The organism is Candidatus Neomarinimicrobiota bacterium (assembly GCA_018647265.1).
Classification (GTDB): domain Bacteria; phylum Fidelibacterota; class Marinisomatia; order Marinisomatales; family TCS55; genus TCS55.
In genome coordinates this window covers 1-56,109 of record JABGTK010000144.1, presented here as the reverse complement: position 1 = coordinate 56,109, position 56,109 = coordinate 1, and the positions used below count along the sequence as shown (strand labels likewise).

Genomic DNA, 56,109 nt, shown 5'->3' with positions numbered 1-56,109 from the left:
GGCCCCACCATGATTCGTTCCGCCGCAAAAAATGTAGGATGGGTTTGTGCGGTTGTCGATCCAGCCGATTATTCCGCCATAATCAATGAATTGCAATCTGGTGAAATTTCTTTTGAAACTCGGAAAATACTTTCCGCCAAATCTTTTGGTCACACAGCAAAATACGACACCATTATCCATAATTATTTAAAGGATGAAAAACTATCAGATGATCTTTCACTCACATTTGAAAAACATTCGGAAATGCGCTATGGTGAGAATCCCCATCAATCCGCCGCTTCCTATAAAATCCCAGGAAATGACGATCCCAATGTTTTAAATGCAACCATCCATCAAGGCAAAAAATTATCATATAATAATATTATGGACGCCGATGGCGCCTTGGCATGTGTGAGAGAATTTGATAAAACCGCCTGTGTGGTGGTGAAACATTCCAATCCATGTGGTGTGGCAATTGGCGACGATTTATTGGATGTTTACAATCGTGCTTTCAATGCGGATTCCCTTTCTGCTTTTGGGGGAATAATTGCATTTAATAGAACTTGCACAAAAGCTGTGGCAGAAGAAATAAGCAAAGTCTTTGTAGAGATTGTGTTAGCACCGAACTTCGAACCGGAAGCATTGGATATTTTTAAAAAGAAAAAAAATCTTCGCGTGTTAGAGATTGGTGAATTTGGCAAACGCTTACCAAAACTGGAAGTTCGGAATGTTGATGGGGGACTTTTAGTTCAAGATACAGACTTAAAATCATTAACACATAAACACTTAAAAGTCGTGACAAAAGCACAACCTTCGGAACAAGATATTGAAACCGCTCTTTTTACTTGGAAAGTTTTGCGTCATGCAAAATCAAATGGCATTTTGATTGCAAAAAACAATACAACAATTGGCCTTGGTGCCGGACAAGTCAGTCGTGTCGATGCCGTTCACATGGCTCTTCGAAAAGGGAGCGAAAATGTGAAGGGTGGCGTCTTGGCGTCGGATGCTTTTTTCCCATTTCGAGACAGTATTGATGCTATCAAAGATTCAGGAATCAAAGTGGTGATGCAGCCCGGTGGATCCATCCGAGACCAAGAAATAATTGATGCTTGCAACGAGTTTGGCATCGCCATGATCTTTACTGGAACACGTTGTTTTAAACATTAAAGTGCCGCGGACACCATCCAACAGGGTTGTTGGATGCACTTTTATTTCTTGTTGATTAATCGCCTCCCCCCGTAGTTTCTTTTAACCTTACCAGAGGAGGGTTCACAAAATGATAAAACACATAATAATGTTTTTATTTGTTGGGTTCGCTTGGGGGCAAGCTAATTTGGATAAATTAGTTTTGAAAGATGGCACTACATATTTAGGCGAATATTCAAAAATCGAAAGAAAGACCGTGTTTTTTAAACCACAAGGAGCCTTTGGCTTTCAACCCATTCCTGTAAAACGAATTGATAGGTTAGAGTTAAAAGATGGGCGAGTCGTGGTTCTTGATGGCAAAGACACGCATCGTCAAAAATTAAGTGCTAAAGCTAAAAACGATGCAAAGTCCAAAAATTTGAATAAGTGGGCTCTTTATGGACCATTAAGTGGTCTTACTTTTTGGGGTTGTGCGTCATTATACCAATTGTATGATAAAAGCGAATGGTGGGGGGATAGCTCTATCTTTTTAGGAGGTTCTTCAGCAGCCAGTTTGACAATACCCCATTTTGTTTTAAACAAAGAAGAAAAATTTACTTATCCTGAATCAATAACAGATGAGGATGATAAATTATACTACAAGCAATTTTATTCTAATAAACTCAAGCAAAGAAAATTTAAATATATTGTAGGTTCTACCCTTGTTACCGGAGCAGTTGTAGTGAGTGTTTTTTTTGCAACCTTTTCGCTTAATGGTTTTGATGCCTGTTTCGATCCAAGGTGTGGATAAAATTATATTTTCAAAAAATATTTTAATCCCATCAAAAATTCCGGAATCAACGTGGTGGTGCGGCCGGGCGGATTCATCCGCGATCAGGAAGCAGTTGATGCCTGCAACGAATTCGGCATTACTACGGTTTTTACTGGGACACGATGTTTTAAACATTAATACCGAGGAACTGTTGGGTCCACCAGCTGCGACCAAGAATCTATGCCGCCCTCTAGGTTAGTAACATCATAGCCCAAGGGTTCAAGATATTGGCAAACTTGGGCTGAGCGCACACCGCTGTGGCACATAACAATAATGGGCAGGTTTTTATCCAATTCTCCATGGCGGACTGGAATGATTCCCATGCGAAAATTTGTGTGGGGGTCGATCTTGGCATAAGCAACTTCGTGAGATTCCCTAACATCCAGTAAAACAAATTTTTCATTACCCTTAAATAAACTTTCCAATTCCGTTGCCTTTATTCTTTTCATTCTAAACTACTATTCATATTTTGATTTTTAAACTTACATTCTACCGTTAAACTTCAGAGGAATCTCATGAAATCAAAACTTTTTCTAAGTATCTTTATGTTGATTGGTTGCGCATCTAATGGTGCCGAGCGGAAACCGATGAGACCAAGAAATTTTATATCCCAGGAAGAAATTAAAGAGCACGCTTCGGCGCGAACAGTAAAAGAGGTTATTGAAACAGCGCGCCCACCCTGGCTTCGTGGAAAAGGTCTCGACGCCTCCGTTTATATAAACGGTATTAAAATGGGAAATCTTGATCAACTTGATAATGTTTCAATACAATCTGTGAAAAATATGCGGTATATCCCCAATACTGAGGCGACAACCATGTACGGCACTAATAATATGGGCGGTATAATCGAAATTAAGTCGAAATAGCGACAATTTCTGGGTGATCCGTAATAATGCCACTCACACCTTTTTCTTTTAAAAACGCAATGCCACTCTGTGTATTTACCGTCCAAACAATAATATCCATCCGGATCCGATTGGCATAATTCATAAGATCATTGTTGAAGATATCTCCTCGGGGGTGCAGGTAATCGGCACGAGTAAAGGGAATAAAGGCAAATGCTTTTTTGCTGTTTATCAGAAATCCCGTTTTTATAGATCTATCGGTAATTTTTGTAACCATTAGGGCAAACGGGTTAAAGCTGGAAACAATTACATGATCCTGCAGTTTCAATCGTTTAACCATTTGAGAAACGCTAAAGGCCGTTGACCAATCCAGCCTCTTTCGTGTTTTAATTTCAATATTAAAAAAATATTTTAGGGGGAGCGTTGTTAAAACATCTTCAAGAAGAGAAAAGGATTCCCTTTCTCCCGGCCAATTCACAGCAGTATTAATGTTTTTTATTTCGGTCCAGTTTTTTTGAAAAATATATCCGAATCCATCTGTTTCTCTTTCTAAATCATAATTATGAGAACATACAATTTTTCTATCTTTTGTTTGAACCACATCCAACTCAATGGCTTTAAGGCCAGCATCCATTGCCGCTTTATATGCCGATAATGTGTTTTCCGGCGCATGGATTAAAAGCCCGCGGTGGCCGAACAAAATGAATTCGTTTTTATTTGTTTTTGAGTGATTGGGTTTTAATCCAAAAAAAAGAAACAAAACCAACCACAACAAAATTAAAACCAAAAGGTAGATAGGTCTATTCCCCAGGTACGAGTTTGAGATGTCTAAACTGTGACGCAGATCTGATAAAGTCCTCATCAAAATAAGTGGTACGGTATTCACCCTTGTTGTACATAGGTGCTTGATCTTTATAATGGGGACTGGTGGGAATTCCCGATTGCCCGGTTGGTAAAATAAATTGCGTATTATTTAAATTGTCAAAATCCACTATTCGACGCATAGAGGGACCAATGGTTTTATCATAATTGGACAATAAAATGTATTCCCCTTTATTTATGGTCCCCGCCGAACCGCCCGCAGGATAGGGGCCTACATTAAAACTAAATACTTTGTCCAAAATTTTTACTACACCGAGCGTATGATTGTGGGTTAAGGTATGAACAGCAGACCATTTCCATTCATCAGTGTTAGAGCCGATTGTTTTTTCAATATTTTCCACAGCGTCCGAAATTGATGCTTTAAGGATATCATCCATTGATTCCTTTTTATTTGTAGTAATATCGTCAAACCAATCTGATTTTCCATCTCTCAACAGTGCCAATAAACTTCTTACGGGAACCATGGGTTGATTTACGAAATTCTCTAAATAATCCTCTCCCAGTTGATTTAGTTCATCGCCATATAAATTTCTTAATAAACTATTCAATCCAAAATGATAAACCAATGCGGCGGCAGAGTTTTCACTTTCTATAAAATCCCAATTTGAAAGCAAACCAAAGGCTTTGGAAAGGTTTCCTGTTTCCGTTCCCGTTTTTGCTTTTAGAAAAAAGTCCGTAATCTCTTTCGCTATATGCGATTTTTGATCCATATGCATTTTTTTGACAAAATCTATATCTATACTATTTGAGGATTCAATTAATTCTTCAATTCGCTTAATCCTGCTTGGTGAAGCCCATTGGTTTGATATATAGTGCGAAAATGACTCATCTACCATCTTGTTGTTTGCAGTACCTATATATCCTTTTTCAGGATTGAACAAAAACGGCATTTCTTCGAAAGGAACAAATCCTTTCCAATCATAATCAGGATCATGGCCTGGCCGTGGCAAAAGGTTTTGCCCGTCTTTTCTTATGGGCACTCTTACTGCTGGGCGCCATCCAATATTTCCCCGTTTATCTGCATAAACAATGTTTTGTCCCGGCACTGAAAAGGATTTCACCGCTAAAGAAAAATCATCCCAATCTCGAATTTTGGCCATTTTAATCAATGTACTAATTTCTTCCGATTGATAGTGACCCACCCATGCCATTGATACAACTTTATCTGACCCCTTTAACAATGAATGAATATCACTAATAATTGGCCCGTGATGTGTGGACCGAACAATGATTGTAGTATCGCCCCTCGATTTAAGGGGTATTGTTTCTTTGCGATATGAAATTTCACGCCAATCATTTCCATGCTTATAATACTTTAAATTATCAGGATTCAGTGTTTCCACAAAAAAATCCATATCATCAATCATAACATTTGTAAACCCCCAAGCCACGTGTTCATTTTGGCCTATAATGGGAAGGGGCATCCCAGGTAGACAGACGCCACTTATATTCAATCGGCCGCCTTTTAGATGCATTTCATACCACCAGGATGGTTGCTTTGTGCCTAGATGGGGATCATTGGCTAAAATTGGTTTTCCAGATTTAGTCCGATCGCCGCTCACCACCCAACTGTTGGATCCCATAACAGATCCATCCATATTTAATAACAATCGAAGTTTTTTTTCTTCTTTGGAAATACGATCAAAGATTAATCCAAATTTTGCCTGCGGCGGTACAATTGTAATATCATCAGGATTGTTTGGAAAAAGACTTTTTACTTTTGTTTCGCCGTATTTTTCAACAAGTGCTCCCATTACAATTTCAACACGCCAGGATTGTTGAAGGTCATAGGCCATTAATCTGCCAAGAGCCACAACATCTTGGGGCGTCCATTTTATTGGGTCGCTACCAATTATTAAAAACTCTACGGGCCAATTGTCTTTTGATTGATCTATCCAGTCATTTATTCCATTACAATATGTTTGAATAAATTTAAGCGTTTTGTCATCTATATCAGAAATAAGTTTTTGCGCGACGTTTGGAATGCCGAATGTTCTTAGATATATATCACTCGATAAAAGGTCGTCGCCCAAAAAAGCAGATAATTCCCCGCGGCCTGTTGCCGCAGAAAGGGACATTTGGAACAACCGTTCCCGAGCCATAAGGTAGCCCGAACTGTAAAATAAATCTAATTCGTTTTGAGCAAATACATGGGGGGCGCCATAATTGTCGGTATATACATCCACGTCGCCAATAAGGCCCGGGAGTTCTATCTTCCCGTCATATTTTGGAAGTGATACTCTGAAAATAAATTGAAAAACAAGGGCTGATGCAAGGCATATCCCCATAATAGGAATAATAACATATTTGATAACTTTCTTCATAATTGTTGTTTTCGTCACAGTGTCTTTTCTACAATTTATGCATAAATATGATAGTACTAAAAAAACAAAAAACCCCCGTAAAGACGGGGGTTTTTTTATATACCATCCATTTTGTATTATATAGCAGTGTAGCATCTACAGTAAGGAGGGGTTCGAAAAAACCCATACAATATTAAGACTATTTTTAAGATTTGTAAATACGGTGTAGACCGTATTTTTCATATGGGGTATAGACCGTATTTTTTCGAATAATCCCGATCACTAAAACAATGATTTACCCTTAATTTTGACCTAATTTTGATGTGATATGCTTAGTTCATATAGAAAAAACACCGCCATTATTCTTTTTATCTTTCTTGCGAGCGCCGTTTCCACATTAGAAGGACAACGCTTGGATATTACCCATTATTCAAAATATTTCAGGTCTGGTTTTGATTCTACCTGGGTGAACACACAACCAAAGATAGAACGTGGTTGGCTAGCCCTAGATGAAAGTAAACACGAAGGATTCCCTTCTTTCCATCAACTTGAGTACCCCGAAAAAGAAAAACGTCATCTTTTTTCTTTTAAAAAGTCTCCTGATAAATCCTTTACGTTGTCAGTTCTCTTCGATTTTAAAAACATAGAATCCAATACTCCATACACATTGCACGTTAAAAGTATCAGTTATTATTGGCAGATATATTTAAATGGACAATTAATTGATAGCCACTGGAAAACAGATGGCGAAAAAAGTCTTCTCCCTTTTCGAGGGAAAAACAAAAGCATTCCAATCCCCGATATATTGCTAAAACATCATGATAACTTATTGACTTTTAGAGTCGCTGGAAGCCCCCATCATCGTTGGACGGGATTTTATTATAGCGGGCCTGTTTTCTTTGCGCCAACAGACCGCGATATTCTACCCAATAATGATTTTCTCATGGTCTCTATGTTGGGTGTGTTGTTATTGTTGGGGGTTTTTTGGTTAGTTTTTGCCACCATTGAAAAAAACAATAAAATATTGTTCGTTTTAACTGCTTGGTGCTTTTCATATGCCTTGTTTTTTCTCACCCGCATTGATCATTTATTGCCTTTTCGTCCATCGGCCTTTTTATTAATTCGAGCTGAATATATTGCTGTCTTTATCAGTTCTATGTTATTTCCCCTTTTTTTAGATGTTTATCAAAAAAGGCTCTCCCTGTTCACAAAAATATTCTCGCCTGTTTTTATTTCTTTTGCGCTTTTGACCTTCGTTGTTCCTCTTTCTTTTGTTTCTGATCTAAACTTTATTTGGCAACGGCTAATTCCATTATACCTTGGTTATGTTTTGTTTCGATCCATCCAGTATTTCCAAAGTCAACCAGCGCCAAAACTTACAAATTTTGTTACTTCAGGAACGGGGATTGTCCTTTTCGCCTTTCTAATCCATGGCGCTTTTGTAACGCGCGATGTCTTTTTTATTATTCAATCTCATTTAGATGAATTGTCTTCCCGGTATACCATGGTTTTTTCTACCATTACCCTTTCTGTTGTTTTAATAACCGAATTCATTCAAGGATATGTTAAAACTCGTGGTTGGGGCGATCAATTAGAAGAAGAAATTAACCTCCAAACAAAGGAGCTTCGAGAAGCCAAAGAGTATCTTGAATCCGTGTTTGAAAACTCAAAAGAGGGAATTGCCATCTTTAATAAGGGGATTAATCTTGTCCGATGTAACCAAGCATATTTGGACTTATTTGGATATACGTTTGAAGAGTATAAGGCGCTTACCACCAGTGATCTCTATGATAACGATGGGCTTGAAATGCTTTTGGATGCGCGGGAAAAAGCTTTTAATACCGGAATTTTCCGATTGATTGTTCCCATCTTTAGTAAGGCCGGTAAAATGCGACAGCTATCCTTGTCTGGAAGTAGAGTCAAATCAAAAACGGGTGAAGAAATTTATATTGTAAACGCTTTTGACATGACCGATAGGATCAACACCGAGAATCAACTACGAGAGACTCAAAAAACTCTCCTATCTTCAAATGAAGAGTTAGAGGCGATTTTCAAGGCGCTGCCCGATTTATACTTCAGGTTAGATAAGGATGGAAGGTATCTAAGTTTTCAGGGACAGAAAAACCTTATTTATAAATCAGAGAAAACTATCATCGGCGATAAGATTTCTGACCGACTTCCCTCCGATGTTGGTGATCTGGTGATGAATGCTATTTATAAGGTTATCGATGAACAAGTGCGCGTGACAATTGAATACAAACTTGAATTGCCGGAAGGTTTTAGGACCTTTGAAGCTGTTATTTTACCTTATCGTGAAAACGAAGTTATTTCGGGAATCCGAGATATTACTGAAAGGCGTGTTGCTGAAAAAAATCTGTATAAAAGCGAAGAACAATACCGAACACTTGTGGAGGGGACAGAAGACCTGATCTTTTCTATCAACACTGACGGCATTATAACTTTTGTCAACATTCAAGTATTAATTCATTACGAAAAAGAGCTAGAAGATTTCATCGGGGAAAAAATATCTGACGTTGTTAATGCGGTGGACTCTTTGGACTTAAGCGAAACAATCGCCGCTTTAAACCAAACTGGACAGATGAATAGAATTAAAACAAATGTAATCTTTCCAAAGTTTACCAGTTGGTTTGAGTTTACTCTTAATCCGCAAAGGGGAAAAAAGGGCGGTGAAATAAATTCTATTTTATGTATTGGTCATAATATTGATGAACAGCAATCTTACGAGAGCCACTTGGAGCGGCTTGTGGAACAGCTTAATGAACAACGCCACATTTTAAAGAAAACTTCTGTGCGTATTCTTAACGCCCAAGAGAACGAGCGAAGTCGAATCAGCCGCGAACTTCACGATGAGGTGGGCCAAACGCTTACCGCAATCGACCTAAACCTTCAATTGGTTCGACAGCGTTCAGAAAACAAGGAAGACGTCGGGCCTCTCATGGTTGAATGCCAACAAATGGTTCAAAACACTGCAAAAGAGATCCATCGTTTTTCCCGCGATCTTCATCCTGCCATTCTTGATGATATGGGTCTTTTCCCGGCCATTGCTTCATATATTAGATCGTTTGAAAAGCGGACAAAAATTTCTGTTAACTTTGATCCACCGGATAATTTTAAAGAAATTTCTGATATATCCCGAACCCTTGTTTACAGAATATTCCAAGAATCACTTACAAATGCTTCTAAGCATTCAAAGGCCGATATTGTTTCTGTTAAGCTTAATCGTCTTGATGGTGTAATACATATGATTGTTTCAGATAACGGCATTGGTTTCCCTGGGGACATAATAAATAATATGTCTAGCCGATTTGGCCTACAGGGTATAGATGAACGAGTACAGCTTGCCGGTGGAGTTTTTTCTATTTCTTCTTCGATAAGCGGGGGCGCTGAACTAAACATTGAAATTCCAAATACATTAGCCTAATTCCTTTCTTGCCAATTAACATCTCAAATAATTATGCCAAATAAAATTACAGTTTTTTTAGCTGACGACCACAACATTGTACGCGCTGGATTAAAAGTTCTGCTGGAATCAGACAAATCGATTTCCGTTATTGGTGAAACAGATAATGGCGTTGATGCCGTTCGTGATGTTCAAAAACTTCATCCCGACATTGCGCTTATGGACATTTCAATGCCAGGTGTTTCTGGAATTGATGCGGCCGCTGCCCTTAGAAAAAAGGGCACAGAGACTAAAATCATATTTCTTTCCATGTATGCTGAAGAGGAATATGTGGTTACCGCCATTAATGCCGGTGCTTCCGGATATCTAATTAAACAATCAGTTTCCCGCTCATTAATAGAAGCTATAAAACAGGTGCAAGCGGGGCGGGTTTATTTTAGCCCCGAAATCTCTGGGGCTGTATTAAATGCTGCAAACATACCCAATTACCGCAAACATAAAAAGAGAAGCGATAAAGAAATCACCAATCGAGAGCGAGAAATTTTAAAACTTTTGTCTGGGGGTAAGCCAAACAAAAAAATATCTGCTCTATTGTTTATTTCAGTTAAAACTGTTGAAAAACACCGTCAAAATATTATGCGGAAACTCGACATTCATGATGTGGCGAGTTTAACTCGTTATGCGATCGAAAAAAAAATTATTTAATACTAATAACGCTCTCTTATTCTTGGTTTGGGTAATATTTATGTAGATGATGCATCTGTGGCTCCATCTAATTCTTCAATTGTTTCTCATAATAGATGTAAAATCCTACCTCAAATTTGGATGAATTAGAATGATTTTAACCTTAGCTATTTCCGCCGTTGTTGTTGTGATAACTCTGTTTATTCTTGACTTAAGTCGAGAGCAGGTAACCACCAGCAACATTTCTACTTATTTACAACCTTTCGCCGCTGAAACGATTGTGAAACATGAGTTTTCCGCTCGTCCTGAATTGGTCTGGAATTCACTAACGCGTTTTTCAAACTATAACTTTTGGTTCCCGGGGATTTTACGGCTTTTGCCCGTTGTTGAAACAGATCGGTTTGTCCATCGCTATTCATTTGATAAGTTTAATTTTATTCCTGGCGCTTTCATCCGTCTCCGCCCCTTTAGTTTGTCACCTGCCTTTAAAGGTAGAATTGTGGCAATCGAGGACAATAAACAACTGACCATGGAATTGCGTTTCAATCCCATACACAAAGAGACGGTGGTTTTTAATCTTGACCCTACCCCGGGCGGTACATCGGTCACCTGTCATCGTACGAGCCGTGGTCTATTTTCCTGGATGACAATATGGGGGTTCTCGGGTAATAAATCAAAAATCCTTGACAACTTGGGTTATTTTATCCCAGAAGAAGTTATTGAAGAAATAGAGGATACCGCCACCGCGCAGGGTTCTGGTCCTCAATATAGTCGCGAGGCAATTATTGCTCGGGCTGTTCAAGCGGGTCTGGATGGCAACATGGATTTGGTAAACGCCATTCCAGACAAACCAACCCGCGGAATGGCGAAGGCGATGCTAGTTCAATCCAAACGCAAGGGCAATGTAATGCCGAATCATTTGATTGAAGCATTGTCTGAACAACCTACCGAAGGTAATGACGCAACCCCTGTAACTCCAGCTCAAACCGCTGGTGACAATGGACTTCCTACTTTTTCGAACCCTGACGAGTTAGTCGCTTTTGTTGTTAATAAAGCGTTAGATGGTGATAGTGATCCTATCAACGCCGTCATAGACAAACCAACCCGCGGTAAAGCTAAAGCGATGGTCGTTAAAATTAAACGTGGGTCTGTTGAGCGCCCGGCTATGCCAGAATTGTCCGCATCACCCGACGATCCTATAGCACCAGAAAGTACGCCCTCTTCTTCAACAGATGAATCGGAAGAAGAATTAATTTCGCGATTGATAGAAGCCGGCCTGGGCGGAAATATGGATGAAATTAATTCCTTAGATAACCGGGTTTTACGCGGAAAGATTAAAGCTGCAATTGTAAAAGAAAAACGCGCGAAAGCATAAATAGTTATTACTTTTAAAAATAAAAAAGCCTGTTTATCAGATTAACAGGCTTTTTTTATTAACATCAAATCTACACACTTCGGTCGTCAGGTGCTGTGACGAATGTCACAGTTTATCCTGTATATAAATTGATAGAGTTCTTTTTCGCCTTTAATTGCAACTGTTCCTTCTAGGAATAAATTCATTTCGTTCACTTTATCAGAAAAAAGTCGAATCCCATTACCAAATATTATTGGGTGTGGTGTAAGATAAAGGTGGGTTAAGTATGGTGCAAAGCGCGTGTTTGTTTTTCCGCCGCCGGCAATAAAGCACTTTTTTGAATTCAGTTTCGCCAATATTTGGTCTGGGTCATCGTTACGATGGACAACTATAATATCCCGACCCTCTAATTCTTTTTGAAGACAGTTAAAGGTGTTGGAGCCCATGATTACAGGCCAACCTGATGTTTGTTCTTTAAACAGGTGTAGGTCTTTAGACCACGTAACTCTTTCGTGTGAATGGCGAGCAATATAACCGTCTTGTGTAACGGCGGCGATAAGAATTACATCCACTAGCTATCTTTAAATGTCCCTGCTGCAACGACAGTCAATTTATCTGGATCAACATATGTTCTGATCGCCTTGTTAGTTTGGTCCAAGGTAATCCGGCTTATTAGGTCCGGATATTGATCTAAATACTCAACGCTTCTATTCTTCTCGGCGTTAGACAAAATTTGTGCCATAAGCCCACCTGTTGAATCCATCCCTACTTGGTACGCTCCAGCAATTGTTGTCTTTTTCGCTTCCAGTTCATCTTGTGTAACACCATTTTTGTACCAATTTAATATTTGCTCTATGGTCGCTTTTCTTCCCGCATCTAATAAGTCTGGCGCAAAAGTTCCCCACGTACTCCAATAGCCGTCACCCCCAAAGCTTACCCCGGCTAAAGACGAGCCAATACCATAAGTCAAACCCTGTTGGTCTCTTACTGTTTGCATTAACCGTGCTGAAAAATTCCCACCCAAAATATAAACTGCCATCATTAATGGATAATAATCTTTATGGTCTCGATCAATACCAATAGCCTGGCCTAAATAAATATCCATACTTGTTTTTTCGGGAATGTGAATTTCTGTATTACTTTCTTTTGGGGCGTCGGCCTTCATGCCGGGTAAAACATGTGTGGTGTTTTTTGTTTTCCACCCATTTAAATACTTACCCAATAAATCATTAATCTGAACAGGTTTCACATCTCCAACGGCAGCAAAATTCAAACTACCTAAACCATAATAATTTTGATGGAATTTTTCTACTTCTTTAATGTTCGCTGACGAAACCTGCTCAATAGTTTCGTTCGTTGTTAGTTGATAATTTGGGTGGTTTTTCGGATACATGATTCTTAATAACCTAATCATGGCTTGTTGTTTTGTATCTTCTTTGGAACGTTCGAGGTTCCCAATCATTCTTGTTTTAAGGGTTGTCAATTCTTCTTCAGAAAATACTGGCGTGCGTAATTGTTCCACCAATAGTTGAATTACTATGTCAAGGTCATCTTTTAAACAATGGCCCGAAAATTGGGCGTGGTGTCTCGTGCTTGAAAAGGTTAATTCCGCACCAACGGATTCTAAAATATCACTAATCGCATATTTGTCTTTTTCAAGAGTCCCCTTGTCAATCATAGCTGCTGTCAGGGGTGCTATTTTCCTGTTTTTCCCTGGGCTGAATATTGACCCACCTAAAAAACTGCCGGCAAAAGTAATTACCTCCTTTACGCCAGTAGGCATAACAAAGGTTCTCAGACCATCCAGTTCTGTATTTGTTTTAACCTGTTTTTTAAAGAACCCCAAATTAAAGTTTCTCCTGCTTTTTGGGGACAAACCACCCGGTGGTTCTTTTGTCTTCCACTAAATATTTCTTTGCGACACACATTAAATCTTTCGTTGTCACTTTTTTTATACAATCCAAATATGTTGTATAAAACATCCAGTCACCAATCGCAATTGCCTCATTTAGTGCGCTGGCAACAGAGTATGAGCCATCCCTGCTGAACGCAACGCTAGCCCGAGTTTGTGCTTTTGCGCGGTTGAGCTCTTCTTCTGAAATTCCTTTTTCAGTAATTTTTTTATATTCAAGCAGAATAATGTCTTCCACTTTTTGGTGATCTGTGTCCGGCGTGAGAAATGCATATGTTATAAACATACCGTTATCTTTAAATGGGAAATCATACATAAACAAGGATGTTGCTAAGCCTTTATCTATAATACTTTTATAAAAGCGGCTCGTTTTTCCTTCAGAGAGAATTTTTCCCAACAGTTGAAAGGCGTAAGTGTCAATATGGAGACCCTCTGGCGATTTGTGTCCCACGCCGACAACACCTGTTTGTCCTACGCGCGAAACTACCGTTCTTCGTGGACCTTCCTGCTCCGGTTCTTCCGTATACATACCGGGGATGCTGTTTTCACTTGCGCCATGTTCACCAAAATATTTTTTTATTAGAGCAAGCGCTTCTTTTTTGTTAAAATCTCCAATCAATGTCGCCGTAGCGTTGTTGGGCCAATAGTAGGTATGGTAAAATTCCTGTAACCGTTCTGTAGATATATTTTCTATATCTGAACGCCATCCAATTGTTGAATGGTGGTAGGGGTGAGCCTGATAAGCGGCCGCCCAAATGTTTTTGTCTAAAACATCAAATGGACTGTTTTCTCCCCGTTCAAATTCATTCCTAACTACAGTCATTTCAGGCTGACGATCTTCATCTTTTAAAAAAGCAAAACGCATACGATCCGCTTCTATTGCAATCGCCCTCTCTAGGTGTTCGCTTGGAACAACTTCAAAATAATTGGTTCTGTCGTTCCATGTTGTGGCGTTAATCTGGGCCCCAATATTTTGGAGTTCCGTCCAAATTGCTGTACCCTTTTCTTTATTATAATTTCTAGATCCCTTGAACATTAAATGTTCAAGAAGGTGGGTGGAACCAGTATATCCAATCGCTTCGTTTCTAGATCCAACGTGGTACGTAACCATGAATGTTGCTACTGGCGCAGAATGGTCCTCTAACACTAAAACAGTAAGATTGTTTTTCTTTAAAGTATATTCTTCTATTCCGCCAGATGCTTTTATAAACTCGAATCCGTTAAATTGTGAATTATTTTTTGGGGACATATAAGTCTGTAATTGTGCCTTCAAAAACTTCGGCGGCCAATCCGAAGGTTTCTCCAAGCGTGGGGTGAGGATGAATGGTGAGGCCAATATCTTCTGCGTCTGCACCCATTTCGATTGCTAACATTCCTTCTGAAATCATATCACCAGCACCCGGCCCAACAATACCAACACCAAGAACTTGACTGGTTTCCGGGTCAAACAAAATTTTTGTTTTTCCTTGGTTCGCACCCATCGCGATGGCCTTTCCGCTGGCCGCCCATGGAAATTCGCCTTTTTTATAATTAATACCTTTTTCTTTGGCTTCTATTTCCGTAAGTCCGGCCCATGCGACTTCTGGGTCGGTAAAAACAACAGACGGAATAGCGCGGACATCGAACGCAGCCGGAAGGCCGGAAGCTACCTCTGCGGCAACCTTTCCTTCGTGGGTCGCTTTGTGTGCCAACATTGGGTTTCCGACTATATCGCCAATGGCAAAAATATTTTTAATTGTTGTCCTTTGGTAAACATCCACATTTATAAAACCCCGCTCGTCAACCTCAACGCCAGTGGATTCTATGTTAAGTAAATTAGTGTTCGGTTTTCTCCCAACAGAGACCAAAACCTTGTTGTAAATTTCTGTGCTTGTGCCTTTTTCGTTTTCAATAGTCACAGTTAAGGATTCGTCTTCATTTGGTAAAACGGATGTTACTTTGGAAGAAAGACGGATTGATTCAAACTGTTTTTTGAGTTTTCTTTGAAGAGGCTTTACGATGTCTTGGTCCGCCCCAGGAATCAAATTCGGCAAAAATTCAACCACGGAAACTTTGGCTCCAAGCGCAGCATAAACCTGTCCTAACTCAAGCCCAATAACGCCACCACCTATTACTAAAAGTCTTTCAGGTATATCTACCAGTTCCAGCGCTGTCCGAGAGGTAAGAACACTGGGGTGATCCGCTGGAACTCCAGGGATCGTTGCTGAAACGGAACCGGCGGCAACGATACACTTATCAAACGAAATTTTTATTTCTCCATCATCGTTGATTACATTCAATTCCGAATTAGAATTAAAAAGGGCTTTTCCTCGTACCCACTCCACTTTCCTTGCTGTCGCCATTTTTTCGATACCACTATTTAGTTGGGATACTATCTTGTCCTTATGGGCCCTTATGGCGTCCAGATTAATTTCCGGTTCACTGTAGGTTACGCCCATTTTGGATAAATGGGAGGCTTCATCCATGACCTTAGAAATATGAAGCAATACTTTGGAAGGGATACACCCTCGGTTTAAACAGACGCCACCCAAGGTGGGGTCTTTATCAATTAATATAACCTTTTTCCCAAGGTCGGCAGCTCTAAAGGCCGCAGCATATCCTCCTGGTCCTGCGCCAATTACCACTATTTCTGCGTGTTTTGATTCAACCATAAATTAATCTTTAAAAAAAGATAAATCTGAAAGGATGTTAGCAAATCGCGATGTAAACCCCGCAGCGGCAGCGCCGTCAATTACACGGTGGTCGTAGGACAAAGAGAAGGGCATAATAAATTTTGGTACAAACTCTCCTGATGGTTTATCATATACTTGTTTCCACGCGCTTTTGGAAACACCCAAAATGGCAACTTCTGGTGGATTTACAATGGGTGAGAACCCTGTGCCTCCAATTCCACCAAGGCTGGAAATTGTAAAGGTACCGCCATTCATCTCTTCTGGTTTTAGTTTTTTATCCCTCGCTCTAGAGCTTAAATCCATGAGGCTTTCAGATAGGTCAAAAACGGATTTCTTATCCACGTCCCTTACCACAGGCACCGTTAGTCCCGCCGGTGTATCCACCGCGATTCCTAGGTGATAATATTTTTTTAAAACCAGGTTTTGATCTGTATAATCCAAAGAGCTGTTGAATATCGGCATCTCTTTAAGAACGGCTGTCACTACTTTCATTAAAAAGGGTAAAAAGGTGACTTTTATTCCTTTTGTCGCACCTTCTTTTTTTAGTTTTTTCCTATAGCTATCCAAAGCTGTGATATCTGCTTCGTCAAATTGCGTTACGTGTGGTATGGCTTGCCATGCCTGCTGAAGGCGCTCACCCGTTATTCTTTTGATTTTTGTTAGTTTTTGGACCTCGATGTCACCCCATTGTGAAAAATCTACCTCTTTTTTTAACTTTGGTGTGATTCCTGAAGACATGGCCATTTGAAGTTTAATATATCCATTGAGATCGTCTTTAGTAATTCGCCCTTTTTGGCCAGAACCTTTAATGGTTTGGAGATTAATTCCTAACTCCCGCGCCAATCTTCTGACCCCAGGAGAGGCAAACGTCCCGCCTGAAGAACTGGCGTTGGTGAATGAAACCGCTTCTTGGGGTGTGGTCGGGGAAGGTTCTACTAACTCTGGGTCGGGTTCAACTTGTGGTGGTGGTGTTTTCTCTAAATCAATAACCCCTTCTGTAGTTTCGACTTTCATTAGAAGGTGTCCGGGCTTCAACTCGTCGCCGGTGGATACTAGAATTTCTGAAATGACGCCTTTTACCTCTGCTGGAATTTCCATTGATGCTTTGTCCGACTCTAAGACAAGGATCGTCTGTTCTGTTGTTACTATATCACCAACAGAAACAGAGACTTCGCTTACTTCTGCTCCGTCTATTCCTTCTCCGAGGTCGGGTAGTATAATTTCTTTAATCATTTTTATTCCTACACTGTAATTGGGCTGGGTTTGTCTGGATCTATTTTATACTTTTTCATCGCATTTAAAGCTTCTTCTTTTTTCAAAGTTCCATTGTTAACTAGTGCGTGAAGCGCCGTTATAACTATATAATAACGGTCAACCTCAAAAAACCGGCGCAAGTTCTCTCGTGTATCGCTCCGCCCAAAACCATCTGTACCTAAAGTATAATATGCGCCCTGAACGTATGGTCCAATTTGTTCGGCCACCATTTTTATATAGTCAGATACAGCTACAGTCGGGATGTCGTTATCTTTAAAAGATTTTACCAGGTGGGACATTTTTTGTTTTTTCGCTGGGTTTAGTGTATTCCAACGGTCTGCCTCCTCCGCTTCTTTTCGTAATTCGCTAAAGCTTGTAACATTCCAGAGTTCAGATGAAATATCCCAATCTTTTTCTAATAATTCTGCCGCTGCAATTGCTTCACCCATAAGAGGTCCGCTTCCCAACAATCGAAGGATTGGTTTCTTTGGGGAGTTAAATTTATACAGTCCTTTGATAATGTCATTTTCTATACCTTCGGGCATTGGTGGGTGAATATAGTTTTCATTTTCAACCGTCAGGTAATAAACGACATCTTTGTCCTCCTGACACATTTCTTTTATTCCACGATGAACCACCGTTGCAATTTCGTATGCGTAAGCTAGATCATATGCTTTAATGTTTGGTGTAGCGGCCGCAGCCAAATGGCTATGTCCGTCTTGATGTTGAAGCCCTTCTCCGTTTAATGTTGTCCGTCCTGCTGTCCCGCCCAACAAAAATCCGCGAGTACGCATGTCGCCGGCTGCCCAAATAAAATCCCAAACACGTTGAAAACCAAACATCGAATAATAAATATAAAAAGGAATCATTTTAACACCGTGATTGCTATAGCTTGTTCCTGCTGCGATAAAAGAGGAAACGGCACCCGCTTCATTTATTCCCTCCTCAAGAATCTGGCCGTTCTTGGCTTCTTTGTAATATAAAAATTGGTCTGAGTCTACCGGGTCATACAGTTGTCCCTTGTGAGCATATATCCCCAATTGGCGAAACAAGGGTTCCATTCCAAAGGTGCGCCCTTCGTCGGGAATAATCGGCACAATGTGGTTTCCGATAGTTTTGTCCTTAGAAAGAATTGTTAACATGCGAACAAATGCCATCGTCGTGGAAATTTCTCGCTCCCCGGTTCCTTCTATTAGTTCTTTAAAAACCGATATATCTGGAATGGGTAGTGGGGCTGATTTATCCGTTCGGATAGGGAGGGGGCCGCCGAGAAAATCCCGGCGCTCTTTTAAATATTTATATTCAACGCTATTTTTTTTAAACCGATAAAAAGGAGCCTTCATCGCTTCTTCGTTGGACATGGGTATATTAAAACGGTCTCTAAAAAGAAGGAGTTCTTCTTCGTTGAGCTTTTTCTGATTGTGGGTGATATTTCGGCCTTCTCCTGCTTCGCCCAAGCCATACCCTTTAATTGTTCGGGCCAAAATAACTGTTGGTTTTCCCTTAAAATCCACCGCTTCTTTGTATGCAGAATAAACCTTTAGTGAGTCGTGGCCACCCAGTTTCATTTTTTCTAGCTCTTCGTCTGAAAGGTGTTCTACTTTTTTTAGTAGGTCTGGGTATTTCCCAAAAAAATGTTTTCGGAAATAAGCTCCACCCTCTACCACATACTTCAATAGGTCGCCATCAACAATTTCATCCAGACGTTTTAATAATAACCCGTTGTGATCATTTTCTAATAATTTATCCCAATCGGCGCCCCAAATTACTTTAATAACGTTCCATCCGGCACCACGAAAAGCACCTTCAAGTTCTTGAATCACCTTCGAATTTCCGCGAACAGGACCATCTAACCTTTGTAGGTTACAGTTAATTACAAAAACAAGATTGTCCAGGTTTTCTCTGGAGGCCAACGTAAGGGCGCCAAGAGATTCGGGTTCATCCATTTCTCCGTCCCCAAGGTACGCAAAAATTTTTCGATCTGTTTCTTCTATAAAACCCCGGTCTATCATATAGCGCATAAAGCGCGCCTGGTAAATTGCCATTATAGGCCCTAAGCCCATTGATACAGTAGCAAACTGCCAAAAATCAGGCATAAGATAAGGGTGCGGATAAGAGGACAGTCCTCCCTCTTTTGATAATTCCCGTCTAAAATTGTAAAGCTTTTTGCTGTCAAGCCTTCCTTCCAAATAAGCCCGAGAGTACATACCTGGAGAGGCGTGGCCTTGAAAGTAAACAAGGTCTTGACCGTTGGGGTGTTCCGCCCCCTTAAAAAAATGATTAAAAGCAACCTCATACAGTGTGGCGGCAGATGCAAATGTAGAAATATGTCCCCCGATTCCGGGTGTTTCTTTGTTGGCAGCTGTTACCATCGCCATAGCATTCCACCGAACAATTGATTTTATTTTGCGCTCTATATCGCGATTGCCTGGATATTCCGGCTGTTGGCCGGGTAAAATTGTATTTACGAACGGTGTGCTTGTATTAAAGGGTAGTCGGGCGCCTTTTGATTGGGCAAAATCAATGAGTGTTTCTAAAAGAAACCGGGTGCGCTCGTACCCGTGTTCTTCTAGCGCATCTTCAATGGATTCTATCCACTCTTTAGTCTCGAGCGAATCTATGTCTTTATAATTTTCCGCCATTTTTCGAATTATCTATTAAGGAGAGGCGGGGAAATTACACTTTTTTTATAAAAACCGGATTGAATTTGTCGCCAACCTTTCTTAGGTTTGTTTTAATTTTTAGTGAATCTCTTTTTTATTACACCACAACCAATTCTTGCGCCCGCGGCTCCGGTGGGTTGGGATGCCATGTCGTCCATCCCAACGTGTACCACTATCGCCTTTCCTATAATATCTGTTTCCGGAGAACCTCCAATTGACCAGCGACCAGATTTATCTGTTATGGATATTTTCCCTTTTCCTCTGTCGTCAATTTTAATATTGCCAATATCTCCACTGTGAAAGGGCGCTACACCCCATTTTCCGTGGTTCTCTTCTGTTGGGTTCCAGTGGCCACCCGAGGATTTCCCATCATCTGAGCTACAGTCCCCTATGGTGTGTATATGAACAGCAACCGGTCCTGCACCAACGCCAAAAATGTTAGCTTCAACGCTAACAATTCCTTTTCTTTCTGTAAATACCACTTCTCCTGTAACGCTGCTCCCGCTTCTGGGGAGAATGTTTGCTGTCGCAGTTTTATCGTTAGGGCTAGAACAGGCTATCAGGGCAATAAAGGTCAGGGTTATATAAATGTTTTTCATTTTATCTAAAATTTTCTAGTTCTTTAATTAGTTGTGGGACGTTATTGATTTTATCTCCCAATCCTATTGCTTGAATTTTCATGCCAACATAGCTCCAAACGATTGAAATTGGTGCTATTTTTTCTGATACTCTGTTTGTCCCAAAAAAAAGATGTTTTTCAAATTTATCAGGACCAACTGTGGTTACGGTTTCTTTGTTGTTGTTCGAATAAATTTGTGTAATATCAGGAAAGGTTGGCCCGTCTTTATGGGGTGTGTTTTTCCTGAGGAAATTTTTTCCAGATCGATTAATGTGGTCTGAAATTATGATAAATTTATTAGACACAAAAACCCTGTCTATGATTAATATTTCTTTGGTCTTTATTTCTTTCTTTAGGCTGATGAATGTTTTCGGGGAAACACACGTTTTGTGAAATTTTTCTGGCCAAAAAAACTTTATACCATACTTTATGTTTTGTCCGTGGCCTAAGTGGACTTTTTGGGACGTTAGATTTAACTGTGTAGCCACTTCTTTGCCGCATAAATAAATAGAGGGAATCATTCTTCCCTTGGGCCCAAAAGCGCCGTTCCAACTCTCACTATTGTGCTTCCTTCTTCAACTGCAATTTCAAAATCTCCACTCATACCCATAGACAAGTCAACCAGACTTTTTTGTTTCATTGAGTCCCGTAGTTCTCGCAACAAAGCAAAACATGCTCTCTTTTTTTCTTTATCTTTTGTTTTAGGCCCAACAGTCATAAGACCTTTTACTATTAAATTTCTTTTTTCAATACAAGAAAGCATTTCTTCTAACTGTTCCGGTTGAAACCCATGTTTCTGAGTTTCTCCAGATGTGTTTACTTCTAAAAGAATTGGAACGTTTCTTTCCAACAGCGCGGCTCTTTTATTTATCTTGGAGGCCAACCTAACCGAGTCTACCGAGTCTATCACATCAAAAAGGTCTAAACATTTGTTTACTTTGTTTGACTGAAGGTTTCCAATAAACCTTTTTTCTAAACCCGGGATTAATTCAAGTGCTTTAAATTTTTGAGTGGCTTCTTGAATTTTATTTTCTCCAATGCTTGTTATTCCGGCTTTAAAACATTTTTCAATTGTAGAAAAAGGGTGTGTTTTTGTTACCGCTACAAAACGAACGGGATGATTAAAACCGCTCCGTTTTTGTGCTTGGTCAATTCTAAGTCTAATGTTATCTAACTTGTTGTTAAGACTCATGCCTCCCCGGTGTCGGAGTCGGTGTCATCAATCGACATTTGGTTGTCATCAGGTTCTTCGTCTCCCGTTGCAGCCTCTTCACTGATAACACGGGTAATAGATGAAATACTCGCGCCATCGTCTAACTTAACAAGCTTCACACCTTGAGTTACACGACCGATTGTTCGAATAGCCCCAACCGGTTGTCTCATTAAAACACCAGAGTCTGTAATAATAATAAGGTCGTCTGAATCAACAACTTCCATTATGTTAACCATTTTTCCGGTTTTGTCAGTACAGCGCATGGTCATAACGCCTTTTCCGCCCCTAGTTTGAGTGCGGTACTGGATTACATCTGTACGTTTGCCCATACCTTTTTCTGTGGCAACAAGGATTGTTCCTTCACGACGCACCACAAGCATCCCGACCACGTGATCTTCTTTGGTGCTTAGTTTTATGCCTTTTACCCCCATGGTTTTTCGTCCGCTTGGTCGAATATTGTTTTCAGAAAAACGAATCGATTTACCCTCGTAAGTTCCAAGAAGAATATCGTGTTCGCCGTTTGTGATTCTTGCTTCAATAAGTTTGTCCCCTTCGCGAATATCAATGGCATAAATACCGCCTTTTCGAGGCTTTCCGTAGGCAGATAAAACGGTTTTTTTAACAATGCCTTTTTGTGTTGCCATTACAACATAGTGATCGTCATCAAAGTCCTTTACACTTACAAAAGCTTCTACTTTTTCTCCCGGTTCACATTCAATTAAGTTCACCACAGCGCGCCCCCTGGTTGCCCGTCCACCCTGAGGGATGTCGTAAACTTTTAACCAGTGACATTTGCCTTTATCTGTGAAAAAAAGCATATAGTTGTGTGTGTTGGCAATAAAAAGATGTTGAACAAAATCTTCATCTTTACTCATAGCGCCTTGAACACCCCGACCTCCCCTGCGTTGAGTCCTATATGTGTTTAAGGCTGTTCTTTTTATATACCCTTGATGGGTAATCGTCAAAACAACTTCTTCTTCCGCAATCATATCTTCCATAGAAAAATCGGTAGATACGGGTATAATCTCTGTTTTTCGTTCATCTCCATATTGATCCCGAACATTAATTAATTCAGATTTAATAATTTCCATCCGCTTGTTTTTGTTTTCAAGGATTCCTTTTAGGTTGGAAATAATTTTAATCATTTCTTTGTATTCAGCCACAACTTTACCAACCTCAAGACCTGTGAGCCTTTGGAGTCTCATGTCTAAAATTGCTTGAGATTGAATTTCAGATAAATTGAAACCATTCATAAGACCTTCTTTGGCTTGAAGTGGGTCTTTGCTTCCCCGGATAATCACGATTACCTCATCAATATTATCAAGGGCAATTTTTAACCCTTCAAGAATGTGGGCTCTTGCCTCTGCTTCTTTTAGTTCAAACTCGGTTCGTCGAACAACTACACTGTGGCGGAAATCCACAAAATGATTCAAAATTTCTTTAATTGGCATTATTTTGGGAACACCGTTTACTAAAGCGAGGAGGATAATACCAAAAGTGTCTTGTAGTTGTGTGTGTTTGTATAACAGGTTTAATACAACCTCTGGAACAGCGTCTCTTTTCGTCTCTATCACAACACGTATACCGTCTTTATCTGACTCATCCCTAAGGTCTGATATTCCTACAATTTTTTTATCACGAACCAAGTCAGCAATCTTTTCAACCAAGTTGGCTTTATTGGTTTGGTAGGTAACCTCTGTAATTACAATACTGTTTTTTCCGTTTTTGTTTGTTTCAATATGCGCGCGGGCTCGCATTTTTATTTTTCCCCGACCCGTTTCATAGGCTTGCTTTAAACCGTCAATTCCCATAATTAGCCCCGCAGTTGGGAAGTCTGGGCCTTTTATGTGTTCCATTAATTCGTCAGTGGTTATGTCCTTTTTGTTTATTAATGCAACCAAGCCGTTTATGACTTCTATAAGATTGTGGGGTGGGATTTTTGTAGCCATCCCCACAGCAATGCCCTCAGAGCCATTCACCAATAACGTTGGTACCGCCGATGGTAACACGGTGGGCTCTTTAAGTGTTTCATCAAAATTAAGAGCCCAGTCTACTGTGTCTTTTTCTAAGTCTTTCAACATTTCGCTAGTAAGTTTTGTCATGCGCGATTCAGTGTAACGCATGGCCGCCGCATTGTCCCCATCAATGGAACCAAAGTTTCCTTGGCCGTCTACCAACTCATAACGCATTGAAAAACTTTGAGCCATTCTCACCAGGGCGTCGTAAACAGAACTATCACCGTGAGGATGGTATTTACCCAAGACATCACCCACAATACGGGCTGATTTCTTATATGGCCGGTTCCAACTTGATCCCAGTTCGCTCATACCAAAGAGGATCCTGCGATGAACAGGTTTCAACCCATCCCGAACGTCTGGTAATGCCCGAGATACAATAACGGACATTGAATAATTAAGGTAGCTTTCCCGCATTTCATCTACAATGTCGCGGGGAAGTGTGTTGTCTCTGTTAAAATCAACCATAAGTAATTCCTAAGTTTTTAAACGTCAAGATTGACGACAAATTTTGCGTTTTTTTCAATGAATGTTCGGCGCGCTTCCACGTCATGTCCCATAAGGTTTTGAAATGTTTCCGCTGCTTCTCCAGCGCTTTCAACTGTAACCTGTAAAAGTGTTCGACGTTCTGGATCCATGGTTGTTTCCCAAAGTTGTCCGGGGTTCATTTCTCCCAACCCTTTATACCTTTGGATTCCCACTTTTGTGTTTTTATTGTCCTTCTTCATTCGTTCAACTGTTCTATCTCTTTCGTTATCATCATACGCGTAGGCTTCTTTTTTTCCCTGGGATAGTCGATATAAGGGTGGTAGCGCAAGATAAAGAAACCCGCCATCGATAACTTCTTTCATTTTCCTATAAAAGAAAGTTAGAAGAAGTGTCCTAATGTGAGATCCGTCAACATCCGCATCGGTCATAATAATAATTTTATGATAACGAAGCTTATCAACATCAAAATCACCTACGGATCTTTCTCCATTTTCATCTTCAGACCCACCGAAACCTGCTCCTAGCGCAGTAATCATAGATTGAACTTCGTTGTTAGAAAGAAGTTTATCAATTCGAGCTTTTTCTGAATTAATTACTTTACCGCGAAGCGGTAAAATTGCCTGCGTTCTTCTGTCTCTTCCTTGTTTCGCCGATCCGCCCGCGGAGTCACCCTCCACCAAATATAGTTCGCAAAAAACAGGGTCTCGATTAGAACAATCGGCTAGTTTTCCGGGTAGGGACGAACCACCAAGGGCGCTTTTGCGACGAATGAGTTCACGGGCTTTTCTTGCGGCGCTTCTGCTTCTTGCCGCTAAAAGGGCTTTTTCAATAATTCTTCTACCGATTGATGGATTTTGTTCAAGAAAATCCAAGATGCCCTCATAAACAACTGTGTCCACAATTCCTTTTACGTCACCATTCCCTAGTTTTGTTTTTGTTTGGCCTTCAAATTGCGGTTCCGCTACCTTAATGCTTAAAATAGCCGTTAAACCCTCTCTAAAATCTTCTCCAGATAGTGAGATTTTTTCACTTTTCTTTGCCTTAATTAGGTTGTTTTTTATTGCGTAATTATTCATTGCCCTTGTGAGCGCGGACCTAAAACCAGAAAGGTGTGTTCCTCCTTCAATGGTGTTAATATTATTCACAAAGGTTAAAATGTTGTCGTTATAAGTGTTTCCATATCGCAAAGCAACAGCCACAGGAACTTCGCCATCTTCTTTGTTAACTGTTATAATTTTATTGTGGAGAGGGTGGTTGTTTTCATCTAAATATTTAACAAAATCACTGAGGCCCCCTCGAAAATTAAAGGAATCCGATTCTCCGTTTTCCACCCGCTGGTCTCGCAAAACAATTTCCAGCCCACTATTTAGGTATGCTAGTTCCCGAAGCCGTTCTGCAATAATATTATACTCGAAATCTATTGTGTTAAAAATGGTGCTGTCGGGATAAAAACAGACTTTTGTGCCGGTCTTTTTGGCGGACCCCGTAACTTTGAGTTTATTTTGAGGGTCCCCAATTTTATAGTCTTGTCTATGAATTTTCCCATCCCGCTTGACCTCTACCCACAACCACTCCGAAAGTGCATTAACAACAGAAACACCAACCCCATGAAGACCGCCCGAAACTTTGTACGATCCTTTGTCGAATTTTCCTCCGGCATGGAGAATTGTCATAACAACCTCTACGGCGGGTTTGTTTTCTTCTTTGTGGATATCTACTGGAATTCCGCGACCGTTATCTTCAACGGTAACAGACCCGTCGGAGTTGAAAGTAACAATTACTTTTGTACAATACCCTGCCAAAGCTTCGTCAATTGAGTTGTCTACAACTTCGTAAACAAGGTGGTGAAGGCCGCGCTTACCAACGTCACCGATATACATGGCTGGGCGTTTTCTTACCGCCTCAAGGCCTTCTAATACTTTAATGTTCTCTGCGTTGTAGTTTGTTTTATTTTGTGCTTCGCTCATATAAATTTAATTTCCCTTATTGTATTTTCACCGAGTTTGTGATTCAGTTTTTCAATTATTTCTTGTTTTTTAAAAAGCAATTCTTGGCGCCACGAAGGGTTGTTTGTTTTTATTGTAAGGATCCCGTGTTCTACTTTTTCCGCAATTGTGTTTTCCGCAATTGTGTTTCCTACGGTTTCATTCCAAATGAGAAGGGCTTTGTTTTGGTTTACTCCTTTTTCTATTCCTTCTTTTTTTAAAAACCGGTTTAAAATGCTTTTTAATTGCTGCACGGTCGCTCTAAATAAAAACCGCAGTTGTTCGGATCTTCAAGGTTAATGCCGTGGTTTTTTATATCAACCAAATCTGTGTTTGTAATTATTGTTTGTGTGTTTTTGTTAAGTAGCGCCAAAACGGCGTCGCTTCTTTCAAAATCCAGCTTTGCGAACAGGTCGTCCAAAAGAAGGGTTGGTTTTTTCTTTTTTTCTTCACATATAAACATATATTCTGCAAGTTTAATTAAAATTAAGGCTATTTTATGCTCACCTTGAGACCCAAAACTTCTGAGGTTTTTCCCGTTAAACAGAAAAGTGGAACCGTCTTTGTGAGGCCCCACAGATGTACGCCCGACAATTTTATCTTTTCTCCGCGCCTTTTTAAGTTCTATTAAAAACAAAGCTTTGTTTTTTTTCTTTTCTTCTGTCTCTAATAAAACATCAACACTTTCTTTGTTGTATAGTTTAGATATTTTTTTTAAACACTCTTTAAATTTTTCGTCCATCGTTTCTTTTTCTTTCCAAACACCCGCGCCGTGCTCAGCCAGTTTTTCGTCCCAAACATCAAGGCTTGAGTCTTCTGTTTTATTTTTTAATAAAGCGTTTCTCTGTTTTAAGATTTTTGTATAACTGGATAAGTTCTGAAAAAAACTTATCGATACCACAGAATAAAGTCTATTAAAATATTTTCGGCGGTCACCGTTGGCCCCTTTTGTTGTGTTTTGCTCTTCCGGTGAAAGAAGCACAACCGGGTTTTTTCCTACAAGCTCTACTGTTTTTACTTCCCTGTTGTTAATTTTAATTTTTTTTCGTTTATCTTTTGATTGGCTAAAGCTGATTTTATCTTTTTTGTTTTTGGTTGAAAAAACCCCTTCTACTCGAAAGATTTCTTTATCGTATTTTATTGTGTCTACAGTTCTGTTTGTTTTAAAACTTTTTCCAATCGAAAGCAGGTAAACAGCCTCTAGAACCGAGGTTTTTCCTGCTCCGTTTTCTCCCCATATTACATTAATGCCCGACTTAAACCTCATGTCTGTTTTGTTGTGGTTTCTAAATGAAACCATTTGAATTCTGTCGACCGGCATCACGGTTTCAAACTTTCTTTTCTATAATACCATTTTTCGGCATGTCTTTTTGTCTTTATTTCAAAACCTAATCGTTTAAACGGATTGGCATAAGAAGCATGGTTAGGTTTGAGTTTTCACCTTGCGTACCAGGATAAAAAAGGGCAGCGCTAATTGGTGTTTTAAGTTTAATTATAACCGTTTCATTGTCAATATGAGATAAAATGTCTTTTAAATATGATGCGTTATACCCTATAACCAAGTCGTCCCCACTAAACTCTCCATATATTTTTTCTTGCGCTTTAGATGCTTTTTCTGGATCCTCTGTTGTTAATTCAATTTTATTTTTTGTTAATCTTAAAGCTATTTGGTGGGTTGATTTATTCGAAAATATTGAAACTCGTCGCGCGGCCGATAATAAAACGTTTTGATTTACAGAAAGCTCTCTGTCGTTGTCTTTGGGTATAACGCTTTCAAAGTCAGGAAACCTCTCGTCTATAATTCTAGTAAAATAAGTGTCTTCTCCAATTGCTGCTGTCATGTGGTTATCACCCATCCACATTTGAATTGATTCCCCCTCCCCCAACACGCCCGATAACATACTTAAAAATTTTCGCGGCACAATTACGTCACCAGAGAATTCGTCTGCTGAATAATCACTACGAGTGTATCGCACCAATCTATGGCCATCTGTAGCTACCGCTGTTAGTTCTTTTTTCCCAAAGCGAAAAAGAACCCCTGTTAATGCTGGTTTTAGTTCATCACGGCTTACAGCAAAAGCTGTTTTTGAAATCATATCTTTTAGGGCATCTACAGACACACCTGTCGACTTACGGTTGTCAACCTCTGGAATAGCGGGAAACTCTTCTGAAGGTTTTCCCATTATATTATAAGACCCAACCTCAGTTATTATTTCTATTTTATTATTTTCATCTGCACTCAGAGTTATTCTTGCGTCTTCTGGAAGTTCGTTTGTTATATCTTGTAAAGTTTGAAGTGGGATTGCGATACTTCCCGGTTTTTCAATACTTGTTGGAAGGTTAACAATAATAGTTATTTCAAGATCTGTTGTTCTTAATACAGTGTTGTTTTCTTGAACGTCAAACAAAACGCTACTTAAAATGGGTAATGTAGATCTCGTTGGAGTTGCTTTAGATAGTTTTTGTAAAGCAGATTGAAGTTCTGTTTTCGAAGTAGAGAGTTTCATGTTTTTTTCCTGAAAATTAATACTGACTAAATCAATAAAATGTGTGTCAAAAAAATCTAATGACATTACCAAAAATGTCGTGTTTTAACAAGCGAATTTCCGTCAGAAGAAAGTGTCTTTTAAAATAAAAAATTTTTATTACTATAGAGAATATTTATAATAGTGTGGATAAGGTATATATAATTAGAAAGAAGAAGAAGAAAGGTGAAAAATAAAAGCACTTTTCAATAAAGACTTAATCCAAAACTTCATGTGGATAATAAAAAAAACATTGTGGAAAAACTAAAAGATTTCAACAAAAAACAAATTTCATCTAATTATTTTAATCACATATTTTTGAATGTGGAAAAAAACTGTGGAAACTGTGGAAAGATGTTCAGTTAAGAATGTTTATAAAGAGTTTTTTTCGAGATTCTTTAACCCAACTAGAAAACCAATCCCCCTGTTTTTTGTTTAAAGCAAGCACCTCTATTTTGTTCCAGTGTTTTTGAATGTCGGGTTCACCACCCGCTTTAACAGCTTCCACCCACAATAAATGGTAACCAAATTCAGAGCGAACAGGACCAGCGCACTCGTTTTGGTTTATCCGGTCGAGAACCATTCCAATCTCAGGAACGGGGTATGTTCCCGGGTCAATCCAACCAAGAGCACCACCGTTTTCTTTGGTTTGATCGTCCATAGAGCGAGATTTAATTGTTGAAATAAAAGCGGAAAGTGTCTCTGAAGAATCTTTTAAGGAAACCGCAATATTATAAGCAGCTGTTTCATCGTTGTCTGTTAATGGCGGACTCATTAAAATATGGCGAACCTTTATTTTATCACCGCGAATTTCCTGTGTTTCTATAATGTGATACCCAAATTCTGTTTTAATAGGCATACTTATTTCTCCGGGATTAAGCGTAAAAGCGACAGACTCAAACTCAGTGACAAGGTTTCCGCGACGAACAAAACCCAACGAACCACCACTGTTTTTTGATCCAGGATCTTGAGAATATTCTGAAGCGAGCTTTTCAAAAGTAGATGTTTTATCTAAAATGTTTTGGCGAAGCTCTTTTAAGAGGTTTGTTGTTTTGTTTATTTGTGTTTTGTTTGGTTCTACCTTAATAAGAAGGTGGCGCAACTTAACTGTTGTGGGGAAAAAAGGAAGACTGTCTTTGTATGTTTCAAAAAAAGAACGCACGTCTTTTTTGTTTACGGATATTTTACCAATTAGCTCTCGTTGATATTTTTGAGTAATCATCATATCTTTTATATCATACCAATATTCACGACGGAAGGTACGCAAAGGCTGTCCCAAAGCTTTTTCTGCCGCTTCTTCGCTCCCAGCTTGGGCAACAATGTTGTTGACCTGTTCCTCAAGAGAGCGATCAACCTCTTTATCTTGAACTTCTATAGAATCTAACTCAGCCATTACCAAAACAACCTTGCGGTTTATAGTTGTTTCTGTTATTTCTGCTTTTAGTTTTTGAATTTTATCTAAATCTGTTTGGGGATTGAGACGTCGTTGCATAATAACCATAGACAGGGCTTGGTTTATATCGCTTTTCAAGATAGTTTTGTTTCCAACCATAACAGCGAGGCCATCAATAGCTTGTAGGTGTTTTTTTTCTTTTATAGACAGGGGTTCGTCATTGGAGGTATTTACCTCGCCCAGCTGTGGAACTACAAACGAAAGACTAAATATAAAAAGAAATATGCGCTTAAATTTTTTCATGAAAACCTTTTTATTGGACAGAAAAACAAAAGAAACCGTTGGTTTTTAAGGTTGGTTTATACTCCAAAAACACACCAAGGTTTCGGCGAAATTTCAAAGGATACCCAATGAATTGTTTTTAACCAAAAACACAACTCATTAAATTACGAAGACAATACCCGTGAAAACAATTCTTGGAATTGCATCGCAAGAGAAAAAGATTCACCGGTTGAGCTGGTTTCAATAGAAACAACAAGCGAACCAGATTTTAAGGGTTCAATTTTAAAAACATAGAAAGACTCGTTTAACACCCTTTGAAGCGAAACAAAAAAAGCCAGCGGATCTTTTTCGTTGGGCACAGCATCAAGAACAAAAGAGGTAAACGAAGGGCCAAGGTTACACTTTGAAATGGGATACGGAAAAAGAGAACACTGAATTTGTGTGATTTTAAAAAGCGTTTCTGTTTCTTTTGGAATAGGACCAAATCGGTCGCGGAGCTCAGAGCGAATTTTTTCTAACCCAAAGACAGTTGTTTCGCTGGACAGCTTTTGGTAGAAATACAAACGATCTTGAACTAAAGGCATAAAATCTTTTTCAATTTGCGCAGAGCCCCCGAAAACAATCTTTGCTTTCTCTTTTTTACTATCATCCTCAACGCCCTTCTTTTTTTGAATTTCCTGAGTTAAGATTTTGTTATATAACTCAAAACCCACTTTTGATATTTGTCCGCTTTGTTCATACCCAAACAAATTTCCAGCGCCCCTTATTTCCAAGTCTTTCATTGCAATATTATACCCTGACCCAAGGGCAGAGTGGTGTTCAATCGCTTTTAACCGCTGATAAGCATCAGGAAAAAGTTTTGTTTCTTTTGGAATACATAAAAAACAAAAAGCCCGAATCTCACCTCGACCAACACGTCCTCGGATTTGATATAACTGGGCAAGGCCAAACATCTGCGCATTGTTAATAATAATTGTATTTGCGTTGGGAACGTCCAATCCTGATTCAATTATAGTTGTACACAAAAGGATATCAATCTTTCCATTAAAAAAACTGAGAATGGTTTTTTCCAAATCTCGGCTCGGCATTTGACCGTGCCCAATTGCAACCGACGCATTTGGAAAAAAGGACTGTATTTTTTCAAGATAAAAAGGCAAACCACTAACGTCGTTGTGTAAAAAATAAACCTGTCCGTTGCGGTTTATTTCTTTTTTTATTGAGTCTATCACAAAAGGCCATTCGAACTGTTTTACATAAGTCTGTATTGGGAGTCTTTCGCGGGGCGGTGTTTCAATTTTTGAAGTATCTCTAATTCCAACTAAAGACTGTTGAAGTGTCCTGGGTATTGGGGTTGCTGTAAGAGTAAGGATGTCAACGCGGTTTTTAAACCGGCGAATTTTTTCCTTATGCTTAACGCCAAAACGGTGTTCTTCGTCAATAATTAGTAGGCCGAGATTTTCCGTAGGAACATCTTCCCCAAGAAGGCGGTGTGTTCCAACCAAAACATCGATTTTGTTTTTGTGAAGCTTTTCTATAATTATAGACTGTTCTTTTTTTGTTTTAAACCGTGACAATAATTCTACATTTACACCCAAAGATCCCAACCTGTTTTTGCAGGTAATATAATGTTGATCAGAAAGCACTGTTGTCGGTGAAAGAAAAAAGACCGCTCGCCCAGACACAACTGCTCGCAGGGAGGCGCGAAGCGCAACTTCTGTTTTACCAAACCCCACATCTCCATAAACAAGACGATCCATTGGAGCGGGTTTGTCCATATCTTCGTATATATCGTTTATAGCTGTAAGTTGGTCTTTTGTTTCTTGAAAAGGAAACCCCTCCTCAAGTTTTTGAGTTAATTCGCGATCAACAAGATAACGAAACCCTCGAGGCGTTGAGCGAGCTTTATATAAATTAATAAGATAATCAACAACCTCTGCCGCGCTCTTTTTGGTTATAGCTTTTTGTTTTTCCCAAGCCCCAGACCCAAGGCGGGAGAGCTTTGGTGAGGAACCCCCAAGGCCTATGTATTTATGGACACGATTAAAACGATTCAAAGGGACAAAAACAGAACCTCCGCTGGCATATTCAATTTTAATATTTTCTTCGTGGTTGTTTTTGTCGCCAATGGTTTCTAAACCACGATAGAGACCAATGCCATAATCTTGGTGTACGAGGGGATCCCCCCAGCGCAATTCTACCAAGGACGATATTTTTTTATGGCGGAGCCCACCTGAAAAAGCTGAAGACTTAGGCGGTTTTAAGTTTTTTTTTCCAGGAACAACAAAACAAGCGACACCGAGAGACGGGGCTTTAAAACCGCCCGACAAAAAACTTTTTATTTCAACCATTTCATCAGATCTGTAAAAACCCCTCGAAGCAGGGTTAAATAAAAAAACATCTGAGGAATTGTTTTCACCCAACGCACTATCCACAATTGTTTGTTTTACCACAGAAGAAGATGTTTCAATTTGAAGTGGCTCCACGTAGATGTTGATTTGTTTTTCACCCCCTAAAAAAGAAAAACCATTTTGAGATATGTATAACACAAAACCACAACAACCAACCAGCGTATCAAAAAGAGTTTCCACAGAGTCTTTTTCGCGTAGAACTGGGGGTAAAAGCTTGAAATTGTCACGGTCCCCCTCAGAAAGTTGTGTCTCGGGATTAAATATTCTTATAGACTCAATTTTATCTCCAAAAAACTCAATACGGATAGGGTGGTTGGCGTAAAGCGGAAAAACATCTAAAATACCACCGCGGGTAGAAAAGGTGTTTGGCGCAGAGGTGTGGTCAACCTGTTCATACCCCCAACGAGAAAGACCTTTAAGAACAAGAGCCCTAACAACGGAGGAACCTTTTGAAAAAACAAAAGAAGATTTGATGTTTTTATCTGGAGATGAAATTCGTTTTTCGGCCGTTTTTGTTGAGGTTATAAACAAACCGGAGGGTAATTCTGTTAACGCATTAAAAGACCGTGTAAACAAAACCTGGTTTTGAGAAACAAACCCAAGAACAGAAGAAGTGTCGTCATAGAGAAGGGGAAAGAGATTAACATCCTCACCTAAAAGTGAAAAACAATCAGCGGAAAGCGCCGTTGCTATATCTTCGTCATCACAAAGAACGCCAATGCGACCACCGGTTTGATCTAAGAGGGCAGAAAGAAGAACAGATTGAGCCGCAAGGTTGTTGATGGAAAGAGAAAAACCAAGCCGACGATTAATTCTTGAGACAATATCAAGAAAAACAGAAGAAGAAGAAACGGTCCTTAAAAAACGTCTATTCAAAAGGTTAAAACCCGAAATTGTTTCACGTGAAACTATTGGGTGGAACTTAAAAACACAGATAAAACAGAAATGTCGGCCGGGGTAACGCCAGAAACGCGCATTGCCTGTCCAAGTGTTTGCGGTTTCACCAGGTGGAGCTTTTCTCGAGCTTCATTGGAAAGGCTTTTTATGCCAAGATAGTTAAACTGGGCAGGGATGGCCCGCGTTTCTTGTTTTTTCATTTTTTTTATATGATCATCTTGGCGTTTTATATATCCTTTATATTTAACAAGCGCCTCAGCTTCAACAAAGCTTTCAAACAAGAACGGTGAGAGCTTATAATTTTCTTTTATTTTACAAAAAAGACTCTTTGGTAGGTCTTGTATACCCACAGAGGGCCTTTTTAATACTTGTTTTGCCGGCCCAGCCCGATCCAACGGGGACTCCCCCAGGCGTTGCAACGTTTGGTTTATTTCTAACGGTGAGATAGAAATATGAAGCGCATCCGATATTTCCCCCAAGAGGCTTAGTGCCTTTTTTACGTTTTCAATTGAAGGGGGCGGTAAAAGAGAAAATCTCTCCGATTTTTTGAGAAGTCTAGAATGTGCGTTTGAAAACCGCAATAGAATTCTATATTCAGCTCTAGAGGTAAACATACGGTAAGGTTCTAGTGTGTCTTTTGTAATAAGATCATCAATAAGAACACCGATATATGCCTCATTTCGGGAGAGCGTCAAAGGGGGGTTGTTATCTATATGTTGCACCGCATTGATTCCCGCAATCAAACCTTGAGCTGCGGCCTCTTCGTATCCGGAAGTACCGTTGATTTGCCCGGAAAAGAAAAGGCCAGAAATCTCTTTTGTTTCTAGGTTGGCTTTTAGCTGTGCAGGAGAGAAAAAATCATATTCAATGGCATACCCTGGACGAAAAAAACGAACAGACTCCAAACCGGAGACTGTGCGTAAAGCGCTTAACTGAACATGTTCTGGAAGGCTTGTTGAGAAGCCGTTTAAATATATTTGATCAGACCCCAACCATTCGGGTTCAAGAAAAAGAGCGTGGGAATCGTGGTGTGAAAACCGGTGGATTTTGTCTTCAATTGAGGGACAATATCTAGGCCCAACGCCACTGACGTCTCCAGAAAACATTGGGCTTTGGTGTAGATTTTCTGCTATAATGTTTTTACAAAGCGCCCCAGTTCTGACCGTGTGACAAGGAATATTAGGCGGAGAAAAAGAGGTTGTCTGATAAGAAAACGGCGTTGGGGTTTTGTCCCCCAAAGCTAACGAAGTTTTCGACCAGTCAATTGAGCTTTTATCGAGCCTCGGAGGTGTCCCTGTTTTTAACCTACCCGCTAGAAAACCCCTTAAGGAAAGAGCCTCTGTAATCCCCTCTGCGCCACTTTCGCCCATTCGCCCTGCTCGAATCTTTTTTTGACCAATATGAATAAGCCCATTTAAAAAAGTTCCACAGGTTAGCAACACGGCCAAAGAAAGGATTTTTTGACCGCCACGCAACACGACGCCCGTCGCGCGGTAATTTGTTATAAGGACATCAATCGCCTCCCCCTCAACAATAGTAATATGCGAATGATTTAAAACTAAACTAGAAACGGTTTTTTCGTAACGCCGCTTGTCAACCTGGGCTCGGGGAGACCAAACAGATTTGCCTTTTGATTTATTCAATATTTTGAACTGAATCCCGCTTTGGTCTGTTATTTTTCCCATAAGGCCACCAAGCACGTCGATTTCTCGGACAATCTGTCCTTTTGCCAGCCCACCGATTGCGGGGTTACAAGACATTCGACCAATTGCGCCAAGGTCTAAAGAAACAAGAGCAACGCGTTTTTGTTTGTTGGCCGCAATAACTGCGGCTTCTATACCAGCATGGCCACCGCCGACAACAATAAGGTCAAACTGTTTTGAAAAGTGTTTCACGTGAAACTATTTTCCAACACAGAGGGTACTAAAAACATGGTTTAAAATATCTTCCGAGGATGTTTTCCCCAATATAGTATCGATTGAATCAAGGGAGGCGCGAACCTCAAAAGACAAAAGCTCCAAATCGACAGTGTTGTGTTTTGATAAAGCGAGAGCTTTTTTAATAGAAGAAGAGCATCTTTTTATGGCGCGGTGTTGTCGAGAGGTGGACAAGTACATTTCTTCAGTAGAAATCTTGTTTATACCTAAGGCAACAGAAATTTCTTTTTTCAGCAAAGCCACCCCGCTATTGTTTTTTGCAGAAATATGTATAACGCCATCGTCGGTTTTTGTGCGGTTTGTGTCTGATTTATTAACAACTTTCAACACGGGGGTTTTATTGTGAGACAAATGTTTAGAATGAGGCTTGTCGGTAAGGGAAAGAATAAGATCTGCGTTGTTAATTTGATCTTTTGCTCTAGCCACACCCATTTTTTCTATTATATCATCAGATTCCCGGATACCGGCAGTGTCTATAAAAAGGACTGGTGCTCCCCCCATTAAAAGTTCCACCTCAACCGTATCTCTTGTTGTTCCTGGAATGTCGCTAACAATCGCACGGCTGGATCCAGCAAAAAGGTTTAAGAGCGTAGATTTCCCCACGTTTGTTTTACCAACAATAACAACAGAAGCGCCACGATTTAAAAGACGACCAAGATAAAAATTGTTTTTAAAACGATCTATTACCACCAAAATAGAAGTGAGCTCCTTGAAGGCGGACCTGTTCTCACCAGGAACGCTATCCTCTTCAGAAATATCCATTTGATATTCAAACCGAGACAGTAAAGAAATTAGTCGGTCCCTAATTTCATGTATAATAACTGAAAGAGACCCCTTAAGAATCTTTTGTTGGCAGCGGGCGCTTTCAGCAGATTTAGAGTGAATTAAAGACGCGACGGCCTCGACCTGGAGTAAGTCCATTTTACCATTAAGAAAAGCTCTTTTTGTGAATTCACCAGCATTCGCAGGGCGCGCCCCAAGAGAACAAAAGGCATTAACCACATCTTCAACAACAGCAGGGTTTCCGTGGGTAGAAATCTCAACGAGGTCCTCTCCGGTGTATGATTTGGGCCCAAAAAACGCCGTAAATAAACAACGGTCTATTTGAGAGCCAGACCCATCTTTTAAAGAAGAGAGTGTGGCTTCGCGGTCGTTAAGCTGTTTTTTACCAGAAAGCGCGGATAGATAATTAAAGGAATTGGGACCGCTTATGCGTATAACAGCTATGCCACTATAACCAAAGGGAGTTGCGGGCGCAACAATCGTGTCACCCGTTGTCATTTTTTCTTTAGTTTACTTGGCGGGGGAGAGGTTATGGCTGGCGCTGGAGTAAGATATTTTTGTTGAACAATTGATAAAATATTGAAAACAGAATAATAAAGATTTAATCCAGACGGAAAAGAATAAAAAATAAACAGGAAAAAAACATTCATAAAATACATCATGACTTTTTGCTGGGTACCACCACCAGAGGGGGCCATAAATTTTTGCTGTAAAAACATTGTAATACCCATTAAAAAGGGCAAAACGTTTAAAGGATATCCCGCAATTGTTGTCAGGGTGTCGGGCGTGCTAAGATCGGTGATCCAGCCAAAAAACGGCGCACCGCGAAACTCAATGGTAGAACGAAAAACAGAGAAAAAGGTAATAAGGATGGGCATTTGAAGCAACATAGGCAAACAACCACCCATAGGGTTTACACCACGTTCTTTGAACAGCTCCATTTGGGCTTTGCTTAGCTTTTGCTGATCATTTTTATATTTTTCCTTAAGCTTTTGAATCTCGGGCTGAACCTCCTGCATCTTACGAGTAGATTGAAAACTTTTTTTAGTCAACGGGTTCAATAGTATTTTTACAAGAATAGCAAAGATAATTACAACAATGCCATAGTTTGGTATGGCGCTATGCATTTTGGTAAGAGACCAAGTAACGAGCCGCCCAAGGGGACGAATAATAGTCCAACCAAGATCCATGGTTTTTTCTAAATCAACACCAAGATTTCGAATTCGGCTATATTCCAAGGGCCCCATATATAGGTGAAAACCACCGCGGGCAGAAGTGCTTTGTCTTAAATGCGTTGAAAAGATTGGTCGGTTTTCATCCATTGTTCCTACGACAGAAGCACCAACTCCGGGGTCGTCTGGTATAATTGCGGAAATAAAATATTTGGTTTTAACGGCGGTCCAGTTTGTTTTACCCGTTTGTTTTTCTTGAGTGGTAAGGCCTTCTTTTGCTGTTGGCTCAAGCAACTCGTCTCCCAAATAAGCGTATCCCTTAAAATGGGTGAAATCGTCTTTGATGTTTTTTTCTGATGGAGCCAACCCACCGCTCCACGATAAAGTGTATTGTCCCCTGGAAATAAATTTTTCAGGCTGTTCAAAGGAGACATCAACACCAATTTTATAGGTGTTTGGATAAAAGGTAAAGATTTTTTTAATTAAATAACCATCAAACACGGTACTAAAAAGGACAGACCGCTGTTTACCTGTGACTGAAATAGACTTCGAAGATTCTGCCAAATCCCAATTTTTATTTAACAAAACATTGTCACCATCCAAGGAAATAAAACCAAGAATAAGATTTTCTTTGTTGAATGTGTCTATAGTGTTAACAGATGTTGAATCAAAACGACCATAGTTATTTAAAACAAAAGAAGAGAAGGAACCTCCACCAGCACTACTTAGAGTTGCTGTGAATAGTCCATTATTTATAACGATGGATTTTTCATCATTATCTGGTGTTCTTCTTTTAATGGGACCCAAACTGGTGGACTCGCCATTTTTAAGCTGCTCCGACGTCGAAGGAGAACCAACCTGAGAGACCGAATCTTGTGGAACGGCCTCGGGTTGTGGCGCCACAAAGTTCATATACCAGGGGGTTAAAATTAAAACAATAGCAATTAAGCTAAAGGCGAGAAGGGTTTTTCTGTCCATATTATTTAGGAACAGGGTCTATGCCGCCACCGGAAAAAGGGTGACAGCGAAGAATCCGTTTGGTTGTTAAAAAAACTGCTTTTAGAAAAGGTAAAGACCTAAAAGCGCCAATTCCATATTGAGAACAAGTTGGGCGAAACCGGCAATTGTTGCCCAGAAACGGCGATAGCGTTATCTGGTATAACTTAATTGCTCCGATAAATATGGAATTGAGACTTTTGTTAATAATGCCCATAAATAAGGCGAGAGACTTAAGCAGAAAGAGACTTTCTTCCTTTTCTTCTTCTGCGAGCGAGCACTTTTTTCCCACCCACCGATGACATCCGCGAACGGAAGCCATGTTTGTTTTTTCTTTTTCTTTTGCTTGGTTGATATGTACGCTTCATTATTACTCCAAAATTAGCCGGGGAAAATACCCAAACTCTTAAAAAAGACCAAAGGAAATGGTTAAAAAATATTGGACGAAGAAATAACTACAAAACAAGCAAAAAGACAATTGTTGTACAATAGAAAAGGGGCATAAATTGGGATTAATATGATTGTGGAAAACATGTGGAAAACTTATATATGAACCATTTAGATCTTTGGGAAAAGGCGAAAAAATCCCTTCGAAAAACCCAGCCTGCACACGCCTATTCAACTTGGTTTGATCCAATCGCCTCTATAGGGTTTAACAACGATGAGCTTATTTTGGAAGTTCCAAACCAGTTCTTTTTTGAATGGATACAGTCTCATTATAAAAGCGTTATTCAAAAGGAAACTGCTGATTTCTATCCGGCCCCGCTTACTATTAAATACACAGTTTCACCAGAAGGATCGATTAAAAACAATATAGAGGGAAACCTAAAGTCTTCCGTAAAGGAGGTTGCCCCCCACATTAAAAAGGCTAATTTAAATGAAAAATATAATTTTGCTTCATTTATAGAGGGCGGACACAACCAATTTGCAAAAGCAGCAGCGTTAAGCGTTGCAGAAACGCCAGGAAAGCAAGCATTTAACCCCCTAGTTATTTATGGTGGTGTTGGCATGGGGAAAACCCACCTTTTACACGCAATTGGCAATAAGGTTTTTAATGAAAGACAAAAGAAAAGAGTCGTTTGTGCCTCCAGTGAAAAATTCACTTTAGAATTTATTTCATCAATTCAAAAAAACAGAACGGCTGAATTTTCTAAATCATATAGAAATGCAGACATATTATTAATTGATGATATTCAATTTTTTCAAGGAAAAGAGCAAACCCAAGAGCAATTTTTTCATACCTTTAATGAATTGTTTCAAGCTGGGAAACAAATTGTAATGACAGCAGATAGATATCCCGGTGAAATGGTTGGTTTACAAGACAGGCTGTTATCCCGGTTTAAATCTGGCCTTGCAGTGGATATCCAACCCCCGGACTTTGAAACAAGGGTGGCTATTGTAATGGAAAAAGCAGAGCAAAATGGTCTAAAGCTTCCATATGATATAATTGAACTGATAGGAACCCACATCAAATCAAACGTAAGAGACCTTGAAAGCACAATTATTCGACTGTTGGCCCACTCTTCCTTGTCAAACAAAGAAATTGATTATGACCTAGCCAAAAAAGTTGTTAAAGAAAGATTGGGATCAAAGGTTGTTTCAGATTTAACAGTTGAAGAGATTGTTCGGCGAGTATCAGAAACAACCCACATAAAAGAAAGAGACATTGTTGGGGCGAGCAGGAAAATGGAAATTGCAGAGGCCAGACAGATATCCATTTACTTGTGTCGAGAAATTTTGGGAACCCCGCTTGTTAGTATTGGCATGCATTTTGGAGGAAGAGACCACTCTACTGTTTTACACGCCTGTAGGGTTATGGGGAATAAGACAAAAAAAGACCAACGGCTCGGCGCATTAGTGGGGGAATTAAAAAACGAATTATCCTTTGCGATAAATTAAAAACCCCCTACTCTTCTTCGTCTTGATAATCTTGGTAATATTCCTCATAATAGTCTGCATAATCATTCGGAGAATAGCCCTCACCCCCATCACCAAGATCCGAATCGTCTAACCCTTCTTCGGTCGGACCACCCACCTCTTCTGGCGCGGAATTTATTTCGGGAACCAAAAGGGATGCAGAATCAGAGCCTTCGGGTGTAGACAAAACAGGCGTATTGTTTTTAAATAAAACACCGAGAAGGACAGAAAAAAAAAGCAAAACAGCCGATCCCACCCCCCCCTCTATATTAAAAACGAAACCACCAAACATGTTTCTTTCCCAACCATAGTTTAAAAAAACAGCAAAAGAAAGCAGAACGCCGAATAAAATTATTATATTACCCGTGACGCTTGGCATTTGGGTTTCCATGACTGCCGTGTAGAGGAACCAGACCAAAACACCAGAAATAGACAGAAAGATGCCTAATAAATAATTTTCTGTGAAGATTGAAAAAAAGAAAGCAACAACTGCCGTTGCCGGAACGAGCAGACCAATCCCGGCCTTAATGTTATTATTCATAATTGAATACCGCGTTAATAGTAAGAAGAATCTCAGATTTATCCTCAGAAAATTGCCTAGGAAAGGGCTGAAAAGCAAGGATTTATACCCATACCATCCTATAAATTATCTGCAGTAATTTCGCACGTTTTAAATCAATTATTATGAACAAAACAGATAAAATGATAAATGTCGGCGTGATAGGCGTAGGTCATCTTGGTCAACACCACACCAAACACTATTCACACCTAAAAGATGTTAATCTTGTCGGCGTTTTTGATGTGGATCAAAAACGATGTAAAGAAATCGCGAACAAATTTAATACTAAACCTTTTGAATCGTTAAAGTCACTGCTTAAAAAGACGGACGCACTATCAATTGTAACCCCCACCTCACACCATAAAAACGTCGCCGAAGATTGTATTAAAAATGGTAAACATGTTTTTATAGAAAAACCCATTACCGAAACAGTTAAAGAAGCCGATTGGCTTCTCGAGTTATCAGAAAAGAATAAGACCCTTATTCAAGTTGGGCACATTGAGCGGCTAAACCCGGCTTTGATACCTCTATCTGAATTTGATATAAACCCAAAATTCATAGAGGTTCAGCGGTTGGCCCCCTATATGAGCCGGGGAACAGACGTTCCCGTAGTTCTTGATTTAATGATACATGATATTGACTTGGTACTCGCCTTCGTAAAATCACCAGTAAAACACATCCACGCCAGCGGTGTTTCTATTATGACTGATTCAGTAGATATGGCAAACGCTAGGATTCGGTTTGAAAACGGCACGGTTGCTAGTATTACTTCCAGCCGGGTTGCAAAGGATCGCGTAAGAAAAATTAAAGTATTTCAACAGGACTTATATATTACAATCGATTTTTTGATTGGATTAACAGAGGTTTATAGGGTGATGGACGCCAACGAATCGGACCCAGCGGCAATAATGTCTGCACCAATTGAATCCGACGGCAAACACCGACAAATATTTTATGAAAAACCCACAATTAAAAAACACGACGCCCTTAAAATGGAATTACAGAATTTTATTGAATCTGTAAAAGGAAAAGCGACGCCAATTGTAAGCGGTCGAGACGGGCGAAACGCTTTGGATGTTGCAATACAAATTCATGATAAAATACTTGAGGATTTACATTAATGGATATTAGAAACTTTTTCTTTAAATACAGAAGCTATACGCCAATTCCAATCGGTGTTATGATCGTTTATTTTGCAAGACCGGAGAACGCCTTTTTACCTTTCGGTCTTTCCTTGTTATTGATTGGAGAATTTATTCGAATCTGGGCTGTATCCTATGCAGGCGGAGAAACAAGGACAAGGAACGTTGGCGCGCCGGCACTCTGCTCGTCGGGTCCATATGCTTTTGTAAGAAACCCGCTTTATGTGGGGAATATGTTCATGTATGTGGGCATTGTTATGATGGCTGGCGCTGCAAATGTTTGGCTAATGGCAGCAACAACTTTTTCATTTTTTCTGATTCAATATTCACTCATAATTTCTCTTGAGGAAGAAACCTTGGATAAATTATTCGGCCCCGAATATCTTGATTTTAAAGCCAATGTTCCGGCAATCTTTCCACGGCTGTCACCGTGGAACAGTCCAGATACCCGAAAGCGCTCTGGAATAATGAAGACCATAAAAACCGAAAAACGGACACTACAAAACGTTTCTTTTATTCTGATTTTAATTTCCCTCAGGATTCAATTCTTTTCATAAGACTGGCGGGTTCAGGTTCATGAATCAAAACGAGGGTTAATTTGAGTCAAACCACATTTTTTATTGTTGCCGGTGAAGCCTCCGGTGATTTACACGGAGCCAACCTGATACGCGCCATCAAAAAAGTAGAGCCTTCTTCCCACTTTGTTGGTCACGGAGGAGACGGGATGGTGGCCGAAGGTCTCGATAAAATGTATCATTCAGATCAATTGGCAATTATGGGATTTTCAGAAGTGATTAAGCACCTACCCTTTATGCTGAATGTAATGGGAGAGTCCCTTGGAAGATTAAGAGAGTTGCGCCCAGACAGGATTATTTTAATTGACTACCCCGGTTTCAATCTGCGTTTAGCAAAAAATTGCCAGGGGCTGAACATTCCTATAACATATTTTATTTTACCTCAACTGTGGGCCTGGAAAGAAAACAGAATAAAGTCTTTTCATAAATATATAGACCAGTCTTTGTGTATTTTTCCTTTTGAACAGGATTGGTTTGAATCTCGCGGAGTTGCTACAAATTATGTTGGGCATCCATTTTCAGAAATTGAACAGCCAAAAGCAGGTAAGGCACAATTTTTAAACAAGCACAACTTAAAAGAATCGGATAAAATTCTTACTCTTTTACCCGGAAGCCGTCAACAAGAAATAGATCGCCATTGGCCAGTCTTTGTTGAAACGGTCGCGGCCTTACGCCGTGACATGCCAGAGCTTAAAGTAATTGTTGGGAAAGCCGGCGGTGTAACAATTCCCGAATCAAAACTGGAGATGTTGGTCGAAAAAGAGGAGACACGAGCCGCCATAGCCTTTGGAACAGTAGCTTTAACAGCTTCTGGCACAGCAACGTTAGAATGTGCTGTTTTAGACACCCCAGAGGTTGTGTGTTATAAACTGTCTTCTTTATCCGGACTAATTGCCAAAAGACTAAACAAATCACCCTTCATTGCGATGGTTAATCTTATTGCTGGAAGAGAAATTGTACCGGAATTTTTACAAAAAAACGTAACCGTTAATAATTTAGTGGGTGCTATAAAACCATTATTAGAACATTCACACAAGAGAAGAGCGATGTTAAACGGATTCGAAGAAGTACGTCGCTTGTTAGGATTACCGGGCGTGTATTCTCGGGCTGCAGATTTTATTTTAAAAAGAACAAACAGTGGCTAATCCCGAAAACGAAAAAAGGCTAAAAAACCGGTTTCTTGTTTGGTTTGGAGAGCGAGTTGGCCCATCCATTTTGCGGTTTTTTTATTATACCAACAAATGGGAAGTTGAGGGTGAACATTATTATGAAGCAGCAATTAACAGTGGAAAGCCCGTTATAATTGCTTCATGGCACAATACCCTTTTAACCGTTTTTATGAATCTGGCCAAGCACCAATTTTATGGTATGGCTGGAAACCATTACCCAGACGCTGAAATTGTAGCTCGAATTGGTACAAGGATGGGCTGGAAACTAATCCGGGGTTCTTCCACCGATGGTGGCAGAAAGGCATATGATGATATGTTGTTAGCATTAAAAACACCCGGACATGTTGTCGCCATTACCCCAGATGGCCCCCAGGGCCCCGCAAAGGTTCCAAAAGCCGGCGCAATTCGCGCTGCCCAGAAAACGGGCGCCGTCGTAATTCCCGCTGCCGGACAATCCACCAAGCATTGGGCCTTTAAAAACTGGGACACCTTTTATTTAAACAAACCGTTTGGACGAACCGTACAACTTTATGGTGAACCAATGATTTTTAATAAATCTGATAAATTTGAAGACTGTGCTAAAAGACTAACCGAAGCTTTAAACAAACTGGAAAAAGAGGCTCACTGGCGTGTCGGCGTGGAAGCAACCGATTGAACTAAAATACCGGTACTCCCTGTTTCCGTTGGCAATGTTGTATTGGGGCATCTTGTTCTGGCGAAACTTTTTTTATAACAGGGGCTTTTTTGTGTCAAGGAAACTACCAGCCAAAGTGATAAGTGTTGGCAACATTACCACCGGCGGGACAGGGAAAACACCAACCGTCATCTATTTGGCTAAACTCCTTTCTAAAAAAGGGAAATCCGTTGCTGTTTTAAGTCGTGGATACGGACGGAAAACAGCAGGGACACAAATGGTAACGGACGGAAAATCACAGGCCAAAGATTGGGAAAACTTTGGTGATGAACCGTCTCTTATGGCGCAAATCCTAAAAAACATTCCGATTGTTGTTGATGAAAACCGCCACCGGGGAGGTATGTTTTTGGTGGATAGGTTTAAACCAGATGTAATTATCATGGACGACGCCTTCCAGCACCGGGCCATAGAGCGGGATATTGATATTGTACTCATTAATAGCCAAGATACCCGATCAACCCACAAGCTTTTACCTTATGGGTTTTTGCGTGAACCATGGATCCATTTACGCCGTGCCCACATATTAATTCTAACAAAATCAAATCTTAAAAAACCGGCACCGTTTTTGAGATACTTAGTGAGGGCATCAAAACTTCCTAAAATCAGGAGCACCCTGGAAAGTGGAAATCTTACTTCACACAAAGGTGAGGAGAAAAACTTTTCCGGCGGTACAAGGGTTCTTGCTCTTTCTGCGGTTGGTGATCATGAAGGGTTTCTTCGAACATTAAAAATGGCAGGGTTAAAAATTGTTGGAGAATTGGCTTTTATAGACCATCATGATTATAGCCAATCGGATATTGAAGAAGTAAAAAGGAAACAACAAAAACTAAAGGCCGACATTGTTGTAACAACCGAAAAAGACATGGTGAAGCTGACCCAATTAAAACTATCTGGTCTTGACCTATATAGTATTGGGGCAGAATTCAAACTCAGCCCAAAGGCAGAAAAAAAACTATTAGATATAATTGGCTTTTAAGACTTATTAAATCTGAGACATACCCCAGGCAAACATTACACCCACAAAGGAAAGCAGTAACGGCCACCCGGTGTTAATCATTTGACGCGCACTGGGGTCTTCAAATACATGGATTTGAAATTCATGGGATGTAACGGCACCACGCTCATCCATGGCGATTAAAATTATATCATTGGGCCCTCGTTGATTGGGCCGAGGTTTCCAATTTAAAACGCCAGTCTTTCGATTAAAAGTGGAATATTTTGGCAGCTTCACCGCTTTGTAAGCGACCTTGTCTTTGTTTAAATCTTCCGCCACGACCCGATATTTGTATTGATGTCCGGTAAGGGCAACGGGCCGCGGCGTAGATATAATGTTTGGATTTATATTGACAAAAACCTTTCCATTCTGCGAATCGTTTTGATATCCATCCGAAACTTGGACAGTAAACTGATTCTCATTTATTTGTCCAGACTTTGGTACCCAGACCACCTTCCCCCCTTTACTCATTTGCATACCCTGGGGTGCTTTGATTAAAGTAAACAATAAATTGGCATCTTCATTTTTATCATCTATTTGAAGCTGATATTTAAAAACCTCACCAACCATTGCTGAAACGGGCGGGTTAGAAACGATAACAGGCGGATGATTTACATAAACCTGGAATGACTGTTCATCTTTTGTATATCCATCTGAAACAAGGTATGAAACTTGTTGTTTATCTACTTGATCTGGTGTGGGCGTCCATGATATTGTTCCGGTATATTCGTCAACCTCCATCCCATCGGGGAACTCGAGAAGGGTATATTTCACGGGGCTCAATTTTCTAGCCATAACCTTCGGGGGGCGCCCCCGGTTTCCTTGGAAGAATTCCCAAAGAATATCTTTTATTGCAATGGTCCGGTCGTCCACGGATTCAACAATAATGTTTAATCGGTCACCTTCCCAAAAAACCGAATGAACATACTTTTTTAAATTTAAACGGGAAACCTCCAATGAAAGGGTGTCCGTTTCTTCAAATTCGGTTAAATAAACGGTTTCGGCGTTTTGCCAATCCATTAAATATCGGTCAATATTTTCAATATAAACATCATCACTGATTTGGATTGAATAAATGCGATAATTTTCTGTGAACTCAAGGGGAACCACCTGATTGTAGGGTAGTAAAGCGCCACGGTTCATGTCCGATGTCATTATTTGGTATTGGTAGGATTGGCCAACCTCGCCTTGCATTGGTGGGATTGAAACAATATTTATTGGGGCATTAACATAAAAATCAGCTTCGATCAATCGGGTGACGCGGCCATCACCAACCTCAATCATCAAGTGCGAGAAATCAACATTGGTTTGGGTGGGTTCCCAATGAATCATACCGCCAAAGGGATCCATGCGCATACCTTCAGGCATTTCGTGGGCGGTGAAAACTAGATCGTCTTTTATGTTCGGGTCTGAAATGTCCAATTGAAAACGGTATTCCTCACCAAGATTAATAACATTCATACTCAAGGGTGCCACCTCAACAACGGGAGGATGATTTACATATACAGCAACCGTTTGAGAATCAATAGCAATGCCATGGTTAACCCGAACGGTAAAACGTTGTGTGTCAATTTGAGTAACCAAAGGTGTCCACGTTATAACGCCGGATTTGTTAATTGACATACCTTCGGGCATTGCAGTAAGACCAAAAGCGAGGATATGCTCCAAGTCGGGGCGCCAAATATCCACTTTATAGCGGTAAGGCTCATCCACGGTAGCGTCCAGTGGCGCTTCAGATAAAATTTTTACACCCGCCCGAGCAAAGAGAGAAAAGTTTTGCGTGGCGCGGTCAAAGCCATCGCTAACCACCACTCTAACATCATAAACATCAATATGTGAAGAATCGGTTTGCCAAAACAATGTGCCATCTTCACCAAGCATCATTCCTTGCGGAGAGGCCTCCAGTTGGTAATTGAGAGACACGTCGGGGTTTCTATCTAAAACAATGGGTTTATATATAAAGGTGTCACCAGCAACAAACTCTGTCCCGAACGGCTCAGTGGCAATGATGGGAGGATCGTTTACATAAATCCAAAGACGCTCATCGTCACCCTCAAGATTGGGAACAACTTTATATGTCAGGAGAGAATCTTCTTTGGCTGTCATTGGTGTTACTTCTTCGCCCAGCTTTCGCTCAACGTGGTAAGCCAACTTGTAAGCGCCTAGCTGCGCCTCGTGGGGCACCCAGCGAATTGAACGGGAATCATAATGAAAAAACATTCCATTGGGTGGTGGCTGTAGCCAACGGAAACTGTAAAATTCTTTCTTTTCCTCTTCGGGAAGTGTGTATGCAAAAGATTGATTAACGGTTAAAACGTGTCTTGGTAAGACGCCCCGAGGAAGTGGTTGGCCCATAGTTTCGAGTGGTTTTGGAATTTGGGGTAAAGAAATTTCATCTTTCGGAATATGTGGAAAAACATCAAGGACGTCTTGACCTTGCGGCTGAGCGCCCGCCACATCAGGCCTTTTTGGTTTGGGGCCGTGGCCAAGTTGAGTCAAAAACAAATCTGTTTCATATCCATTCCATCCGGCAGCAATAACAGATCCGGTATAAATACCCCCCATAATAATTGGAAGCGCTGAAAACACCTGTGATCCCAGTTCGTCCTCATCCTCTAGGGTAAAATATTCTGCCGGGTCAACAAGACCGTCTATACTACCATAGGCCAGCGTTAGGATATTCATGTCACCGGACACTAATAATAGGTCATCATAGGAGTCTTGGTTAAAATCAGAGACCCGCATTTCAGAAAGAGGCCCACCCTCTATGGGCAATTTTTCAACCGATAAATAATCATCTGCCAAAGTTAAGCTAATAATATTGCCGTTATAAAAAGGGAGCAGAACATCAGCCGTACCATCTTTGTCCCAATCTGTTACAGAAATTGCCGTTGGGATTAAGCCGTCTAAGCCAGGGATGGGTGTTTCCTGTCCGTCGCCCATGACCAATTCAGATCCAATATTATAAAAAGGCTGTGTTCGTAGCACATCTCCCTCTGGAGATAAAACAATTATTTCATCATACCCGTCTCTATTCCAATCTACAACAGTAACATAAATAGCGGCAATTCCTGACCGCATCCCATTTGGTTTAACCGTTTGTTTCACCACCCACTCATTGTTGCCATTTAAATCAAGAATAACAATTTCTCGCAATGGGCTACCCAACGACACGACCAATTCCTGGTCCATATCACCATCATAATCCATGAGAACAAAATTATGTGCACGTACAAAATTTCTGCCACCGGAAAGGTTTAGAACGCTGCCAGCCTCTTCACTGAAGCGCTCTCCATCCCAATAATAATAAAAAGCAACAGGCTGAAGGAGCTCATCTTGGTTTGGCTCAGCGAGGTTTGAAACGGTGATTAATTCAGGAATACCATCCCCATCTAAATCTCCCAATTCAACATCGATAAAACTTCCGAGCAACCCATCGGGAGCTTCAAGCTCCCAAGACATTTTTTGGTAACCATCTTCATCAAGTTCATAATAACGAATAACTGAGAGTTTTTTATTTACTGAAACGCCAAGTTCTACAGAAACAAACTCTTGTAGGCCATCGCCATCCAAATCATAGGTGCCTTCCATGTGAGTAATCTTTAACCCCTGTCCAAAAAGATTGGCAAGAACAACAAAGATGACGGCAATAATGAGTTTCAAAGTTTTCATGTACTATCCGCCACTGCTTCAGGAAGAACGATTGAATTAGGATTGATCGGAGCTGGTTCACCGGGCGCAACAGATAAGGTATCGGGGGGCATAGCGATTGAACCCAACGGGGAAACCTCCATTGAATCAGAAGATGCGGCCTCAACACGAATTGAATCGGATTGAATAGGTTCGGTTGATTCAAGAATTTTAGTCGGCAAAGCTATTGTATGAGTGGTGTCAACCGATGTTTTATCTTGTAGCTCAATGGCCGGAGAATAAAAAGTTCGAAAATCTGTGTTTGCTTTCAGAGTATCGGGAATTGAGTCCGCATGAAAAACGAATGTATCCCGGTAAGCTTTCTGTAAAGAGGTAAAAATTCGCAAGGGAAAAAAGGAGGTGTCAAAATCAATTTCCGTCAGAGTTTTGTGGGAACCGTTTTCTTTAATAGTAACTTCTCCGCGTATGGCGTAAGGACGACCACCATAATAAGAAACGGTTATTTCATGATCTTGGTTATTAAGAGGTGAAGACAGAGAAATATTTCCAGATATTTTTTGGTCAGATTTTAAAAGAGTTAACATCCCTGTGCCAGCTGATTCCAAACTTAAACTTGAAGGAAACCCTTCAAAAAAATATTCTGGATATTGGTTGAAAGATGTATTCATCCCCTCAGGGTCAAAGGATTGTGGGATAGTATCCAAGGGGGGGGAAAGGGAGGTGTATAGAATATTGCTGTCCAAATCGTGGATTAACGTTAGAGTTACAACAGAATCGGGTTTTTCCGCCGAAGATTTAAAATTAAAGGCAGATGTTTTGTCCTGTTTAACCGCACTTAGGTCTACGGTAACACCAACAGAGATGACACCATTTATATTAGCACTACTAGCGCCGAAAGGTGTTTCTCCCTCAAAAACAAAGCGGTCTTTTTCATCGATATCTTTTGTTGTAATTGTTGTTCTGTGAAAACGCGAAGGTATTAGAATAAAGGGTTCCGGCGGTTTAATTGTATCACCCACCAAAATGATCATAGAGGAATCGCTACCCATCAATATGGGGTGCATGTGGTGCGTGTCTCCAAAGGCGTCTTCCCCACTCATCAATTCTTCCCTTAGACGCATTTTTAGCGCATAAGAAACATCCACCACACCGACATGGTCCCGGGTTGGAACCCAATTTAATGTATAGCTGTCGGGGTTAAAGCTCATTCCGGGCGGAGGGAGGGACCGCCAGTTAAAACTATAAAAGTCCGATGTAGAGTCTGGCAATAGGTACAGATTCAATGTGTCGCCCAGCATAAGTGTGTCTGAAACGAGGATTAAGAGCGAATCGTTTATCTCTGGTTGTGTATCATCAGCGATGGAATCATACAATCCATTTTCTATCCGGGCTAAAATAGTATTGTTGATCTCAATTTCCCCGGCCGCTGATTTCATTCCAAATAACCCAGATTGACTTAGGCGGCTTTCCGTAAAAGTTAGTCCGTTATCAGTAAGACCGAGAACATAAACTTCGCCCGTAGCAAATGGGATTAACAGCTCATCTTGTCCATCTTTATCTTCATCAAAAGGTTGGATATCCGGACCAAGAACAACGCGCGCGCCGTTTACGACAAGAATATCCGAGGCTATTTCTTTCCCCGGGGTTGACACGGAAAACACAGTCGTTTTAAGAACATTGCCCTCTGGGCTAACGAGAGCAACGAATGTTTCGCCCTCACCAGAAAACAGACCCGTATAAACAGGACCGTATCCATTTTTTACCAGCGGGGCTGACTGGGCAAGACTGTTTGATTTTTCGAGAACCCCATTCTTAATCTGGAGGGTAAAAAGATCGGCTCGTCGGGAGGGGGACAGCATAGAAACAGAAAATAGATTTGAGTATGAAGTTAGGTTTGATGGCCGAATCTTGTCTGTTCCGGGAGCACCATTTCGAATTGATTTTTGATTTGAAGAAAAACCTGAACCGTTCCATTCAAAAACCTTTATCCATTCAGAATTATTCCCGGACTGTATTATAACAACCAACTCTACGCCGCCATCCTGATTTAAATCGCTAAATTTTGCATCTATAATAATTCCACCACTGTCTGGCGTAAAGGTCCAGAGGGTTTCATGGGCCCCATTACTGTCCAATTCTACATATTCTAAAGGAGCGACAAGGCCACCAACTTTTAATATTTCACTTTTCCCATTATTGTTAAGATCAAAGGTTCCAAAAATGTACAAGTTCCCGGCAGCCAGCAATCTACAGGCAAAAACAAAGAATCGGGCGGAATACCTAAAAAACAATAGGTTTCCTCCAGACATTTAAAACGGATAAAAGATGGAGCGTTACTATGATAATGTGAATACCCTTACCTACAGGTTCCCTGAAATATAGGTTCTCACCGTCGAATATATCAAGGGAAAGGCCACTTAAATTCGAAAGGAAAATTAACAATTATCTTTCGATATTAGAAACATACGGAATAAATTGAATGCTCATTGTTTGCCCTCTTTTTGAACTTGATGAAAAAAACAATTACAATACTAGCCCTTATGTTTTCTCTGGCAACAGCTCAGGGAGACATTTACCCAACAGAAACAGCCTATGGTGGTGGCATTGGGTTTAGCACAATGTATATGGTGCTGGATTCTGTCCCTGGGGGAAACCTGTTAACGGAGCTTGGCTTGGACGTGAGGGATCTTTCCTCACGGCCATTGGTTTTTCATGGCGGCGAGGGGTTTGCCCAAATGTCTGGCCCTTGGCGATTGGGTGGATACGCGGGAATTGGCGCAGCCCAAGTCAGTAATGTATTTGATATTCATTTATATGCAGACTGGGACAGTATTGCGGGATACAAAGAACCGGCCATTGGGGCAAAAGGTGACACACTGTATCCCTTTTCAGATAATTTATCTGTAAAGGCGCGCTTAAATTTTTTAATGGGCGCCATGACAATCGAATATGTTTTTCCTGTTTATAGAGATTTAGAAGTTATGGCCGGCGCTTTAATGGGCCTCGGCCGCTACACCCTATCTGTTGATCAACACATTGGTACTCCCAAATGGAATGATTTTGGCAAAAGCATGTTTGGATATATTTCCGATAACAGTGTATTTGTTGAGCTGGACACACTCGGAAGAACATACGCTGAGGCGGCGCACACCTTTCGTGCGGAAGGGTTGCGTCCCATCAACGTGAACGGATCTATGACAGAGTTGAGTAGCACATTTTTTAATTTTCAGCCTTATGTTGCAATTAAATGGCAATTTCTTGATCGGATGGGTTTACGAATTAGCGCCGGATATAACAAGGGAACCATTGGTGCCGGAAAGTGGAAACTGAATGGGCACATTCCAATTAATGATTCGCCCAAATCAGCCCTCCAGGGGATAACAATTCGAACTGTCATTTATTTCGGCCTATAGAGACAGATTAATTATATGAATAAAGGAAAAAACTTTTCAAAGTGGACCCTTTTGGCTGGGATAACGGCAGGGCTACTTATTGCATTTCCTTTCACACAGGCAATTTCTTCTACTCAGAAAAACCCCTATTCTATAGTTGAGAAGAAATTCAAAGTGATGACCCAGATTCTGAATTATGTAAATCAACTCTATTACGAAGATATAGATATGGAAATGCTTATGGATGGCGCATTCAAGGGGATAATGGATCAACTGGACCCCCACTCCATATTTATTTCAGCAAAAGACCAGAAAAATATTAACGAAATGTTTCGCGGGGAATTTCAAGGGATTGGTATAGAGTTCGACATCCTAAATAATTACATAACAGTGATTGCGCCGGTTATTGGTGGTCCATCAGAAAAGGCAGGAATTCGGGCTGGCGATTGGATTGTTGAAATTGACGGCGAAAGTGCGAAAGGAATTGAACGGGAAGATGTTTATAAAAAACTCCGCGGCAAAAAAGGCACTCGGGTCAATCTAAAAATTGGACGAATAGGTACGAATCCATTTGATGTAACCATTATTCGAGACGATATACCATTGTATAGTGTTCGCGCTAGCGTTATGTTAGACGATAGAACGGGTTATGTTTGGCTCACAAGGTTTTCTGCAAAATCAGGACCGGAGGTCCGCAAGGCCATGAACAAACTGTTAGGCCAAGGCATGGATAGAATGATTCTTGATTTGAGGAATAATGGTGGCGGGATATTGGACCAGGCTGCGGAAGTTGCCAATATTTTTATCGCCCGCAGGGATACCTTGGTTTACACAAGAGGGAAAAACAAAAAAGCGGAACAAGCCTTTGTTGCATCACCCCAAAAGGGGAATGAAGATTTTTCTGTTATTATATTAATTAACCGCGGCTCCGCTAGTGCTAGTGAAATTGTTGCCGGCGCCATTCAAGATTTAGACCGAGGCTTGGTTGTGGGTGAAACCAGTTTTGGAAAAGGGCTGGTTCAAAGCCAAAGGCCTCTTGTTGACGGATCGGCAATTCGCGTAACCATTGCTCGATATTATACTCCCAGCGGAAGATTGATTCAACGCCCTTTTAATAATGGCAATCTTGAAGATTATTATCGCGAATTATATGAAGAAGACCGCGAAGAAAAACTGGATTCTCTCAAAAAGCTTCGGCCACCATTTTCTACACGAGCAGGCAGAACGGTTTATGGTGGCGGTGGAATTACCCCTGATGTCCATATTCCTTGGGATTTAAAATTAAACGATACCACCAGAGGAATTTTAAGCAACCCAACTCGTCCGATGTTTAATTGGAGTGCTGCTTTTGTAAGGGCCCAAAAAGATTTGCCGGACAACTTTAGAATATTTCAAAGTGAGTGGGAGCTTCCACAAAAAGCCTTGGGAGATTTTTTATCATTTGTAAAAAATGAAAATGTTGATTTTGATTCAAGCGGAATAAATGAAAATGAGGCTTACTTACGTACAATTCTCAAATCAGAAATAGCCGGGGCTATGTGGGGCCGAAATGAACTTTGGGGTATTAGAGTCGCGTCTGACAACCAAGTTATGGATGCCCTAAAACATTTTAACGAAGCTGATGCATTCTTGGCTGATAGCTATTAAATTCTCGCGCTTAACAATTGACTTTCCTTAGAGGTAAGGGATAACTTCAACTACGTATATGACTTAAAAGGAGAAAAGAATGGTTCAATATTTCATTGATGGTGGCACATTTATGTGGCCCATATTGGTATCACTAGTGTTCGGACTTGGGTTTGCTTTAGAACGAGCATATTCGCTTGTTGTTTCATCTATAGATTCCCAGAAGTTTTTTAAAGATGTTTCTGAAACTTTGGATAAAAGCGGTGTTACAGCGGCTGCTGAGCTTTGTAACGAAACGCGGGGACCCGTGGCAGAAATTTTCCATGCCGGTCTTTCAAGGGCTCACCGTGGTTTGGCAGACGTGGAAAAAGCAATCCAAAATGCCGGTTCGCTCGAAATGGCATTTCTTGAAAAAAACATGATATGGCTGAATACCGTAATTACCGTTGCTCCCATGGTCGGGTTTACAGGGACAGTTGTGGGTATGATTGACGCGTTTGATGCAATTAAAGCGGCCAACGATATTTCACCAGCGGTTGTTGCGGGCGGGATTTCAAAGGCGCTTTTGACTACAGCGTTTGGTCTGATTACAGCTATGATCATCCAAATTTTCCAAAACTTTTTTGTTTCAAGAATTGATAAACTAATTTTTGACATGGAAGAAAACTCCTTAAAGCTGGTTGATCAGCTTTATGAAATAGACGCTGCTAAAAAGAGCAAGAAGTAGTTAACCCATGGCGGGAAAACGAAGATTTAAAGGGGGCGAAATCCCTACATCCTCAATGGCAGATATTGCTTTTTTGCTTTTGATATTCTTTTTGGTAACCACAACCATTGATATGGACAAAGGGTTGGGAATGGTGTTGCCGGCAGAAGGTGAAGAAATAGAAATCAGCAAGAAGAATATTTTAAACTGTCTAATCAACTCCACGGGGAATGTATTGCTTGGCGGTGAGGGTGTTGAAATTAGAAACCTGTCAAAAACTGTTCGGCAAAAGTTGGTTGAAAACGACAAACTCGTAATTTCAGTAAAAGCACACAAAGCGGCATCTTATCGAGATTATGTTGCAGTTATTGATCAATTGAAAAGAGCAAACGCGACGCGTATATCGATTGCGGAGTCTAACTGATGAAGGTTAAAAGAAAAACACAAATCGATTCAGAAATTCCAACGGCCTCTATGCCGGACATCATTTTTATGTTGTTAATCTTTTTTATGGTTACAACAGTTTTACGAGAATATTCTGGACTTCCTATTTCGCTTCCGAAAGCCAAGCGGATTGAAAAATTGAAATCAAAACGTCACACATCCCACATTTGGGTTTCTAAAGAAGGATTGATTTCAATTGAAGATAAACTTTATGCTTCTGATGGAGTTAGGCACGTGATGTATGAAAAACGTGTATCCGACCCTCAACTTGTCATTTCGCTTAAAGCAGATGAAAGAGCAAAAATGGGATTGATTAGCGACATCCATACGGAACTGAGAAAAGCTGACGCATTGAAACTAAATTATTCATCAAAAACGGCGGTAGATTAATATGCGCACTGAACAATCAGCTGCCCTAAAGTTTCTTTACCCAATTGTTGTCCGGATAACTAGCTTTGCAGGAATAGCCCTTCTCATCTTTACATTCTTGATTTTCCCCCGGGCGGTTAAACCTTCGATGTTGGATGAAGAAGTTCAAATCATAATTGAGCAGATTGATATACCCCAAACAGAGCAATTCGATCGCCCCCCCCCCCCCGC

General features: G+C 40.4%; 44 protein-coding genes. 17 read left to right on the top strand and 27 right to left on the bottom strand.

The features are described from left to right. Both purH and HN459_09175 read left to right on the top strand, forming a co-directional pair. Positions 1 to 1,146: bifunctional phosphoribosylaminoimidazolecarboxamide formyltransferase/IMP cyclohydrolase (gene purH / locus HN459_09180; GenBank protein MBT3479616.1), on the top strand; the 1,146-nt coding region annotated here is incomplete at its 5' end. Positions 1,147 to 1,255: 109 nt separating this feature from the next. Continuing rightward, positions 1,256 to 1,915 (top strand): hypothetical protein, encoded by a 660-nt coding sequence (locus HN459_09175; GenBank protein ID MBT3479615.1) that lies wholly within the window; start codon positions 1,256 to 1,258, stop codon positions 1,913 to 1,915. A 155-nt stretch (positions 1,916 to 2,070) separates the two neighbouring features. On the opposite strand, the gene HN459_09170 is transcribed toward HN459_09175, so the two are convergent. Further along, positions 2,071 to 2,385 carry a sulfurtransferase gene (locus HN459_09170; protein MBT3479614.1) on the bottom strand — a complete coding sequence of 105 codons (315 nt, stop codon included), beginning with the start codon at positions 2,383 to 2,385 and terminating at the stop codon, positions 2,071 to 2,073. 66 nt (positions 2,386 to 2,451) lie between these two features. Between HN459_09170 and HN459_09165 the strand changes: the two genes are divergently transcribed. Beyond that, positions 2,452 to 2,802 (top strand): hypothetical protein, encoded by a 351-nt coding sequence (locus HN459_09165; GenBank protein MBT3479613.1) that lies wholly within the window; start codon positions 2,452 to 2,454, stop codon positions 2,800 to 2,802. On the opposite strand, the gene HN459_09160 is transcribed toward HN459_09165, so the two are convergent. Together HN459_09160 and HN459_09155 are read right to left on the bottom strand one after the other, a co-directional pair. After that, positions 2,789 to 3,481 carry a hypothetical protein gene (locus HN459_09160; protein MBT3479612.1) on the bottom strand — a complete coding sequence of 231 codons (693 nt, stop codon included), beginning with the start codon at positions 3,479 to 3,481 and terminating at the stop codon, positions 2,789 to 2,791. The genes HN459_09165 and HN459_09160 overlap by 14 nt on opposite strands. Before the next feature lie 100 nt (positions 3,482 to 3,581). Further along, a complete protein-coding gene (locus tag HN459_09155) occupies positions 3,582 to 5,987 on the bottom strand; it encodes a penicillin acylase family protein (protein MBT3479611.1) in 2,406 nt (801 codons plus the stop codon). Positions 5,988 to 6,294: 307 nt separating this feature from the next. On the opposite strand from HN459_09155, the gene HN459_09150 reads away from it, so the two are divergent. From HN459_09150 to HN459_09140, 3 genes are all read left to right on the top strand, one after another. After that, positions 6,295 to 9,408 (top strand): PAS domain S-box protein, encoded by a 3,114-nt coding sequence (locus HN459_09150; protein ID MBT3479610.1) that lies wholly within the window; start codon positions 6,295 to 6,297, stop codon positions 9,406 to 9,408. A 33-nt stretch (positions 9,409 to 9,441) separates the two neighbouring features. Continuing rightward, the gene (locus HN459_09145; GenBank protein ID MBT3479609.1) at positions 9,442 to 10,092 is read left to right on the top strand and encodes a response regulator transcription factor; all 651 of its coding nucleotides are present in this window, start codon (positions 9,442 to 9,444) and stop codon (positions 10,090 to 10,092) included. 130 nt (positions 10,093 to 10,222) lie between these two features. Next, on the top strand, positions 10,223 to 11,446 hold the full coding sequence (locus HN459_09140) for a hypothetical protein (GenBank protein MBT3479608.1): 1,224 nt from the start codon (positions 10,223 to 10,225) through the stop codon (positions 11,444 to 11,446). Positions 11,447 to 11,532: 86 nt separating this feature from the next. On the opposite strand, the gene HN459_09135 is transcribed toward HN459_09140, so the two are convergent. The 21 genes from HN459_09135 to rpmH form a co-directional block, all read right to left on the bottom strand. After that, complete coding sequence (locus tag HN459_09135; GenBank protein MBT3479607.1) at positions 11,533 to 11,997, bottom strand: dihydrofolate reductase; 465 nt, start codon at positions 11,995 to 11,997, stop codon at positions 11,533 to 11,535. After that, entirely contained in the window at positions 11,997 to 13,271 is a 1,275-nt protein-coding gene (locus HN459_09130) for an insulinase family protein (protein MBT3479606.1), read from the bottom strand. The genes HN459_09135 and HN459_09130 overlap by 1 nt, the downstream gene beginning before the upstream one ends. A 1-nt stretch (position 13,272) precedes the next feature. Beyond that, positions 13,273 to 14,586: an insulinase family protein gene (locus HN459_09125; GenBank protein MBT3479605.1), complete on the bottom strand. Its 1,314-nt coding sequence runs from the start codon at positions 14,584 to 14,586 to the stop codon at positions 13,273 to 13,275. After that, positions 14,570 to 15,988, bottom strand: a complete 1,419-nt coding sequence (gene lpdA / locus HN459_09120; GenBank protein ID MBT3479604.1) for a dihydrolipoyl dehydrogenase — start codon at positions 15,986 to 15,988, stop codon at positions 14,570 to 14,572. Before lpdA ends, HN459_09125 begins: the two co-directional genes overlap by 17 nt. Before the next feature lie 3 nt (positions 15,989 to 15,991). Beyond that, positions 15,992 to 17,242: a branched-chain alpha-keto acid dehydrogenase subunit E2 gene (locus tag HN459_09115; protein ID MBT3479603.1), complete on the bottom strand. Its 1,251-nt coding sequence runs from the start codon at positions 17,240 to 17,242 to the stop codon at positions 15,992 to 15,994. 8 nt (positions 17,243 to 17,250) lie between these two features. Then, complete coding sequence (gene aceE / locus HN459_09110; protein ID MBT3479602.1) at positions 17,251 to 19,905, bottom strand: pyruvate dehydrogenase (acetyl-transferring), homodimeric type; 2,655 nt, start codon at positions 19,903 to 19,905, stop codon at positions 17,251 to 17,253. A 92-nt stretch (positions 19,906 to 19,997) separates the two neighbouring features. Further along, positions 19,998 to 20,525 (bottom strand): superoxide dismutase family protein, encoded by a 528-nt coding sequence (locus tag HN459_09105; GenBank protein MBT3479601.1) that lies wholly within the window; start codon positions 20,523 to 20,525, stop codon positions 19,998 to 20,000. A gap of 1 nt (position 20,526) precedes the next feature. After that, the gene (locus tag HN459_09100) at positions 20,527 to 21,066 is read right to left on the bottom strand and encodes a hypothetical protein (protein MBT3479600.1); all 540 of its coding nucleotides are present in this window, start codon (positions 21,064 to 21,066) and stop codon (positions 20,527 to 20,529) included. Further along, positions 21,063 to 21,737 carry a YggS family pyridoxal phosphate-dependent enzyme gene (locus HN459_09095; GenBank protein ID MBT3479599.1) on the bottom strand — a complete coding sequence of 225 codons (675 nt, stop codon included), beginning with the start codon at positions 21,735 to 21,737 and terminating at the stop codon, positions 21,063 to 21,065. Before HN459_09095 ends, HN459_09100 begins: the two co-directional genes overlap by 4 nt. Continuing rightward, positions 21,734 to 24,241: a DNA gyrase subunit A gene (gene gyrA / locus HN459_09090; protein ID MBT3479598.1), complete on the bottom strand. Its 2,508-nt coding sequence runs from the start codon at positions 24,239 to 24,241 to the stop codon at positions 21,734 to 21,736. The genes HN459_09095 and gyrA overlap by 4 nt, the downstream gene beginning before the upstream one ends. Before the next feature lie 17 nt (positions 24,242 to 24,258). After that, a complete protein-coding gene (gene gyrB, locus HN459_09085) occupies positions 24,259 to 26,229 on the bottom strand; it encodes a DNA topoisomerase (ATP-hydrolyzing) subunit B (GenBank protein MBT3479597.1) in 1,971 nt (656 codons plus the stop codon). Beyond that, a complete protein-coding gene (locus HN459_09080; protein MBT3479596.1) occupies positions 26,226 to 26,501 on the bottom strand; it encodes a DUF721 domain-containing protein in 276 nt (91 codons plus the stop codon). Before HN459_09080 ends, gyrB begins: the two co-directional genes overlap by 4 nt. Further along, positions 26,489 to 27,547 carry a DNA replication/repair protein RecF gene (locus HN459_09075; protein ID MBT3479595.1) on the bottom strand — a complete coding sequence of 353 codons (1,059 nt, stop codon included), beginning with the start codon at positions 27,545 to 27,547 and terminating at the stop codon, positions 26,489 to 26,491. The genes HN459_09080 and HN459_09075 overlap by 13 nt, the downstream gene beginning before the upstream one ends. Positions 27,548 to 27,635: 88 nt before the next feature. After that, positions 27,636 to 28,820 carry a DNA polymerase III subunit beta gene (dnaN, locus tag HN459_09070; protein ID MBT3479594.1) on the bottom strand — a complete coding sequence of 395 codons (1,185 nt, stop codon included), beginning with the start codon at positions 28,818 to 28,820 and terminating at the stop codon, positions 27,636 to 27,638. 310 nt (positions 28,821 to 29,130) lie between these two features. After that, positions 29,131 to 30,468 (bottom strand): hypothetical protein, encoded by a 1,338-nt coding sequence (locus HN459_09065; protein MBT3479593.1) that lies wholly within the window; start codon positions 30,466 to 30,468, stop codon positions 29,131 to 29,133. 143 nt (positions 30,469 to 30,611) lie between these two features. Then, the gene (locus HN459_09060; protein ID MBT3479592.1) at positions 30,612 to 33,731 is read right to left on the bottom strand and encodes a DEAD/DEAH box helicase; all 3,120 of its coding nucleotides are present in this window, start codon (positions 33,729 to 33,731) and stop codon (positions 30,612 to 30,614) included. A gap of 32 nt (positions 33,732 to 33,763) precedes the next feature. Continuing rightward, the gene (gene mnmG, locus HN459_09055) at positions 33,764 to 35,647 is read right to left on the bottom strand and encodes a tRNA uridine-5-carboxymethylaminomethyl(34) synthesis enzyme MnmG (protein MBT3479591.1); all 1,884 of its coding nucleotides are present in this window, start codon (positions 35,645 to 35,647) and stop codon (positions 33,764 to 33,766) included. A 6-nt stretch (positions 35,648 to 35,653) separates the two neighbouring features. Beyond that, a complete protein-coding gene (mnmE, locus tag HN459_09050) occupies positions 35,654 to 36,970 on the bottom strand; it encodes a tRNA uridine-5-carboxymethylaminomethyl(34) synthesis GTPase MnmE (GenBank protein MBT3479590.1) in 1,317 nt (438 codons plus the stop codon). Continuing rightward, on the bottom strand, positions 36,967 to 38,622 hold the full coding sequence (gene yidC, locus HN459_09045; GenBank protein MBT3479589.1) for a membrane protein insertase YidC: 1,656 nt from the start codon (positions 38,620 to 38,622) through the stop codon (positions 36,967 to 36,969). Before yidC ends, mnmE begins: the two co-directional genes overlap by 4 nt. Position 38,623: 1 nt before the next feature. Further along, entirely contained in the window at positions 38,624 to 38,857 is a 234-nt protein-coding gene (gene yidD / locus HN459_09040; GenBank protein MBT3479588.1) for a membrane protein insertion efficiency factor YidD, read from the bottom strand. Positions 38,858 to 38,873: 16 nt separating this feature from the next. Then, entirely contained in the window at positions 38,874 to 39,008 is a 135-nt protein-coding gene (gene rpmH / locus HN459_09035; GenBank protein ID MBT3479587.1) for a 50S ribosomal protein L34, read from the bottom strand. Positions 39,009 to 39,174: 166 nt separating this feature from the next. On the opposite strand from rpmH, the gene dnaA reads away from it, so the two are divergent. After that, positions 39,175 to 40,539, top strand: a complete 1,365-nt coding sequence (gene dnaA, locus HN459_09030) for a chromosomal replication initiator protein DnaA (GenBank protein ID MBT3479586.1) — start codon at positions 39,175 to 39,177, stop codon at positions 40,537 to 40,539. A 7-nt stretch (positions 40,540 to 40,546) separates the two neighbouring features. Here dnaA and HN459_09025 read toward each other — a convergent pair whose 3' ends face one another. Further along, on the bottom strand, positions 40,547 to 41,098 hold the full coding sequence (locus tag HN459_09025; GenBank protein ID MBT3479585.1) for a hypothetical protein: 552 nt from the start codon (positions 41,096 to 41,098) through the stop codon (positions 40,547 to 40,549). A gap of 143 nt (positions 41,099 to 41,241) precedes the next feature. Between HN459_09025 and HN459_09020 the strand changes: the two genes are divergently transcribed. The 5 genes from HN459_09020 to lpxK are packed head-to-tail and all read left to right on the top strand — an operon-like array spanning position 41,242 to position 45,672. Beyond that, entirely contained in the window at positions 41,242 to 42,237 is a 996-nt protein-coding gene (locus HN459_09020) for a Gfo/Idh/MocA family oxidoreductase (GenBank protein MBT3479584.1), read from the top strand. Continuing rightward, positions 42,237 to 42,815, top strand: coding sequence for an isoprenylcysteine carboxylmethyltransferase family protein (locus tag HN459_09015; GenBank protein MBT3479583.1), 579 nt, complete (start codon positions 42,237 to 42,239; stop codon positions 42,813 to 42,815). Before HN459_09020 ends, HN459_09015 begins: the two co-directional genes overlap by 1 nt. A gap of 41 nt (positions 42,816 to 42,856) precedes the next feature. Beyond that, positions 42,857 to 43,978 (top strand): lipid-A-disaccharide synthase, encoded by a 1,122-nt coding sequence (gene lpxB, locus HN459_09010; protein MBT3479582.1) that lies wholly within the window; start codon positions 42,857 to 42,859, stop codon positions 43,976 to 43,978. Next, positions 43,971 to 44,657 carry a lysophospholipid acyltransferase family protein gene (locus HN459_09005; protein ID MBT3479581.1) on the top strand — a complete coding sequence of 229 codons (687 nt, stop codon included), beginning with the start codon at positions 43,971 to 43,973 and terminating at the stop codon, positions 44,655 to 44,657. The genes lpxB and HN459_09005 overlap by 8 nt, the downstream gene beginning before the upstream one ends. Next, positions 44,632 to 45,672, top strand: coding sequence for a tetraacyldisaccharide 4'-kinase (lpxK, locus tag HN459_09000; GenBank protein ID MBT3479580.1), 1,041 nt, complete (start codon positions 44,632 to 44,634; stop codon positions 45,670 to 45,672). The genes HN459_09005 and lpxK overlap by 26 nt, the downstream gene beginning before the upstream one ends. Positions 45,673 to 45,678: 6 nt before the next feature. Here the strand turns inward: lpxK and HN459_08995 are convergent, their stop codons facing one another. Together HN459_08995 and HN459_08990 are read right to left on the bottom strand one after the other, a co-directional pair. After that, positions 45,679 to 49,362, bottom strand: coding sequence for a VCBS repeat-containing protein (locus HN459_08995; protein ID MBT3479579.1), 3,684 nt, complete (start codon positions 49,360 to 49,362; stop codon positions 45,679 to 45,681). Beyond that, positions 49,359 to 51,632 (bottom strand): hypothetical protein, encoded by a 2,274-nt coding sequence (locus HN459_08990; GenBank protein ID MBT3479578.1) that lies wholly within the window; start codon positions 51,630 to 51,632, stop codon positions 49,359 to 49,361. Before HN459_08990 ends, HN459_08995 begins: the two co-directional genes overlap by 4 nt. A 219-nt stretch (positions 51,633 to 51,851) precedes the next feature. Here HN459_08990 and HN459_08985 point away from each other — a divergent pair, with 219 nt between their 5' ends. The 5 genes from HN459_08985 to HN459_08965 all read left to right on the top strand — a co-directional run bounded on the left by HN459_08985 (position 51,852) and on the right by HN459_08965 (position 55,899). Then, complete coding sequence (locus tag HN459_08985; protein MBT3479577.1) at positions 51,852 to 52,754, top strand: hypothetical protein; 903 nt, start codon at positions 51,852 to 51,854, stop codon at positions 52,752 to 52,754. 15 nt (positions 52,755 to 52,769) lie between these two features. Beyond that, positions 52,770 to 54,380 (top strand): S41 family peptidase, encoded by a 1,611-nt coding sequence (locus HN459_08980; GenBank protein ID MBT3479576.1) that lies wholly within the window; start codon positions 52,770 to 52,772, stop codon positions 54,378 to 54,380. Positions 54,381 to 54,459: 79 nt separating this feature from the next. Further along, positions 54,460 to 55,086: a MotA/TolQ/ExbB proton channel family protein gene (locus tag HN459_08975; protein MBT3479575.1), complete on the top strand. Its 627-nt coding sequence runs from the start codon at positions 54,460 to 54,462 to the stop codon at positions 55,084 to 55,086. Between the two features lie 7 nt (positions 55,087 to 55,093). Beyond that, entirely contained in the window at positions 55,094 to 55,489 is a 396-nt protein-coding gene (locus HN459_08970) for a biopolymer transporter ExbD (protein ID MBT3479574.1), read from the top strand. Then, positions 55,486 to 55,899: a biopolymer transporter ExbD gene (locus tag HN459_08965; GenBank protein ID MBT3479573.1), complete on the top strand. Its 414-nt coding sequence runs from the start codon at positions 55,486 to 55,488 to the stop codon at positions 55,897 to 55,899. Before HN459_08970 ends, HN459_08965 begins: the two co-directional genes overlap by 4 nt. The last annotated feature ends 210 nt before the right edge of the window (positions 55,900 to 56,109 follow it).

Coding starts and splice junctions, on each gene's coding strand:
- HN459_09175 (MBT3479615.1), top strand. CDS start 1,256: ATGATAAAACACATAATAATGTTTTTATTTGTTGGGTTCGCTTGGGGG.
- HN459_09170 (MBT3479614.1), bottom strand. CDS start 2,385: ATGAAAAGAATAAAGGCAACGGAATTGGAAAGTTTATTTAAGGGTAAT.
- HN459_09165 (MBT3479613.1), top strand. CDS start 2,452: ATGAAATCAAAACTTTTTCTAAGTATCTTTATGTTGATTGGTTGCGCA.
- HN459_09155 (MBT3479611.1), bottom strand. CDS start 5,987: ATGAAGAAAGTTATCAAATATGTTATTATTCCTATTATGGGGATATGC.
- HN459_09150 (MBT3479610.1), top strand. CDS start 6,295: ATGCTTAGTTCATATAGAAAAAACACCGCCATTATTCTTTTTATCTTT.
- HN459_09145 (MBT3479609.1), top strand. CDS start 9,442: ATGCCAAATAAAATTACAGTTTTTTTAGCTGACGACCACAACATTGTA.
- HN459_09140 (MBT3479608.1), top strand. CDS start 10,223: ATGATTTTAACCTTAGCTATTTCCGCCGTTGTTGTTGTGATAACTCTG.
- HN459_09125 (MBT3479605.1), bottom strand. CDS start 14,586: ATGTCCCCAAAAAATAATTCACAATTTAACGGATTCGAGTTTATAAAA.
- lpdA (MBT3479604.1), bottom strand. CDS start 15,988: ATGGTTGAATCAAAACACGCAGAAATAGTGGTAATTGGCGCAGGACCA.
- HN459_09115 (MBT3479603.1), bottom strand. CDS start 17,242: ATGATTAAAGAAATTATACTACCCGACCTCGGAGAAGGAATAGACGGA.
- aceE (MBT3479602.1), bottom strand. CDS start 19,905: ATGGCGGAAAATTATAAAGACATAGATTCGCTCGAGACTAAAGAGTGG.
- HN459_09105 (MBT3479601.1), bottom strand. CDS start 20,525: ATGAAAAACATTTATATAACCCTGACCTTTATTGCCCTGATAGCCTGT.
- HN459_09100 (MBT3479600.1), bottom strand. CDS start 21,066: ATGATTCCCTCTATTTATTTATGCGGCAAAGAAGTGGCTACACAGTTA.
- HN459_09095 (MBT3479599.1), bottom strand. CDS start 21,737: ATGAGTCTTAACAACAAGTTAGATAACATTAGACTTAGAATTGACCAA.
- gyrA (MBT3479598.1), bottom strand. CDS start 24,241: ATGGTTGATTTTAACAGAGACAACACACTTCCCCGCGACATTGTAGAT.
- gyrB (MBT3479597.1), bottom strand. CDS start 26,229: ATGAGCGAAGCACAAAATAAAACAAACTACAACGCAGAGAACATTAAA.
- HN459_09075 (MBT3479595.1), bottom strand. CDS start 27,547: ATGGTTTCATTTAGAAACCACAACAAAACAGACATGAGGTTTAAGTCG.
- dnaN (MBT3479594.1), bottom strand. CDS start 28,820: ATGTCATTAGATTTTTTTGACACACATTTTATTGATTTAGTCAGTATT.
- HN459_09065 (MBT3479593.1), bottom strand. CDS start 30,468: ATGAAAAAATTTAAGCGCATATTTCTTTTTATATTTAGTCTTTCGTTT.
- mnmE (MBT3479590.1), bottom strand. CDS start 36,970: ATGACAACGGGTGACACGATTGTTGCGCCCGCAACTCCCTTTGGTTAT.
- yidC (MBT3479589.1), bottom strand. CDS start 38,622: ATGGACAGAAAAACCCTTCTCGCCTTTAGCTTAATTGCTATTGTTTTA.
- yidD (MBT3479588.1), bottom strand. CDS start 38,857: ATGGGCATTATTAACAAAAGTCTCAATTCCATATTTATCGGAGCAATT.
- rpmH (MBT3479587.1), bottom strand. CDS start 39,008: ATGAAGCGTACATATCAACCAAGCAAAAGAAAAAGAAAAAACAAACAT.
- HN459_09025 (MBT3479585.1), bottom strand. CDS start 41,098: ATGAATAATAACATTAAGGCCGGGATTGGTCTGCTCGTTCCGGCAACG.
- HN459_09020 (MBT3479584.1), top strand. CDS start 41,242: ATGAACAAAACAGATAAAATGATAAATGTCGGCGTGATAGGCGTAGGT.
- HN459_09015 (MBT3479583.1), top strand. CDS start 42,237: ATGGATATTAGAAACTTTTTCTTTAAATACAGAAGCTATACGCCAATT.
- HN459_08995 (MBT3479579.1), bottom strand. CDS start 49,362: ATGAAAACTTTGAAACTCATTATTGCCGTCATCTTTGTTGTTCTTGCC.
- HN459_08985 (MBT3479577.1), top strand. CDS start 51,852: ATGAAAAAAACAATTACAATACTAGCCCTTATGTTTTCTCTGGCAACA.
- HN459_08980 (MBT3479576.1), top strand. CDS start 52,770: ATGAATAAAGGAAAAAACTTTTCAAAGTGGACCCTTTTGGCTGGGATA.
- HN459_08975 (MBT3479575.1), top strand. CDS start 54,460: ATGGTTCAATATTTCATTGATGGTGGCACATTTATGTGGCCCATATTG.
- HN459_08970 (MBT3479574.1), top strand. CDS start 55,094: ATGGCGGGAAAACGAAGATTTAAAGGGGGCGAAATCCCTACATCCTCA.